General features: G+C 60.3%; 52 protein-coding genes and 2 tRNA genes (2 of these 54 running past the window's edge). 34 read left to right on the top strand and 20 right to left on the bottom strand.

Features of this window, described 5'->3' with window-relative positions; genetic code table 11:
- The 8 genes from PUT78_RS11600 to PUT78_RS11565 form a co-directional block, all read right to left on the bottom strand.
- Nucleotides 1-706, bottom strand: the 5' portion of a protein-coding gene (locus tag PUT78_RS11600; protein WP_274352428.1) for a type II secretion system F family protein. It extends 272 nt beyond the left edge of the window; the window shows 706 of its 978 coding nt (coding positions 1-706); it begins with the start codon at nt 704-706; its stop codon lies beyond the left edge, outside the window.
- A gap of 50 nt (nt 707-756) precedes the next feature.
- The gene (locus PUT78_RS11595) at nt 757-1,722 is read right to left on the bottom strand and encodes a type II secretion system F family protein (RefSeq protein WP_274352427.1); all 966 of its coding nucleotides are present in this window, start codon (nt 1,720-1,722) and stop codon (nt 757-759) included.
- A 3-nt stretch (nt 1,723-1,725) separates the two neighbouring features.
- Complete coding sequence (locus tag PUT78_RS11590) at nt 1,726-3,168, bottom strand: TadA family conjugal transfer-associated ATPase (RefSeq protein ID WP_274352426.1); 1,443 nt, start codon at nt 3,166-3,168, stop codon at nt 1,726-1,728.
- A 14-nt stretch (nt 3,169-3,182) separates the two neighbouring features.
- A complete protein-coding gene (locus PUT78_RS11585) occupies nt 3,183-4,406 on the bottom strand; it encodes a CpaE/TadZ family protein (protein WP_274352425.1) in 1,224 nt (407 codons plus the stop codon).
- Nucleotides 4,407-4,857: 451 nt separating this feature from the next.
- Nucleotides 4,858-5,475, bottom strand: coding sequence for an OmpA family protein (locus PUT78_RS11580; RefSeq protein WP_274352424.1), 618 nt, complete (start codon nt 5,473-5,475; stop codon nt 4,858-4,860).
- 3 nt (nt 5,476-5,478) lie between these two features.
- Entirely contained in the window at nt 5,479-6,870 is a 1,392-nt protein-coding gene (locus PUT78_RS11575) for a type II and III secretion system protein family protein (protein ID WP_274352423.1), read from the bottom strand.
- A 284-nt stretch (nt 6,871-7,154) separates the two neighbouring features.
- A complete protein-coding gene (gene cpaB / locus PUT78_RS11570) occupies nt 7,155-7,994 on the bottom strand; it encodes a Flp pilus assembly protein CpaB (protein WP_274352422.1) in 840 nt (279 codons plus the stop codon).
- Nucleotides 7,995-8,194: 200 nt separating this feature from the next.
- A complete protein-coding gene (locus PUT78_RS11565) occupies nt 8,195-8,425 on the bottom strand; it encodes a Flp family type IVb pilin (protein WP_337994673.1) in 231 nt (76 codons plus the stop codon).
- Nucleotides 8,426-8,776: 351 nt separating this feature from the next.
- On the opposite strand from PUT78_RS11565, the gene PUT78_RS11560 reads away from it, so the two are divergent.
- Entirely contained in the window at nt 8,777-9,649 is an 873-nt protein-coding gene (locus PUT78_RS11560) for a lytic transglycosylase domain-containing protein (protein WP_274352421.1), read from the top strand.
- A gap of 178 nt (nt 9,650-9,827) precedes the next feature.
- Here the strand turns inward: PUT78_RS11560 and choV are convergent, their stop codons facing one another.
- The 3 genes from choV to choX all read right to left on the bottom strand — a co-directional run bounded on the left by choV (nt 9,828) and on the right by choX (nt 12,731).
- A complete protein-coding gene (gene choV / locus PUT78_RS11555) occupies nt 9,828-10,868 on the bottom strand; it encodes a choline ABC transporter ATP-binding protein (RefSeq protein ID WP_274352420.1) in 1,041 nt (346 codons plus the stop codon).
- On the bottom strand, nt 10,865-11,716 hold the full coding sequence (gene choW / locus PUT78_RS11550) for a choline ABC transporter permease subunit (RefSeq protein ID WP_274352419.1): 852 nt from the start codon (nt 11,714-11,716) through the stop codon (nt 10,865-10,867). Before choW ends, choV begins: the two co-directional genes overlap by 4 nt.
- Before the next feature lie 88 nt (nt 11,717-11,804).
- Nucleotides 11,805-12,731, bottom strand: a complete 927-nt coding sequence (gene choX, locus PUT78_RS11545; protein WP_274352418.1) for a choline ABC transporter substrate-binding protein — start codon at nt 12,729-12,731, stop codon at nt 11,805-11,807.
- 104 nt (nt 12,732-12,835) lie between these two features.
- Here choX and betI point away from each other — a divergent pair, with 104 nt between their 5' ends.
- The 3 genes from betI (at nt 12,836) to betA (ending at nt 16,623) form a co-directional block, all read left to right on the top strand.
- Nucleotides 12,836-13,420 (top strand): choline-binding transcriptional repressor BetI, encoded by a 585-nt coding sequence (betI, locus tag PUT78_RS11540; RefSeq protein ID WP_274352417.1) that lies wholly within the window; start codon nt 12,836-12,838, stop codon nt 13,418-13,420.
- Nucleotides 13,420-14,871, top strand: coding sequence for a betaine-aldehyde dehydrogenase (betB, locus tag PUT78_RS11535; RefSeq protein WP_274352464.1), 1,452 nt, complete (start codon nt 13,420-13,422; stop codon nt 14,869-14,871). The genes betI and betB overlap by 1 nt, the downstream gene beginning before the upstream one ends.
- 111 nt (nt 14,872-14,982) lie before the next feature.
- Nucleotides 14,983-16,623 (top strand): choline dehydrogenase, encoded by a 1,641-nt coding sequence (gene betA / locus PUT78_RS11530; protein WP_274352416.1) that lies wholly within the window; start codon nt 14,983-14,985, stop codon nt 16,621-16,623.
- A 771-nt stretch (nt 16,624-17,394) separates the two neighbouring features.
- On the opposite strand, the gene PUT78_RS11525 is transcribed toward betA, so the two are convergent.
- Nucleotides 17,395-18,048 (bottom strand): flagellar hook capping FlgD N-terminal domain-containing protein, encoded by a 654-nt coding sequence (locus PUT78_RS11525; protein ID WP_274352415.1) that lies wholly within the window; start codon nt 18,046-18,048, stop codon nt 17,395-17,397.
- Between the two features lie 133 nt (nt 18,049-18,181).
- Entirely contained in the window at nt 18,182-19,597 is a 1,416-nt protein-coding gene (locus PUT78_RS11520; protein WP_274352414.1) for a hypothetical protein, read from the bottom strand.
- A gap of 99 nt (nt 19,598-19,696) precedes the next feature.
- On the opposite strand from PUT78_RS11520, the gene PUT78_RS11515 reads away from it, so the two are divergent.
- The 12 genes from PUT78_RS11515 to PUT78_RS11460 all read left to right on the top strand — a co-directional run bounded on the left by PUT78_RS11515 (nt 19,697) and on the right by PUT78_RS11460 (nt 29,981).
- Nucleotides 19,697-19,990 carry a rod-binding protein gene (locus tag PUT78_RS11515; RefSeq protein WP_274352413.1) on the top strand — a complete coding sequence of 98 codons (294 nt, stop codon included), beginning with the start codon at nt 19,697-19,699 and terminating at the stop codon, nt 19,988-19,990.
- Entirely contained in the window at nt 19,990-20,328 is a 339-nt protein-coding gene (locus PUT78_RS11510) for a hypothetical protein (RefSeq protein ID WP_274352412.1), read from the top strand. The genes PUT78_RS11515 and PUT78_RS11510 overlap by 1 nt, the downstream gene beginning before the upstream one ends.
- Nucleotides 20,329-20,546: 218 nt before the next feature.
- Nucleotides 20,547-21,857, top strand: a complete 1,311-nt coding sequence (locus PUT78_RS11505) for a flagellin (protein ID WP_274352411.1) — start codon at nt 20,547-20,549, stop codon at nt 21,855-21,857.
- A gap of 82 nt (nt 21,858-21,939) precedes the next feature.
- Nucleotides 21,940-22,317, top strand: a complete 378-nt coding sequence (gene flaF, locus PUT78_RS11500) for a flagellar biosynthesis regulator FlaF (protein ID WP_274352410.1) — start codon at nt 21,940-21,942, stop codon at nt 22,315-22,317.
- On the top strand, nt 22,314-22,718 hold the full coding sequence (gene flbT / locus PUT78_RS11495) for a flagellar biosynthesis repressor FlbT (RefSeq protein ID WP_274352409.1): 405 nt from the start codon (nt 22,314-22,316) through the stop codon (nt 22,716-22,718). The genes flaF and flbT overlap by 4 nt, the downstream gene beginning before the upstream one ends.
- Nucleotides 22,715-23,506 (top strand): DUF1217 domain-containing protein, encoded by a 792-nt coding sequence (locus PUT78_RS11490; protein WP_274352408.1) that lies wholly within the window; start codon nt 22,715-22,717, stop codon nt 23,504-23,506. The genes flbT and PUT78_RS11490 overlap by 4 nt, the downstream gene beginning before the upstream one ends.
- Nucleotides 23,507-23,745: 239 nt before the next feature.
- Complete coding sequence (cysD, locus tag PUT78_RS11485) at nt 23,746-24,678, top strand: sulfate adenylyltransferase subunit CysD (protein WP_274352407.1); 933 nt, start codon at nt 23,746-23,748, stop codon at nt 24,676-24,678.
- 13 nt (nt 24,679-24,691) lie between these two features.
- A complete protein-coding gene (cysN, locus tag PUT78_RS11480; RefSeq protein WP_274352406.1) occupies nt 24,692-26,590 on the top strand; it encodes a sulfate adenylyltransferase subunit CysN in 1,899 nt (632 codons plus the stop codon).
- A gap of 134 nt (nt 26,591-26,724) precedes the next feature.
- Nucleotides 26,725-27,015 carry an Asp-tRNA(Asn)/Glu-tRNA(Gln) amidotransferase subunit GatC gene (gene gatC, locus PUT78_RS11475; protein ID WP_274352405.1) on the top strand — a complete coding sequence of 97 codons (291 nt, stop codon included), beginning with the start codon at nt 26,725-26,727 and terminating at the stop codon, nt 27,013-27,015.
- Nucleotides 27,012-28,493 carry an Asp-tRNA(Asn)/Glu-tRNA(Gln) amidotransferase subunit GatA gene (gene gatA / locus PUT78_RS11470; protein ID WP_274352404.1) on the top strand — a complete coding sequence of 494 codons (1,482 nt, stop codon included), beginning with the start codon at nt 27,012-27,014 and terminating at the stop codon, nt 28,491-28,493. Before gatC ends, gatA begins: the two co-directional genes overlap by 4 nt.
- Nucleotides 28,494-28,526: 33 nt before the next feature.
- Nucleotides 28,527-29,312: a hypothetical protein gene (locus PUT78_RS11465; RefSeq protein WP_274352403.1), complete on the top strand. Its 786-nt coding sequence runs from the start codon at nt 28,527-28,529 to the stop codon at nt 29,310-29,312.
- Nucleotides 29,313-29,318: 6 nt separating this feature from the next.
- Nucleotides 29,319-29,981: an N-acetylmuramoyl-L-alanine amidase gene (locus PUT78_RS11460; RefSeq protein WP_274352402.1), complete on the top strand. Its 663-nt coding sequence runs from the start codon at nt 29,319-29,321 to the stop codon at nt 29,979-29,981.
- A gap of 286 nt (nt 29,982-30,267) precedes the next feature.
- Here PUT78_RS11460 and PUT78_RS11455 read toward each other — a convergent pair whose 3' ends face one another.
- The 3 genes from PUT78_RS11455 to lipB all read right to left on the bottom strand — a co-directional run bounded on the left by PUT78_RS11455 (nt 30,268) and on the right by lipB (nt 33,428).
- Nucleotides 30,268-30,822: a DUF2244 domain-containing protein gene (locus tag PUT78_RS11455; RefSeq protein WP_274352401.1), complete on the bottom strand. Its 555-nt coding sequence runs from the start codon at nt 30,820-30,822 to the stop codon at nt 30,268-30,270.
- 23 nt (nt 30,823-30,845) lie between these two features.
- A complete protein-coding gene (gene ctaD, locus PUT78_RS11450) occupies nt 30,846-32,513 on the bottom strand; it encodes a cytochrome c oxidase subunit I (RefSeq protein WP_274352400.1) in 1,668 nt (555 codons plus the stop codon).
- Between the two features lie 234 nt (nt 32,514-32,747).
- Nucleotides 32,748-33,428 carry a lipoyl(octanoyl) transferase LipB gene (gene lipB / locus PUT78_RS11445; RefSeq protein ID WP_274352399.1) on the bottom strand — a complete coding sequence of 227 codons (681 nt, stop codon included), beginning with the start codon at nt 33,426-33,428 and terminating at the stop codon, nt 32,748-32,750.
- A 92-nt stretch (nt 33,429-33,520) separates the two neighbouring features.
- On the opposite strand from lipB, the gene PUT78_RS11440 reads away from it, so the two are divergent.
- The 6 genes from PUT78_RS11440 to PUT78_RS11415 all read left to right on the top strand — a co-directional run bounded on the left by PUT78_RS11440 (nt 33,521) and on the right by PUT78_RS11415 (nt 40,227).
- Entirely contained in the window at nt 33,521-35,176 is a 1,656-nt protein-coding gene (locus tag PUT78_RS11440) for a peptidoglycan-binding domain-containing protein (RefSeq protein WP_274352398.1), read from the top strand.
- A 150-nt stretch (nt 35,177-35,326) separates the two neighbouring features.
- Nucleotides 35,327-35,413: transfer RNA gene (locus PUT78_RS11435), tRNA-Leu, on the top strand.
- A gap of 260 nt (nt 35,414-35,673) precedes the next feature.
- A complete protein-coding gene (locus PUT78_RS11430) occupies nt 35,674-36,777 on the top strand; it encodes an ABC transporter ATP-binding protein (RefSeq protein WP_274352397.1) in 1,104 nt (367 codons plus the stop codon).
- A gap of 99 nt (nt 36,778-36,876) precedes the next feature.
- On the top strand, nt 36,877-37,980 hold the full coding sequence (locus PUT78_RS11425; RefSeq protein ID WP_274352396.1) for an ABC transporter substrate-binding protein: 1,104 nt from the start codon (nt 36,877-36,879) through the stop codon (nt 37,978-37,980).
- Between the two features lie 87 nt (nt 37,981-38,067).
- Complete coding sequence (locus PUT78_RS11420; RefSeq protein ID WP_274352395.1) at nt 38,068-39,363, top strand: ABC transporter permease; 1,296 nt, start codon at nt 38,068-38,070, stop codon at nt 39,361-39,363.
- A 12-nt stretch (nt 39,364-39,375) separates the two neighbouring features.
- Nucleotides 39,376-40,227, top strand: a complete 852-nt coding sequence (locus PUT78_RS11415; protein WP_274352394.1) for an ABC transporter permease — start codon at nt 39,376-39,378, stop codon at nt 40,225-40,227.
- Nucleotides 40,228-40,459: 232 nt separating this feature from the next.
- Here PUT78_RS11415 and PUT78_RS11410 read toward each other — a convergent pair.
- A tRNA-Arg gene (locus PUT78_RS11410) sits at nt 40,460-40,536 on the bottom strand.
- 119 nt (nt 40,537-40,655) lie between these two features.
- Between PUT78_RS11410 and PUT78_RS11405 the strand changes: the two genes are divergently transcribed.
- Entirely contained in the window at nt 40,656-41,690 is a 1,035-nt protein-coding gene (locus PUT78_RS11405) for a LacI family DNA-binding transcriptional regulator (protein ID WP_274352393.1), read from the top strand.
- On the opposite strand, the gene PUT78_RS11400 is transcribed toward PUT78_RS11405, so the two are convergent.
- The gene (locus PUT78_RS11400) at nt 41,687-42,406 is read right to left on the bottom strand and encodes a DUF3592 domain-containing protein (RefSeq protein ID WP_274352392.1); all 720 of its coding nucleotides are present in this window, start codon (nt 42,404-42,406) and stop codon (nt 41,687-41,689) included. The genes PUT78_RS11405 and PUT78_RS11400 overlap by 4 nt on opposite strands.
- A gap of 143 nt (nt 42,407-42,549) precedes the next feature.
- On the opposite strand from PUT78_RS11400, the gene PUT78_RS11395 reads away from it, so the two are divergent.
- Nucleotides 42,550-45,654 (top strand): valine--tRNA ligase, encoded by a 3,105-nt coding sequence (locus PUT78_RS11395; RefSeq protein ID WP_274352391.1) that lies wholly within the window; start codon nt 42,550-42,552, stop codon nt 45,652-45,654.
- A 17-nt stretch (nt 45,655-45,671) separates the two neighbouring features.
- Here the strand turns inward: PUT78_RS11395 and PUT78_RS11390 are convergent, their stop codons facing one another.
- Complete coding sequence (locus PUT78_RS11390) at nt 45,672-46,166, bottom strand: MarR family winged helix-turn-helix transcriptional regulator (protein WP_274352390.1); 495 nt, start codon at nt 46,164-46,166, stop codon at nt 45,672-45,674.
- A gap of 296 nt (nt 46,167-46,462) precedes the next feature.
- Between PUT78_RS11390 and ectA the strand changes: the two genes are divergently transcribed.
- The 4 genes from ectA to PUT78_RS11370 are packed head-to-tail and all read left to right on the top strand — an operon-like array spanning nt 46,463 to nt 50,209.
- The gene (gene ectA / locus PUT78_RS11385) at nt 46,463-47,005 is read left to right on the top strand and encodes a diaminobutyrate acetyltransferase (RefSeq protein WP_274352389.1); all 543 of its coding nucleotides are present in this window, start codon (nt 46,463-46,465) and stop codon (nt 47,003-47,005) included.
- A 50-nt stretch (nt 47,006-47,055) separates the two neighbouring features.
- Complete coding sequence (gene ectB, locus PUT78_RS11380; protein ID WP_274352388.1) at nt 47,056-48,333, top strand: diaminobutyrate--2-oxoglutarate transaminase; 1,278 nt, start codon at nt 47,056-47,058, stop codon at nt 48,331-48,333.
- Nucleotides 48,334-48,339: 6 nt separating this feature from the next.
- A complete protein-coding gene (locus PUT78_RS11375; protein ID WP_274352387.1) occupies nt 48,340-48,726 on the top strand; it encodes an ectoine synthase in 387 nt (128 codons plus the stop codon).
- 43 nt (nt 48,727-48,769) lie between these two features.
- Entirely contained in the window at nt 48,770-50,209 is a 1,440-nt protein-coding gene (locus PUT78_RS11370) for an aspartate kinase (protein ID WP_274352386.1), read from the top strand.
- A 357-nt stretch (nt 50,210-50,566) separates the two neighbouring features.
- Here the strand turns inward: PUT78_RS11370 and PUT78_RS11365 are convergent, their stop codons facing one another.
- Nucleotides 50,567-51,658: a UDP-3-O-(3-hydroxymyristoyl)glucosamine N-acyltransferase gene (locus PUT78_RS11365; protein WP_274352385.1), complete on the bottom strand. Its 1,092-nt coding sequence runs from the start codon at nt 51,656-51,658 to the stop codon at nt 50,567-50,569.
- 135 nt (nt 51,659-51,793) lie between these two features.
- On the opposite strand from PUT78_RS11365, the gene PUT78_RS11360 reads away from it, so the two are divergent.
- From PUT78_RS11360 to PUT78_RS11335, 6 genes are all read left to right on the top strand, one after another.
- A complete protein-coding gene (locus PUT78_RS11360; protein WP_274352384.1) occupies nt 51,794-52,156 on the top strand; it encodes a hypothetical protein in 363 nt (120 codons plus the stop codon).
- A complete protein-coding gene (gene dapE / locus PUT78_RS11355; RefSeq protein ID WP_274352383.1) occupies nt 52,149-53,297 on the top strand; it encodes a succinyl-diaminopimelate desuccinylase in 1,149 nt (382 codons plus the stop codon). Before PUT78_RS11360 ends, dapE begins: the two co-directional genes overlap by 8 nt.
- Entirely contained in the window at nt 53,294-53,716 is a 423-nt protein-coding gene (locus PUT78_RS11350) for a GNAT family N-acetyltransferase (RefSeq protein ID WP_274352382.1), read from the top strand. Before dapE ends, PUT78_RS11350 begins: the two co-directional genes overlap by 4 nt.
- 169 nt (nt 53,717-53,885) lie before the next feature.
- Nucleotides 53,886-56,135, top strand: coding sequence for a ribonuclease R (rnr, locus tag PUT78_RS11345; protein WP_274352381.1), 2,250 nt, complete (start codon nt 53,886-53,888; stop codon nt 56,133-56,135).
- Between the two features lie 91 nt (nt 56,136-56,226).
- On the top strand, nt 56,227-57,402 hold the full coding sequence (locus PUT78_RS11340; protein ID WP_274352380.1) for an acetyl-CoA C-acyltransferase family protein: 1,176 nt from the start codon (nt 56,227-56,229) through the stop codon (nt 57,400-57,402).
- A 64-nt stretch (nt 57,403-57,466) separates the two neighbouring features.
- Nucleotides 57,467-57,671: the start of a GlcG/HbpS family heme-binding protein gene (locus PUT78_RS11335; protein WP_274352379.1), read on the top strand. 218 nt of this gene lie beyond the right edge of the window; 205 of the gene's 423 nt are visible here — the first part of the coding sequence; the start codon lies at nt 57,467-57,469; the stop codon falls past the right edge of the window.

Here is a 57,671-nt window from a genome sequence, read left to right as displayed (position 1 = left end):
GTTTGGCCATTTCGCGCAGCACTTCGCCGCGTTCGCGCCCGGCGCGCACCTGATCGCCCACAGTTGTCAGTTCCTCGCTCAGCGCCGGATAGGCGGGGCGGATTTCCTGCGCGACACGCTGGATGGACTGGTCCAGTGACTGGCCCGCTTCAACACAGATCAGCATCATGTCCAGTGCATCGGGGAACCCGGCCATGATTTCTTCCTGACGGGCCGTCGCGCGTTGTTCCACCCAGCGGCGTGGCATGAAGTAGCCAATCAGCATGGGTGCCACCATGACCGCCGCAAGAGTGGCAGTTCCGTTCAGCTTGTCGGGCAGGATGACGAAGATCAACAACAGCGAAAAAAGCAGACCGCTGATCGCCAGCAGGAACTGGATCGCGTGCAGGTCACGCACAGCGCTTTTGCCATGATAGCCGGCCAGAACCAGTTTCTTGCGCGCTTCCGACAGTTCCTTTTCATCGGTGGGTTCCAGAAACTTGGCATATTTACGCAGGGCCGCCATATCAAGCCCAGTGGCGGCGCGGCGCAAGGTTTGGGCACTGCCCTGATTCTGACGTGCGCGTGACGCGGTTTCGCTGAATTTGGCCATCGGGTCTGGCCGTCCGTTTGCCACCAGTGCAAGCCCGGCAACTGCGATCAGGGCCACACCACCGATCCCCGCCAGCATGATCATGCCGAATGCACCCTGAAACATGTCCAACATCTTACGCCCGTCCTTCGTTAAAACGTCCTGCCCCCATACGAGGATCAGGCTTACACTTTGATATTTGTCATCTTGCGCATGTAGAGAATGTTCACGACCAAAAAGACGCAGACGACAATGGCCAGCGGAATATACAAGGGGGTTTCCTTCACGCTGTCATAATAGTCGGGCTTGATGGCCTGAATCATGACCATTGCAGCAATCGGAAACCCCGACAGGAACATGCCGGACCATTTCGCTTCTGCGGTAATCGCCCTGACACGGCGGAACAGTTTGAACCGCGCGCGGATGACCTTCGACAGACCTTCCAGAATTTCCGCCAGATTGCCCCCGGATTTTTGCTGAATGGACACGGACACGGCCAGAAACCGCAAATCCTGCATATCAAGGCGGTCGCCGAATTCCGCGATTGCCTCGCCCGCGTCGCGGCCATAGGCGACCTCATCCGCGATCAGGCCCAGTTCGGTGCCCAGGGGGTCGGCCACTTCTTCGGATGCGATGGTCATTGCCGAACCGAACGGATGCCCCACGCGCAGGCTGCGCACGATCAGTTCAATGGCTTCGGGAAGCTGTTCCTCGATTGCTGATACCCGTTTCTTGGCCTTGCCTGCCAGCCAGAAATAAACCCCGCCAAACCCGAATCCCGCAGCCAGCCCCGCGCGCAGACCGAATGTCGCAGAGGTGGTGAGCGACAGCAGCAGGAAGCTGAACACCGCAAGCCCCGCCATCAGCAGGATCAGGGTTGCAGGGGTAAAGGCCACATTGGCCTTGCGCGCATGCGATTGCAGCATCCCGTAGAGCGGCAGCGCAGATGCGCCGCGCCCATGCGCCGCGCGTTCCTTGCGCAGGTGTTCCATCACGTCCTGCTTGGTGCGCCCCTGATCCATCAGGTCCAGCCGCCGGTTCATTTTTGTGGAATGCTCGATGCTCTTGCCGAAGGCCAGCAGATAGATGCCCTGAATAACCAGAACAACCGCGCCGAATATCGCCAGATAGATCAGGGGACTAAGGGACATGTGTTACCTCGGGCCGGTGGGTTCATAAATGGTTGCGGGCAGCTCATAGCCCCAGCGGGCAAAGCGATCGGCATAATGTGACCGCAGGCCGGTTGCGGTGAAATGGCCGACAATCTTGCCGCCGGGTTCCAGGCCGGTACGTTCAAAGCGGAAGATTTCCTGCATGGTGATGATTTCGCCTTCCATACCGGTAATCTCGGTGATGGACATCATACGTCGCGACCCGTCCTGCAGGCGTGATACCTGCACGATAAGGTTGACCGCCGAACCGATCTGGCTGCGCACGGCGCGCAACGGCATTTCAAGCCCCGCCATGGCGACCATGTTTTCCAGGCGGCTGATCCCGTCGCGGGCGTTGTTGGCGTGGATTGTGGTCATGGACCCGTCATGGCCGGTATTCATGGCCTGCAACATGTCGATCACTTCCTCGCCGCGGGTTTCGCCGACGATAATACGGTCCGGGCGCATCCGCAGGGCGTTGCGCAGACAGTCGCGCTGGGTGACGGCCCCTTTGCCTTCCATATTGGCGGGGCGGCTTTCCATACGGCCCACATGGATCTGCTGCAATTGCAGTTCGGCGGTATCTTCGATGGTCAGCACACGTTCTTCATTGCCAATGAAACCGGACAGCGCGTTCAGGGTTGTGGTTTTGCCTGACCCGGTGCCGCCCGACACAACGACATTCAGCCGCGTTGCCACTGCCGCTTCCAGATACAGCGCCATTTCGGGCGAAAAGGCCCCGAAATTCACCAGATCCTGAATGCCGAGTTTTTCTTTCTTGAACTTCCGGATGGACACCAGCGCGCCATCCACTGCGACTGGCGCAACCATCGCGTTGAAGCGCGACCCATCCGCCAGACGGGCATCGACATAGGGGTTGGATTCGTCCACACGGCGCCCGACCGCAGACACGATCTTGTCGATAATCCGCATCAGGTGCCGGTCATCGCGGAAGGTCACATCACTGAGTTCCAGCTTCCCCGCGCGTTCGATGAAAATCTGTTTCGGACCATTGACCAGAATATCGTTGATCGTGTCATCGCCCAGCAAGGGTTCCAGCGGGCCAAGACCCATCACCTCGAAATAGAGATCCTGATTCAGCATCATCCGCTCGTCATGGTTCAGCACCACGTCAAATTCAGACAATGCTTCTGCAACGATCGCGCTGATTTCGGCACGGACCTCTGCTTCGCTGGCTTTTTCCAGCGCGGCCAGGTTCAGGTCTTCCAGCAGGCGTTTATGCAGATCGCTTTTTATCGCGTTGATCCGCAATCTGCGCAGCGCAACCTTGTCGGGGGCGGCAGCGCGGGCGGCGTGCCGTGCGTCGGGACGGGGGGCGGCAGGGACCGGGGTTTCAGGGCGGCTGGCAGCGGGTGTTGCGGTGACCGGTTCAGCGGTCACGGAAACGGGCTTGCTGCCGGTGTCTTTGCGATAACGTGCAAACATTGATACGAACCTTGTTATTCAGCGGCTATTTTTGCCGTGCCCTGCGGCTGTTGCAGTGACTGCGCGAGCTTGCGGATTTCCTTCCCTGCGGGGTTCTTGGGCGCGAATTCCCCAAGCGGCAGGCCGTGGTCATTGGCGTCACGCACCTGCGCGCCACCATCGGGGATGAAGGTTTCGATGGAAATGCCAAGGCTTTCGGCCATGCGCTTCGCGCGTGAACGACCGCCAAGGTCAGTAAAACGTGGTGCGCGGTTCAGCACAAAGCGGAACCTGTCGGTGGACAGGCCATCGGCCTTCAGCGCGCGGATCAGCCGCAGGGTATTCTGGGCGCTGCGCATGTCCAGTTCCATCATTGCGAAATACTGCTCCGCCGCGCTCAGTACCGTTTCGGTCCAGTGAACTATGGTGCGCGGCATGTCGACCACGACAATATCGAAACTATCCCGTGCAATGCCGATGACGCGCTCGATTTCTTCGGGGGAGAGCAGGTCCAGCGGCAGCATGTCGGACGGGGCGGTCAGCACATGCAGCTTTTCCTGAAATTTCTGCAAGGCGGAATAAAACGCATCGCTGTCCATCGTGCTGGTCTGGGACAGCATTTCATAGACCTTCTCTGTCCGTGGCAGGTCCAGATAGGTGGACACAGACCCGGACTGGAAATCCAGATCGAGAATGCAGACCGATGGCGCGGATTTGTTCTGTGCCTGAACCAGTTCCCACGCCAGATTGACCGCGAATGTCGTGGCCCCGGCGCCACCTGCAAGGGCCTGCACCGCGAACACTCTGCCGTTTCTGCCGGTTGATACAGGTGTCGTCGGCGTGCCAACTGCGGCAAGGGCGGATTTGCGCATCCGCTCTATCGTGTCCTTCAGGGCGTTTTCGGGCAGGGGGTAGGGCACGAAATCATCAGCACCGGCACGCAGCAACTGGTGTAGCAGGATGGGTGACAGCGATTCCGCGATCAATATGACCCGGATGGATTTCGCCGCCGCGCGTTCAATAAGCAGCCGCACCAGATTGGTCTGGGCCGCATCCTCATCATCGAGCGCGATGGCCAGCAATTCCAGATCGGCTGCTTCAGGATCATCCAGGAATGACACAGTTTCGATAAAGGTCAGCTCGCCCCAGGATTCGGGGAAAACTGCTTCCATATCCTCGATCAGAAGATCGAAATTCCGAACGTCCCGGCAGACCGTACAGGCCCGAATCCGTGGTTCTTCCGTTACTCCGCCTGCCATTTGGCCAACCCCAATACTAACTGATACGTGTTCGATACAATGTGCGGAATCATCCCTGATACGGAATGACCATGACACTGTCCCAGGATTGTCCCCAAATCTGGCAAGAATTAGGCTAAACAAATGCAATTGTTCGACGGTTTTGCGAAAGGGGGGCATCCTGCGCCATGATTGGTGCAGGATGGAATGGCCCGTCTGGCGGTGGGAAACAGACGTTAAAGCCCGCGCTACCGGTGGCTCGCTGGACGGCTAGCTGATTGCGCGGCGGGTTTGCGTCCTTGCTCCGCGCCTTTGGTTGCGCGAATGCCCGCATTATGGCGGGATGCGCCCAGTCCCCGTGGGGCCCGCACGCAATCAGCGGCCATGGGCATCACAGACACCACTAAACGCCCACGCCGCCAATAGATGCGGGAACATGCTGGCGCGGGCCGTGTTCAGCAGATGGGAAATATCAGGGTGTTCCCTGCGTTGGTCGCGGGGCCGCGCTGGCCACATATTCACGGTGCAGGATGCGGGCATATTCGCCGTTCATCACTGTGGGGTGACGACGGATCGCGCCGGCAATTTCTGTGACCGTCCGGCGGTTGGCGCGTTCACGCCCCTGGGTGACGATCAACGGCTGTGTCTGCCCGCGCGAGACTGTGGCGATGATGCTGTTGCGCGGAATGCCTTGCTGCATCAGATAGCTGCGCACGGCATCAGCGCGGCGCTGGCCCAGACGCCGGTTATAGGCCGCACTGCCCACGGCGTCAGTATGGCCGAAAATGCGGAAACGCAGTTCCGGGAACTGTTTCATCCAATGTGCCTGATGACGCAGAATGCGCCGGGCTTCTGCGTCAAGTACGGCACTGTCGAAGGCGAAATTCACCATTGCGGGAACTTCTGCTTCAAACCGGCGGGTCATAATTTCCGCAATGTTGATGCGGCCGGTTTGTACCAATGTGTTATGCATGGTCGGGTTGCCGAAGCCGCCTTCGTCCAGACCGATACCTGCTTCCGGCGCATTCGGACCATCACAGGCGACCAGCACGGCCCCCGCAGCGCCCAGCATGAAAAAACGTCTGTTCATACCTTAATCCAATACATAGCCGTAAGAGCCGCCGAAATCCTGCCGGGCCACTTCGCCTTCGGCGCCGCTGTTGCGCGATGTCAGGCGGCCGCTCAGGAACAGGTCGCGTTCCGACGGCGGGCGCACGCGGTCTGTGGGCAGCATCAATGCCTCGCCGCGGGTGGGGGTAACCAGATGCGCCGTGATGATGATCACAAGTTCCGTCTGGCGGCGTTCATAGCCCGAACTGCGGAACAGGGCCCCCAGAATGGGAATATCGGACAGCCACGGCACGGAACTAGAATTGGCGCGGAAATCATCTTCCAGCAGGCCCGCGATTGCGAAGCTTTCACCATCGCGCAATTCAACTGTGGTCTGGGTGGCGCGCGTGCGGAAGGCTCGCGCCGGAATGCCACCTGCACCGATCCCGTCCCCGGACAGGGCAGTATCTATCGAACTGACGGAAGCATTCAGCGTCAGGTTGATGACATTGTCATCCAGCACGCGCGGGGTAAACTGAAGTTCCACCCCGAATGGCCTGTACTGAACGGCGATATTCCCATCGGTCGAGGCCACAGGCACCGGAACTTCGCCCCCCGCAAGGAAGGACGCTTCCTGCCCCGACAGCGCAGTCAGGTTCGGTTCGGCCAATGTTCGCGCCATACCCTGCGCTTCCAGCGCTTCCAGCAGCACTTGCGCGGTCAGGCTGCCGCCCCCGACACGAAAGCCCAACGCCCCTTCGCGGCCACCTGTCGCACCGGGCAGAAGGCCCGTACCTGCACCATCCAGCGTACCACTGCTGAATTGTGCATGCGTGCCCGCATTCAGCTGAAAGCTGATGCCAAGGTTTTTGCGCACTTCGCGGTTCATTTCGGAAAAGCGTACTTTCAGCATGACCTGCTGTGTGCCGCCCACGCTCATCAGGTTGGACACGCGCTCAGGCGCGTAGCGCTGCGCCAGTTCCATGGCGGCATCCAGCCGCGCGGCCGTGGACACGACGCCCGACAGGACAATGCCGTCATTGGCGGTGCGCACCTCAATGCGTTCATTAGGCAGGATCTGGCGCAATCTTTCGCGGAATTCGGCAATATCGGGGGTGACCTGCACATCGACATTGGAAAACAGGCTGCCATCCGCGCCAAGAATGGTCAGCGTGGTGCGCCCCGGTGCCTTGCCCAGCACATAGATGGACCGGTCGGACAATGTGGAAATATCGGCGATACCGGGATTGGCAATCGACAGTTCCGCAAAGGGCGTGTCGGTTTCCACGACCACGGCCCTGTTCATCGGAATGCTGAGGGTGGATGATGACGTGCCATTGAGCACGCGCAATGTTTCCGAATGCGCGCCCGTCGGGACCGCAACTACAAGCGCGCTTGCTGCAAGCAGTGCCGCCGCCAATGTCTTGAACTTCATCTGAACCTGCCTCGAACAACTGCCTGTTTCATTGCGGGGTTTTCCCCATTTTGCCAGAGCATGGCGTAAATCGGATTTTTTTGCAAGTTTTCAGTGCTTGGCGCGCGTTGCTGATGTGAATTTTGCAACTTTTATCATGAACGGGCCTGATCTGGCAGGGCCGCGCACCACTGTCACAGCATATGGTGGCTGTGTCAGGCAACATCAGGGGTATAATACGAGGGACAAAAGGGCGCGCGATGCGGGACCGCGCGCTGTCAGTCAGGCAGAATGCTGGAAATCCGTCAGTTTGTGCAGGGCGTTTCAATCAGCACAAGCTGGTTCCCACGACGGGTGCGCACATGGCAGGTGCGTTCCGGTTCGACCGCGACATGTTCTTCGCGCACGACACCCAGCAGGCGGTCCTGCGTCATTTCAATCGCGCCTGATATGGAATCGTCATTGATACCCACCAGCGCCAGCGACAAACGGCCGGAACTTTGTGCCTGCGCCAGTGCCGCGGCCTGTTCGGGCAGGGCTTCGACCGTGACGTTGCGCGCAAGCGTGGCTTCGGAGCGGCGTTCCATATCCGCGCTCTGGTCAACGGCGATGATGCGCATGCGCGGTTCAATCAGGCTGGTCATTTCGCCGGATTCGCGTGAACGCCCGGTCCAGAACACATCAACATGGTCTCCGGGCCTCAGGAAGCCCGCAACCCCGCTGGTATGGTTCACGTCAATGGTAAAGGCGCGTTTACCAGGGGTCAGATGCGATGTGATGCCAGCTTCCTTGCCCGGTTCGGTCAGTTTGCTGGTCAGCAGGGGTTCGCGGGTGTCCATGGCGCGCAAGACAGTGCGGTGCGCGATGCCATCGGGAAAAATTGCGTCAATATCGGTGAAACTGCCCACGGGTACCGCATTGGCGGGGAAAGGGGCGGTGATCAGGTCTGCCGGTACCATGCGTTCACCATAGCGCAGGTTGCGGCTGGTCAGGTATATTTCGACGGTTTCGGGACCGGCGGATTGCGCGGAACGGGCTGCGACCAGTTCGCGTTCCATCTGGCCGACATATTGCTGGGTCTGATAGACAGCAAAGCCTGCAAGCCCAAGCCCTGCCAGAAGAATTGCTGCGAATAATAGGCGCATAGCGTGTTTCCTTACGTACTACGAAGATCCCCTGACAGGGATTTACCATTACAGCCGAATATCCCACGAAACTGCGGCACCTTATTGGCCCGACTGTGGCAAGTTTGGGAATGGCGCACGCGGGGCGGCGGCATCACAGGAAGTCGCCGCGCATCCGGTGATGCGCGGCGAACAGGAAATTCTTTTGATGCCAGTGAGGCTTAGCCGTCGACATCTTCTTCGCCGGTGCCCAGCGTAACGCCGGTTGCGTCAACTGTGGCACCCGTCAGTGCACCGCCGATCGTGCTGGCCAGATCGCTGGTGCCGGTGCGGACCGATGCGATAACCGCAATGCCCAGGCCCACGATGGCGGCGGTCAGAACGACCCAATCCACGGTAACAGCACCGGATTCGTCAGCAGCGAAGGTTTTGATGTTTGCGAACAGTTTCATAATATATTCTCCAGGTTTGAACGTTTTCTACTCTGCCGAACCGGTTACTCAGACCATTTCGTTCACCGTTTGGCTGAGGATGAATAAGCCAGTGAATCGTGTTCTGATTTGGGCAGAAAAGGTACGATTTTCGTACCCTTCAGGGTTTTGTGTATTTTTCTTTAATTTTCTTTCAGGCGGGTTTGCGGGCCATAAAACCGAAGGCACAGCTTGTTTTACAGGCGTCACCACAGCAGCGGCAGCGTGTCAGCGGGCAGCCATGCCGGAAAGAACCGGTAAAATTTAAGAACTGGAAAATTTTCCGCTTTCAGGGCATATTGATGCAAAAAAGTGAAAGAGCAGTAAAACCGGATGTCGAAAATCGCGCCTTCGCGCCCACTGGCCCCATGGGCCGCGTCATTGCTGTTGGGCGCGGCACTGGTGGTGGCCCCGCAAACCAGTCCGGCCCAGGAAAACACTATGGCCCAGGGCAATGATTTCACCTTCCGGCGTGTTGTGCCGGGGGCGGGCACCGGCCCGCGCATTACTGTGCAGATCGACCCCGAAGAACAGGCGCGCTTCATGGCCGCCCGCCCCAGCCCGCAATCCATGGCGCGGACTGACCGAGAGGGGCCAGCACCCGCGCCCGCATCCAGCCTTGCTTGGTTCTGGGACAGCGTGTCGCCCGCAATTGACGACAAACAGGGGCGGTTCCTGTCGGCGATGTCGGCGCTGAACGCCCCGCCCGCCGGGCGCGATGTGCCGGTGCCGCGCCTGCAGTTCCTGCAGGAAGTTGCGCAGGCCTATGGTCCGGATATTCTGCGCGCCACGGTCGGAACGAATGTGTCGCCCGCGCTGGTGCTGGCGGTCATCGCGGTTGAATCAGCGGGCCGCGCCGATGCCATCAGCCATGCGGGCGCACAGGGGCTGATGCAACTGATCCCCGCCACAGCGGCGCGGTTTTCCGTGACGGATGCGTTTGACACCGGCCAGAATATCCGCGGCGGGGTCGCATACCTTAACTGGCTGCTGGGGCATTTCGACAATGACATCGTGCTGGCGCTGGCGGGTTATAACGCAGGCGAAGGGGCCGTGCGGCGCAATGCGGGCGTTCCCCCCTATGCCGAAACCCGCGATTATGTACCAAAGGTGCTGGCATCCTGGCTGGTGGCGCGGGGCTTATGCGCCACATTGCCCGAACTGCCCAGCGATGGCTGCGTGTTCCATATCGGGCGTGCAGGGTAGGGGCCGTCCCGCGGCCTGCCGGTTTCGTTGATGTCACGCCAAGCTTATGAACTCAGGATTGTGCCGCCTGCATAAAGTGAACTTCTCAAACGCCGGACCGGCAGACCCCGGCCCGCCGATTGCGGGGGTTTGATCCAAGCATCAATGTCCCCTTCAGGCCACAAAAGCGCGCGCCGCGTCAGTGCATGACACCACGTTTTGCGGTCAGTGCGGTCAGAATGGATTGCGGTGTGACATATCCAAGGGTCTGGTCTCCATCCTGCACCGCAAGGCAGGTGGTGCGCGTGGTCATCCGGTCCATCAGCGCCAGCACCGGCATATCCGCATCTACCGTGCCGATTGCCCCCGGCACGCTGCCCTGCGCCAGTGCATCGCGGGCACAGAGTACCTGAAGCGGGTTCATATTGGCGACGAATTCCGCGACATAGGGGCTGATGGGGTTTGAATATATCTGCGCCGGGGTGCCACACTGGACCATTCTGCCACCTTCCAGAATGGCAATCCGGTTGCCCAGTTTGAAGGCCTCGTCCAGATCATGGCTGACAAACAGGATGGTGCGTTTCAGGCGTTGCTGCAATTCCAGAAGCTCATCCTGCAATTTCGCGCGGATCAGCGGGTCCAGCGCGGAAAAGGGTTCATCCATCAGCAGGATCGGCGCATCTGTGGCAAAGGCGCGCGCCAGCCCCACACGTTGCTGCATGCCGCCCGACAGCGCGCTGACGGGCTGATCGGCCCATTGCGACAGGCCCACAAGTTCCAGCTGTTCAGCGATCTTGTCGCGCCGGTCGCGCCGCGCCACGCCGGCCAGTTCCAGCCCAAAACCCACATTCTCGCGCACGCTGCGCCATGGCAACAGGCCGAATTGCTGAAATACCATCGCAACATTGCGCGTGCGCAGGCGGCGCAGGCTGGCGCGGTTGGCCTTTGGCACGCTGACCAGCCCCACCCCGTCATGGACCAGCACATCGCCCTGAACAACGGGGTTCAGCCCGTTGACCGCGCGCAGCAGCGTTGATTTTCCGGACCCCGACAGGCCCATCAGAACGACAATTTCACCATGTCCGACATCAAGCGTGCAGTCATGTACGCCCAGCACCTGGCCCGTGGCCTGTTTGATGTCATCGCGGCTCTGGCCGGTTTCCATCAGCGGAATTGCCTTATAAGGATTCTTGCCGAAAACGATGGAGACATTGCGGAAACGGATGGCGGGGTCGGTCATGGTTTCACCTCCACGCGCAGCATGCGGTCCAGCATGATGGCAACGGCGACAATGACCGCGCCTGCCTCGAACCCTAATGCGGCATTGACTGTGTTCAGGGCGCGCACAATCGGAACACCCAGCCCCGGCGCCCCGACCAGCCCGGCGATGACGACCATGGACAGCGACAGCATGATGGTCTGGTTCAACCCCGCCATGATCTGCGGAAAGGCATAGGGCAGTTCAACCTTGCGTATGCGCTGGCCCGTGGTCGCCCCGAAGGCAGTGGCCGCTTCATTCAGCGCCTTGGGGGTGGAGCGGATGCCAAGTTCCGTCAACCGGATGGCCGCAGGCATGGCAAATATCACTGTGGCCACCAGCCCCGGCACCATGCCCAGCCCGAACAACACCAGCACGGGGATCAGATACACAAATACCGGCAGCGTTTGCATCAGGTCCAGAACCGGGGTCAGCATACGGTAGAACCGTGGGTGATGCGCGGAATAAATGCCGACGGGCACACCAACCCCCATACAGACAATGCAGGATGCCAGCACCAGAGTCAGGGTTTGCATGGTCAGCACCCAATACCCCTGATTAAGGGCAAACAGCATACAGGCCGCGACAATCAGCACCGGCACAAGGCGGCGCTGTAACACCCAAGTCACGGCACAAAACCCCGCGATCACGGCAAAGGGGTGCGGGGTCTGCAACATGGTGGCCAGCAGGCCGATGATGCTGCGCAGGGCGGCTTCCAGCCCGTCAAAGGCGGTGATGAACGTATCCTGAAGCCAGTCAAAGGCGGCTGCGACGCTGCGCCCGACAGGGATTTTCGCATCGGTGACGGGTTTGGTGAAAATGTCGCTCACGCTGCTGCTCCAGTTCTGGCAAATAGCTCCGGATCAGGTCCGGCACGCAAACCGGCCCCGACCGGTGAATCGGGGCCTGCCTTGTGCGTCAGCCGTCCAGTGCGGACAGCACAGCTTCCAGCGCGTCGCCACCGTCGCGGGTGGTTACCCCGTCCAGCCATGGCGTGATCGCATCACGATTGGCCGACAGCCAGGCATGTGCGGCATCTTCCGGGGTGGTGCCGTCATTCAGGATGGCGCCCATGATTTCGTTTTCCAGCGCAAGGGTGAATTCCAGATTGTTCAGGAACTGGCCCAGATTGGGGCATTCCGCGGCCAGACCGGCGCGGGTGTTGGTATAGACTTCTGCACCGCCGAAATCAGGGCCGAACCAGTCATCACCCCCGGCCAGATAGGTCAGGTCGAAATTGGCATTCATCGGGTGCGGCTCCCACCCCAGAAAGACGACAGGCTCGTCGCGGCGGTCGGCGCGGGCGACCTGCGCCAGCATGCCTTGCTCCGAACTTTCGACCACTTCAAACCCCGACAGGCCGAAGGCATCGGCTTCGATCATGTCCAGAATCAGGCGGTTGCCGTCATTGCCCGGTTCAATCCCGTAGATGCGGTTTTCCAGCGCATCGGCCTGCGCGGCAATACCGGCGAAATCCGTGATCCCAAGGGCCGCGCCTGCGGCATTGGTGGCCAGCGTGTATTTCGCACCGGCCAGATTGCGGCGCACAGTGTCCACGCTGCCCGCGTCGCGATAGGGGGCGATGTCTGCTTCCATCGTGGGCATCCAGTTGCCAAGGAACACATCCACATCGCCATTGGCCATGGATGTATAGGTGACGGGCACCGACAGGACCAATGTGGTGGTGTCATAGCCAAGCGCGTCCAGCAGGGTGGTTGCAACAGCGGTGGTGGCGGTGATGTCGGTCCAGCCCACATCGGAAAATGTGATCTGGTCGCAGGTTGCGAAAGCGGGCGCTGCGGCAAATGTTGCGGCGGCGGCGAATGTTGTCAGACGAAGGGTCATAGGCATCTCTCCCGGTTTTGAGTTTTTCTTGATTGACCAATCAATAAACAATAAGCTAGTCATCTTGCAACCGAAAATATGAACTGAATACGCAAGGATTGACCATGCCGAAGCTTGGAATGGAGCCTATCAGGCGCGACGCACTGATCAAGGCAGCAATTGCCGAGATTGGCGCAACCGGCGCGCTGGAGGTCACAGTCAGCCGGATTGCGCGGCGCGCGGGCATGTCATCGGCGCTGGCGCACCACTATTTCGGGTCCAAAGAGCAGATGTTTTTGGCGGCGATGCGTCATATTCTTGCGGTCTATGGCGCGGAAATGCGCGGCGCGCTGGTCATGGCGCAGGGACCGGAGCAACGCTTGCAGGCGCTGATCCGGGTGTCGTTCAGTGGCAGTAATTTCCGCCGGGACGCCGTGTCGGCATGGCTGAATTTCTATGTGATGGCACAGCGCAATACGCAGGCCGCGCGCCTGCTGCGCATTTATCAGCAACGCCTGCGCAGCAATCTGCGCCATGCCCTGCGCCCGCTTGCGGGGACGGGAACTGCGGCGGATATGGCCGAAGCGGTGGCGGCCATGATCGATGGCGTTTACCTGCGCGAAGCGCTGGGTCAGGGCGAACCCAATGGCGCGCGCGCCGAACAACAGGTCACGGGCTGGCTGCGCGCCGCCCTGAACAAGAGGGCATGATGAAAGCACAACCGAAAGCCAGCCATTTCATTGCAGGTGAATGGATTGAGGACACAAGCGGCGCGGTGCTCGACAGCATCCATCCCGCCACGGGAGAGGTGATCGCGCGCCTGCATGAAGCGACCCCTGACATCATGTCGCGCGCGCTGAGCGCCGCGCAGCAGGCTCAGCCCGCATGGGCGGCGCTGGCCCCGGTGGAACGGGGCCGTATCCTGCATCGCGCGGCGATGATATTGCGCGCGCGCAACCATGATCTGTCGGTTCTCGAAACACTCGACACTGGCAAACCGCTGCAGGAAACGCTGGTCGCGGATGCGGCATCGGGCGCGGATGCGTTTGAATATTACGCAGGCTTTGCGCCCACTGTGACTGGCCAGACCATCGCGCTGGGCGGCGATATGGCCTATACCCTGCGCGAGGCGCTGGGGGTCTGCGTGGGTATTGGCGCGTGGAACTACCCGATCCAGATTGCCTGCTGGAAGGCGGCACCCGCGCTGGCCTTCGGCAATGCGGTGGTGTTCAAACCGTCAGACGTGACGCCGCTAAGCGCGCTGGCACTGGCCGAAATCCTGCATGAGGCGGGCCTGCCTGCGGGGCTGTTCAACGTGGTGCAGGGGCGCGGCGCAGTGGGCGCGGGGCTGATCACTGATCCGCGCGTGGCCAAAGTGTCGCTGACAGGGTCGGTGCCCACCGGGCGCAAGGTTTATGCCGCTGCCGCCGAAGGTATGCGCGCCGTGACCATGGAACTGGGTGGCAAATCACCATTGATCATCTTTGACGATGCGGATCTGGAAAATGCGGTCAGCGCGGCGATCATGGCCAATTTCTATTCGGCGGGGCAGGTCTGTTCCAACGGTACCCGGGTCTTTGTGCATCAGGACATAAAGGCGGCGTTTCTGGACCGGCTGGCCGCGCGCACCAACCGGATCCGGCTGGGTGACCCGCTGGATGAGGCGACACAGATGGGACCGCTGGTGTCGGATGCGCAGATGCACAAGGTGCTGGGTCATATCGCGGGCGGTATTGACGCGGGCGCGCGGCTGGTCTGTGGCGGCGCGCGCCATGGGACAAGCGGCTGTTTCGTGCAGCCCACGGTTTTTGCCGATGTCCGCGATGACATGGCATTGGCGCGCGAAGAAATCTTTGGCCCTGTCATGTCGGTGCTGGATTTCACTGATGAGGCAGATGTCGTCGCGCGGGCAAATGCCACTGAATACGGGCTGGCGGCAGGGGTGTTCACCCGCGATCTGGCGCGGGCGCACAGGGTCGCAGGCGCCGTGCAGGCAGGCATTGTCTGGGTGAATGCCTATAACCTGACCCCGGTTGAAATGCCCTTTGGCGGGGTCAAGGCCAGCGGGGTGGGGCGTGAAAACGGCCATGCCGCACTGGAGCATTATACACGTGTCAAATCAGTCTATCTGGGGTTGGGCGATGTCGATGCACCTTATTGACCGTGCCGCCTGGCCTGACCTTGCGGACGCGCGCCCAAGGGCGCGCGACACGATTTTCATTGGCGCGCCTGTCGGCGCGCAGGCGCAATGCCGCTGACGGGGTAGACGAACATGGATGCTGATTACATCATTGTGGGCGCGGGGTCCGGTGGATCAGCCGTTGCGCTGCGACTGGCTGAAGCCGGGCGTTCTGTGCTGATTGTCGAAGCGGGGGGCAGCGATATTGGCCCCTTCATCCGGATGCCGGGCGCGTTGTCCTATCCCATGAACATGCGCCGCTATGACTGGGGCTACCGGACCGAACCGGAGCCGCATCTGGGCGGACGGGTTCTGGCCTGCCCGCGCGGGCGGGTGATCGGGGGGTCGTCCAGCATCAATGGCATGGTCTATGTCCGAGGCCACGCAAAAGATTTTGACCATTGGGCCGAGAGTGGCGCCAGCGGCTGGGGTTATGCCGATGTGCTGCCCTATTTCAAGCGTATGGAAAACTGGCATGGCAGTGCCCCCTCGCCATGGCGCGGCACTGGTGGTCCGCTGCATGTGACACGCGGCGCACGCGAAAATCCTTTGTTCGACGCCTTTGTGACCGCCGGGCAGCAGGCAGGCTATCCGCTGACCGACGATTATAACGGTGCCGCGCAGGAAGGTTTTGGCACAATGGAAGCCACGATCTGGCGCGGGCAGCGCTGGTCGGCGGCGGATGCCTATCTGCGCCCCGCGCTGGCAACCGGGCGGGCGCGGCTGGTGCGCGGCGAGGTTGCGCAGGTGTTGTTCAGCGACGATCAACGCGCAACCGGCGTCAGGCTGATTGATGGGCGCATTCTGCATGCGCGCGCAGAGGTTGTTCTGGCCGCATCCAGCATCAACACCCCGAAATTGCTGATGTTGTCGGGAATAGGCCCCGCAGCACATCTGGCTGAACATGATATTGCGCCGCGCGCGGACCGCCCCGGCGTGGGGCAGAACCTGCAGGACCATCTGGAACTCTATCTGCAATATGCCGCGACCCAGCCGATCACGCTTTACAAATACTGGTCGCTGCCAGGCAAGGCATGGGTGGGTGCGCGATGGCTGTTCACGCGCAAGGGACCGGGCGCGTCGAACCAGTTCGAGGCCTGTGCCTTCATCAGGTCGCGCGCGGGGATCGATTACCCCGATATCCAGTATCATTTCCTGCCGATTGCCGTGCGCTATGACGGCAAGGCCGTGGCCGAAGGGCATGGTTTCCAGACCCATGTCGGCCCGATGCGGTCCAAAAGCCGTGGTTGGGTGAAGCTGCGCTCCTCGCGCCCGCAGGATACCCCGCGCGTGTGTTTCAATTACATGAGCCATCCGGACGACTGGACGGAGTTCCGCAGTTGCATCCGGCTGACGCGCGAAATCATGGGGCAGGCGGCATTCGAACCCTATCTGCGCCACGAGATTCAGCCCGGCGCGCAGGTGAGCGAGGACGCGGGCCTGGATGATTTCATCCGCGAGCATGTCGAAAGTGCGTATCATCCTTGTGGCACCGCGCGCATGGGCAAAGCTGACGATCCGCTTGCGGTGGTGGACCCGCAGGGCCGTGTCATTGGCGTACAGGGGCTGCGGGTTGCGGATAGCTCGGTTTTTCCGCGCATTCCGAACGGGAACCTGAACGCGCCATCGATCATGGTCGGGGAAAAGATTGCCGATCACATCCTTGGCAGATGCCTGGCCCCCGAAAACCTGGCCCCCAGCATGGCACCCGATTGGGCCTGTAGCCAGCGTTAGCGCGCGATCGATCCGGGTTTGGACATCGCGTTTGCGGGGGCTGGCCTTTCGTAGCCCCCCGGAGGATTGAATAACGCGGAACAGGCCCGCGCCCGGATGCCGGGGTATGGAGGCCGCGTAACGTGAACATATCCGACATGGGACCGGCAGACGCCGGGTCGCCGATGGTGCGGCGTTGTGCATGGCTGTCATCCGCGTCAGGCGCGCTTGCGGTTCCGGCAGACATGATCATGATGCCGGATCACTTCGCGTGCGCATTCACATTCGCGCGCCCCGCAACGAGTTGTCGGCCGTTTATTGCGCAACCTGCTTGTCCTATGCTGGGTGCAGAGGGCGTCATGCATCGTCTTGTACCCGTTCAGGCCTCAGGCGAAGATAATAGCTGATCACACCCTGAAACGGTTCTTCACGACCAAGCCCGTGACGATCCGACCACCGCCAGTGCGCGCTAAAATGGCGTGGCGCGCTGGCTCTCTACTCCCACAAAAGCCGGGATCAGCATAAAACAAGCGCGCCGCATTCTGACCTCTTGATTTCGGATGTTCGAGAAGCAGAAAACGGCTCCCCCTTTGTCTGGCAACATGCGCTACTCGCGCGGTACGGCGCATGACGCGCGTGGCTTGAAACCGGTGTCGCGCTTTCCAGACAAGGGCAATATGTCTGTGCAGGGCGTGGTGGACCATTGGGCAGGACGCGGGCAGGCTGGGCGAGGCCCCTTCGGGTAAGGGCATGCAACCCACAGCGCAGGTATCACGAGATTCGCATCCACGTTTACCGGACGGCGGTGATTTGCGCGCTACTGATCTGGACTCCGCCTTCCAGAACCAGAACGATCTGGCCATTATTGTTGCGGACTTCCTGCACAGGGGCATACTGAACAGCCTTGCTGGTACCCAAGCTGCCACTGCCCTGAAAATCCTCCACCGTGAACTGGTAGGCTCCATGCGGCAATGGGTCAGGCAGATCCTGCCCCAGATCAAGCGTGATGTCGCCCCGCTGTGCACTGACGGGAACCCGCGCGAGTTCGCGCCCGTCAACCGACGAAATAACCACGTCCCGGCTGGTGGAATGCGCCACCGGCGGGGCATTTACAGTCAGGGGCGCGCCAGAAAAATATATGGGCGCATCCGTAGCTACGTCCTTGTGCAGCCAGTTTGCCAGATCAGAGAAGATCATCTGATCCGCGAGCCTGCCCAACAGCTGATTGGTCTGAATCTGCTGCTCGACGCCAGAGAATGTCGCAAGCTGGACAGCGAAATCGGACGCTTCCACAGGGTTTAACGGGTTCTGGTTCTGCATCTGAGTGGTCAGCATCCGCAGGAACATGGCAAAATCTGACCCGTCGCTGAAGCCGCTTTTCGTTGGCGGGGCGGAACTGCCGGATGCAGCGTTGGTGGTCGTGGCTGTGTCAATCATGCTGAACATGGGCGTCCTTCTTATGCTGGGTCAGGGGGACAGGGCCAAGCGTGTCCGGCGGCGGGAACAGGGCTTTGGCGCGCGGAGCGACATTTGGTTTGCAAGACCTGCTTTGCCCCGCGCGGGCAGTGTATCCTTATGTTCATAGCCGGATATCCATTCCAATGCTGCCGGGCGGTGCGCCGTGTTGTCCGGTTATCGCAGGGGCAGGATACTCGGCAATTCCGTCGGTAACCTGGATCCTGTGCATGGCCCGCCCCCCCGAGTCGTCAACCAGCTTCAGGTCAATTTTCTGAAAACCCAGCGCCGTCAGATCGTCGAGGAGCAGATGAAGCGACCTTTTTATTTGGTCGAGCATATCTGTGCGCCCCGAAAGCATGGATATCTGGACGGATCCGTCCAGCGCCGATACAGCAAGCCGGAGTCTGCCCCTGTCACCCAGATCAAGTTCGGTTTCGCCGGTTTGTGCTGCCTCATGCAGGGCCTGCGCAAGTGCGGAAGGAAGCGGTCCGTCCCCCCTTAGCACGGGCATGACCGGGCGTGCGGTCTGTCCGGCGGTTGTTTCACTTGCCCCAAGGCCCGCGACTGGGAGCGGGGCCGCGTCATCGGGGGGGGGCAGATCAGGCTCGTCCGGGGGGGCGAATGCGCCGTGCGGGCCGGGGGCGTGCGGTAGTTGCGGCTGTGTTGCCAGGACCTGGGTATCGTGGCCCGCCAAACTCGGCAAAGGCGCTGTGGTTGCGCTCACAACCTGCGGTGTCCCGGCCGCGGGGGTGTCCTTTCGCGCCAGCGCCGGGCCGCAAAGATGCGGTTCTGCGGCGGTGATGACCGTGGCTTGCGGAATCTGGATGGGAGTTATTTCCGGTCTGCCCGGCCCGGACGGAAATTGCGGCACGTCTTCCGCATTATATACATATACCGGGGCGGGAGCAGCGACCGTATTGCCGAATGGCAGGTCATACGCAGCCTTCAGCGCAGGCACGGAAACTGTCGGTTCATATGCGGTGACCTGCGCTGCCAGCAGGGAATGGGCATGGCTGCGCGCCGACTTTGCTTCTGACTCGGTTTGTAGCCCGGGTTGCGTTATTTTGCGCGGTATGTCCGTTTGCACCACCGCTGCATTCCGCAACGCGACTGGCGGTTCATCCGGCTGCAGTAATCGCGCAGAATGCAGTCCGACAGGGGCTGCCGCTGTTTCATGTTCCGGATATGTGTCATCGGGTTCCGGTGGCGCGGGCAGGGCGGAAACTTCCGCGAGTTCCTGCGCTGGTGGATGTGGCGCGTTGTCGTCCATACCGCGGGTGGCCGCGTCAATATGCAGTGTCGGGATGTGCGTGTCATCCAACTCCATCTGCGCAGGAAGGGGCGCATCCGGTGTGGCCCCGCGTTGATCCGGCGATGGCCGCACAGGTTGCACGGCGGATCTGGACAGGTCCGCCATGACATGCGCGAATTCACCGCCATGTCCGGGCCCAGGACCAGAGTTGCGTGCCGATTCCTTTTGCGCGGATGTCACTTTGCCCTGCGGTGCGGGCGGATCTGTTACGCTGCCGATGACCATCGCATCCTCCTGAATAAGGCACCATCGCACAAAGTGATTACCGAATCTTTACCAGCAGGCAGGTATTTTCAGATCAGCCACGCATGAAAGGGGATTCACATGCTTGAAGTCACACAGATGCACGCCCGGATGACGGTAGTTGACAGGCCGCCCTCAGCCCGTGCAGACCCGCATAGGGCGGCCGCCACAGAATTCGAAGCTATTGTTCTTGCAGAGCTATTGCGCGCTGCAGGCGCGGGGAAACCCATATCCGGCATTGAAAGCGGTGTCGGCGAGGACCAGTTCGCTTCCTTCCTTGTGGATGCGCAGGCGCGCGCAATTGCGGCACAGGGCGGGATTGGCTTGGCGGAGATGATGATTCGCGCAAGCGACCGGAACAGGGAGGGTGAATAATGCCTGATGAATTACTGTCGCAGCTGAAGGCCGTGCTCACGGAGGAGGGGCAGGCCCTTCTGGCGGCGGATTTTGACAGGCTGGAGGCGCTGGCGGAACAGAAGGAAGCGCTTCTCGGCGCGCTCTCGGGGCAACCATTGCCCAAGGCCGGGCTTGATACCTTGCGCAAGGCCAATTTGCGCAATCAGGCGTTTCTGGGCGCGGTCGCAAAGGGAATCGCAGGCGTGCGCAGCGTGGTGATGCAACATCACAATGCCAGAAATGCGCTGTTCTATCAGAAGGATGGTACGCAGAATCCGCTCTTGCCGCAGTCCGGGAAACTGGCCCGCAAGGCCTGAGACCGCGTTTACCATGTTGGTGGAAATCCGGGCAGATCGTCATCGAATCATGCGTCTGTTCACTATCTGTAAACCTGCTTGTCGCAATCTCGACCCTGTTGGCAGAAGGCTGATCTGACGCGGTTTCAAACAACCCGGCTGAATGCAGAATGCACCAAACCTCATCCGGCGGATGACCCAAAACTCATGTGCAAAATGCACAAACGGAAAGGCACAACATGTCAAGCATTCTGACCAATACCGGCGCAATGGTGGCGCTGCAAACCATGCGCGGCATCAATAAGGGAATGGCGCAGACCCAAAGCGAAATCTCGACCGGGAAATCGATCAACTCGGCGAGAGACAACGCAGCGGTCTGGGCAATCTCGAAATCCATGCAGGCTGATGTCAAAGGGTTTTCTGCAATTTCTGACAGTCTGGCGCTGGGCCGTTCAACTGTGGCCGTGGCCACGCAGGCGGCGGAAACCGTGACCGACCTGCTGACCCAGATGAAGGGGCGGATTGTCGCGGCGCAGGAAGAAAATGTCGATCGCGGAAAAATCCAGACGGATATTGTTGCACTGCGCGAACAGATCAGCACGATCACCTCTGCAGCACAGTTCAACGGGCTGAACCTGTTGACCAACCGTGAGAACACTGCGGGTTCGGGCACAGTGAATATCCTGTCCTCTCTTGACCGGTCTTCTGATGGCACCGTTGCATCGGCCAATATCGGTGTTATCAAGCAGGATCTGGGAACGCAGGCGACCGACTGGAGCGTTGGCACGGCTGATGCGGCAGGCAGTGGTGCGAATATTAGCGGCGCGCTGGATGCCGCCGCCGTGGTACCGCTCGCTGGTGCCGCGACCCCCAACACGACGGCGTTGGTTATTGACAGCGCTGTGGCCGGCATGGGCGTTCAGATCAACATCACCGGATCGGCCGGTACTGTCGGTGCGGCGTTCAACGATATGACGCGTGATGTCAGCTATGTCGCGCGCGACGGGGACACCCAGACGGATGTGGCGAACGGCCTGGCAAATGCGTTCAACCAGCGCGTGGCAGCTGCCGTTGAAGCAGGCACGCTTGGGGCGAATACAAGCATTGCGGCCGCAGTGACGGTTGCGGCCAATGGTGTTGCAACGGTGACCTTCACGGGTGAGACAGGTGTGGCTGGAGACACGTTCAACCTTCAGGCAATTCAGACCAATGATGTTGAAGTCGGCGGCCGGTTGGAAGCGCTGGCCGAGATTGACGTCAGCAACGCGGCAGGCGCGCGTTCCGCCCTGACGGAAATCGAAGGTCTGATTCAGACCGCCATCGATTCGGCGGCGGCTTTCGGTTCCGCCCAGACCCGGATCGACACGCAGGCAGAATTCATCAAGAACCTGTCTGACGCGCTGACAACTGGTATCGGCAGTCTGGTTGATGCTGATATGGAAGCCGCATCTGCACGCCTGCAGGCGCTTCAGGTGCAGCAGCAGCTGGCAACCCAGTCGCTGTCGATCGCCAACCAGCAGCCCCAGAACATTCTGGCGCTCTTCCGCTGATAATATGATGTGAGTTCCCCCCTTCGGGGGGACTCATGTCCAGATCAGTGATCATTATTCAATTCCAGAACGGGGATTCAGGATGAACGCCCATGTCATGGCTGCCGCTGCCTATGGTGTGCCGAATACAGCCTACAAGACGCCACGCCTAATCGAATATGAACTGATTTCCAGAATCACCTCGCGAATGCGTAGCGCGATCAAGGCACAGCCATTCATCTTTGCGGCTCTGGCTGAAGCGATGCATGAAAACCGCAGGCTTTGGGTGGAACTGGCGATTGATCTGGCCACGCCGGGTAACCAGTTGCCCGACAGCCTGCGCCTGCAGCTTCTTGGACTGGCACAGTTTTCCCTGCGCCATACCGATCAGGTGCTGGATGGCAGGGAAAACGCAGAGGTGCTGGTTGACATTAATCTGGCTGTCATGCGGGGCCTTGCAGGAAAGGCGGAAACCACATGAGCAATCTTGTAATCCGGCTTGCGCCGCATGAACGGGTTCTGCTGAATGGCGCAGTGATCGAAAACGGGGACCGGCGCACAAGCCTGTCCGTGCGGACCCCGAACGCGCATGTCCTGCGCCTGCGCGACGCGATCCACCCACAGCAGGCAAATACCCCGGTAAAGCGCACCTGCTATCTTGCGCAGCTTGTCTTGTCGGGGGATGCCCTGCCGCAGGATACGCGCCAGCCCCTGCTGCGGTCCATCGAGCAGCTCAGCCAGGTTTTTACTGACCACGACAGCAGGAAACTGCTGGATGATGCGACAGCCGCAATCACGGATGCGGAATATTATGCCGCACTCAAGGCGCTGCGTGCGTTGCTGCCGCGAGAGGCGAGGCTGATTGCCTCGAACCGGCAATGAGTTTCCAGCCGGTCATCCCCATCGGGGGGCTTGCCGGCTGGGCCTTCCTGAACAAGACGCGAGAGCGGCAGGAAGCAAGTTTTACTGCCGCGCCTGCGGTAAAGAACGATCTTGCGCATTTCCGCCAGAATTTTGCGGCGATTTCGTCCACCGAAGATCTGGTCAAGGACCGCCGCAGCTTTCGGGTTATCCTGTCGGCCTATGGGCTGGAGGATGACATCAACAGCGGGGCGTTCATCCGCAAGATCATCGATGACGGGGTTGATGACCGCAAGGCCCTTGCCAATCGCCTGACAGATAGACGCTATAAGGCATTGGCGCAGGATCTGGGGTTTCTGACTGCTGGTTCCAAAACCGTGGCACCCGGTGATCTGAAGGAACGTATCGCAGCGCAATTCCAGTCGCGCAGTTTCGAGCGGGCGGTGGGCGCGCAGAATCAGGATATGCGCATGGCGCTGGCCCTGCAGCGCGAATTGCCGGATCTGGTACAGGGATATGCATCTGATAACGCGCAATGGTTTGCGGTATTGGGCAATGCGCCAATGCGAAAGGTCATGGAAACAGCGCTGGGCCTGCCGAAGGAATTCGGCGCGCTGGATGTGGATCAGCAGGTCGTGCGCCTGAAATCCTCTGTTTCGCGCCGGTTTAATGTCTCGAACCTGCAAGCGCTGTCCGAACCAGAGAATATGGACAAGCTGATCAAGCGGTTTCTGGTGATGTCCCAGATACGCGAGATGCAGGTTTCCATGTCGCCTGCGTCGGTCGCGCTGACATTGCTGCGCCGCTGAAGTGAGGACGCGGCGTTCACCTGATACTGGCCGCAATGGACGACGGGCAGGGATACGCATTTTGGCGCACATAAGAGAGAGGTATCATTGAAACGCGGAAGCGCTCGTTGCTTGAAATCCGGAATATTGTTCGGCATTCGGAAATTTTTCGCCGGAATCCGGAAAAATGATCTGCCTGCAAGTAAATTCCTCCCAAATGGGAGGTGACGAGCAGTGCGCCAGTCGTTACAGCCCTGTGCATGGCACAAGAACAAGAGATACCGACCATGCATGTGACCAACCTGACCCATCTTCAACGCCTGGAGGCGGAAGCAATCCATATCATGCGTGAAGTGGTCACGCAGGCCGACAAGCCCGTTATGCTGTATAGCGTCGGCAAGGACAGTGCCGTGATGCTGCATCTGGCGAAAAAAGCCTTCTATCCGGCACCGCCACCCTTTCCGTTATTGCATGTCGATACGACCTGGAAATTCCGCGACATGTATGCGCTGCGCGACAAGGCGGCCCGCAAGGCTGGCATGCAATTGCTGGTGCATCAAAACCCCGACGCGGTGCGTCAGGGCATCAACCCCTTCGATCATGGCGGGTTGCACACTGATATGTGGAAAACCGAAGGGCTGAAACAGGCCCTTGACCTGCACGGGTTTGACGCCGCTTTCGGGGGCGCGCGCCGGGATGAAGAGAAAAGTCGCGCGAAAGAGCGGATTTTCAGCTTTCGCACGGCCAGCCATCGTTGGGACCCCAAAAACCAGCGCCCCGAATTGTGGCGTACTTATAATGCGCGCAAGAACAAGGGCGAATCGATGCGCGTCTTCCCGTTGTCGAACTGGACCGAACTGGACATCTGGCAATATATCCATCTGGAAAATATTGAAATTGTGCCGCTGTATTATGCCGATGAACGCCCGACCGTCACGCGCGACGGGCTGTTGCTGATGGTCGATGATGACCGCTTTGCCCTTGCGGATGGGGAAGAACCGGTGATGCGGTCCATCCGGTTCCGGACGCTGGGCTGCTACCCGCTGACTGGCGCGGTCGAAAGCACCGCGAAAACCCTGCCGGAAATCATTCAGGAAATGCTTCTGACCACGACATCCGAACGCCAGGGCCGCGCGATTGACCATGATCAGGCCGCGAGCATGGAAAAAAAGAAGCAAGAAGGCTATTTCTGAGGGGCATGACGCAATGAACGAGATTTACAAGACCGATGCGCTGATTGCCGAAGATATCGACCAATATCTGGAAACGCACCAGCACAAGACCATGCTGCGCTTCATCACCTGCGGGTCGGTGGATGACGGGAAATCAACGCTGATCGGGCGGTTGCTGTATGACAGCAAGATGATTTTCGAAGACCAGCTTGCAACGCTGGAGGCCGACAGCAAACGTGTCGGCACCCAGGGCGAAGCGATTGACTTCGCGCTGCTGGTGGACGGGCTGGCGGCCGAGCGCGAACAGGGCATTACAATCGATGTGGCGTACCGGTTTTTTGCGACCGAAAAGCGCAAGTTCATCGTCGCCGACACGCCGGGGCATGAACAATACACCCGCAATATGGTGACTGGTGCGTCAACCGCGGATCTGGCTGTGATTCTGGTTGATGCGCGCAAGGGCATCCTGACCCAGACGCGGCGGCACAGCTATCTGGCGCATCTGATCGGCATTCGCCATATTGTGCTGGCCGTCAACAAGATGGACCTTGTGGGGTATGACCCTGCTGTGTTCGACAGGATCGTGGCTGATTACCGCGATTTTGCCCAAAGCATCGGGATTGCAGACTTCACGCCGGTCCCGATTTCGGGCCTGGCGGGGGATAATATCACCACCCGCAGCGACAATACCCCCTGGTATGATGGCCCTGTGTTGCTGGAACATCTGGAAGCGGTGGAACTGAACCAGACCGCCGAACAGCTGAAGCCGTTTCGCATGCCGGTGCAGTGGGTGAACCGCCCCAATCTGGATTTTCGCGGTTTCGCGGGCACCATTGCGACCGGGCAGGTGAAGGTGGGCGATGATGTGCGCGTGCTGCCATCCGGCAAGACGACGAAAATTTCGCGCATCGTCACCATGGATGGCGATCTGGACATGGCCGTGGCGGGGCAGGCGGTGACGCTATGCTTCGCGGATGAGATTGACTGTTCGCGCGGGCAGGTGATCACGGCTGCGAAAAAACCTGTCGAAGTGGCCGACCAGTTCGAAGCGACTGTCATCTGGATGGAAGATGACGACATGGTGCCCGGCCGCGCCTATTGGCTGAAAATCGGCCCGCAAACCGTCAGCGCGGTTGTTGCGCAGCCTAAATACCAGATCAATGTCAATACGATGGAACATCTGGCCTGTAAAACGCTGGATCTGAACGGTATTGGCGTGGCGACCCTGACGACAGACCGCGAAATCCCGTTTGAGCCGTATACCGAAAGCCGTGATCTGGGTGGTTTCATCCTGATCGACAAGATGACCAACCGCACGGTTGGCGCGGGTCTGCTGAATTTTGCGCTGCGCCGCGCGCAGAATATCCACTGGCAGGCAACGGATATTTCGCGCGAGCATCACGCCGCCATGAAGAACCAGAAGCCGCTGGTCTTGTGGATGACGGGTTTGTCGGGGTCGGGGAAATCGACCATCGCCAATCTGGTGGAAAAGAAACTTGCGCGCATGAACCGGCACACATTCCTGCTGGATGGGGATAACGTGCGCCATGGTCTGAACAAGGATCTTGGCTTTACCGAAGCGGACCGTGTTGAAAACATCCGCCGGGTGGGCGAAGTGGCCAGGCTGATGGCCGATGCCGGGCTTATCGTGATCACGGCCTTTATTTCGCCGTTCCGGTCGGAACGGGACATGGTGCGGGGCATGCTGCCTGCGGGCGAGTTCGTCGAGGTGTTTGTGGACACTCCCCTGGAAGAGGCCGAAAAGCGCGATGTGAAGGGCCTTTATGCGAAAGCGCGCGCCGGGGAGTTGAAGAACTTCACAGGGATCGATTCCCCTTATGAAGCGCCCGATGCGCCTGAAATCCGCATCGATACCACGCGCATGTCCCCGGAAGAGGCCGCAGATATGATCATTGCCAAGCTGATCCCGTGATCTGCGCATTATAAACGACAGGGCAGGGCGGGAATGCTGCCTTGCCCTGTCGCGCCGCTTGCACCCCCCGGCCCATCCCGCTAAACCGCGCATGAACGCCCCCCCGTTGTATCCCTGTGCAAGCCGGAGCCATCATGTCCGAAATCGATCTGGAAACCGCGCGCAAGGTCGCCCATCTGGCCCGTATTGCCGTGCCCGATGAAAACCTGCCCGCGCTGGCGCAAGACCTGTCGCGCATTCTGACCTTCATGGAAGAACTGAACGAAGTGGATGTCGAGGGGGTGGAACCGATGACATCGGTGACGCCGATGCGGCTGAAACGTCGTGCAGATGCGGTGACCGATGGCGGTATTCAGGCGCGTATCCTGTCGAATGCCCCCGATGCACGCGAAGGGTTTTTTGCAGTTCCGAAGGTGGTCGAATGAGCGATCTGAACAAACTGACACTGGCCGATGCGCGCGACCGTCTGCGCGCGGGTGACGTGACCTCGGTGGAGCTGACCGAAGCCTGCCTGCGCGCGATTGATGGCGCGGACCAGTTGAACGCCTTTGTGCATAAAACACCTGATCTGGCGCTGGAACGCGCGAAAGCGGCGGATGCACGCATCAGCGAAGGCGATGCGCCCGCAATGTGCGGCATTCCTGTGGGCATCAAGGATCTGTTCTGCACCGAAGGCGTGGCGTCGCAGGCCGCCAGCGGCATTCTGAAGGGCTTTCGCCCCGAATATGAATCGACCGTCAGCGGGCAGTTGCGCGATGCGGGCGCAGTGATGCTGGGCAAGCTGAACATGGATGAATTCGCCATGGGGTCCAGCAATGAAACTTCGGTCTATGGCAATGCGGTCAACCCGTGGAAAGTGGACGGGCGTGACCTGACACCGGGCGGGTCATCGGGCGGGTCGGCGGCTGCGGTCGCGGCGGATCTGTGCCTTGCCGCCACGGGAACCGACACGGGCGGGTCCATCCGCCAGCCTGCGGCATTTACCGGTACAGTCGGGATCAAACCCACCTATGGCCGGTGTTCGCGCTGGGGGATTGTGGCCTTTGCGTCCAGCCTTGATCAGGCGGGGCCGATGACGAAAACCGTGCGTGATGCGGCCATCATGCTGCAGGCGATGTGCGGCCATGACCCCAAGGATTCGACCAGCGCCGATTTGCCGGTGCCGGATTTCGAATCAATGCTGACAGGCGACATTCGCGGCAAGAAGATCGGCATTCCGCGTGAGTATCAGATTGATGGCATGCCCACAGAGATTGCGGCACTTTGGGCACAAGGGGCCGATATGCTGCGTGATGCGGGCGCGGAGATTGTGGATATTTCGCTGCCGCACACGAAATACGCGCTGCCGGCCTATTACGTGATTGCCCCTGCCGAAGCGTCCAGCAATCTGGCGCGCTATGACGGGGTGCGCTATGGCCACCGCGCGAAACTGGCCGCAGGCGACGGCATTACCCAGATGTACGAAAAAACCCGCGCCGAAGGGTTCGGGGCCGAAGTGCAGCGCCGCGTGATGATCGGCACCTATGTTCTGTCGGCGGGGTTTTATGACGCTTATTACAACCGTGCGCGCAAGGTGCGCAGCCTGATCAAGCGCGATTTTGACACTGTGTTCGCGGATGGGATTGATGCGATCCTGACCCCGGCAACCCCGTCTGCTGCATTCGGTCTGGGGGAAATGGCCAATGCTGATCCGGTGCAGATGTATCTGAATGACGTGTTCACTGTGACGGTTAATCTGGCCGGTCTGCCGGGCATTGCCCTGCCTGCCGGACTGGATGCTCAGGGTCTGCCGCTGGGTCTGCAACTGATCGGCCGCCCCTGGGAAGAAGGCGAATTGCTGAAGACTGCACATGTTCTTGAGGGGGCCGCCGGATTTGTTTCCAAACCCGCGAAATGGTGGTAAGTTCCGGCAAAATGATCCGAAGGCATAAATAACGTGACACGCTATGTACTTGTTCCCGCTGTGGCCCTGGCCGCGTTGATCACGCTTGCAGCGTGTGACACGGCGCCACCTTATTCCAACGTGGTTGACACCACTGGCCGGGGTGTCGGTTTCAGCGATTATGCCCAGTATATGCGCGCGCAGGAAGAATTGTCGCGCATCCGGCGGCAACAGGCCGCGCAGGGGCAGGTTGCCGGGCGCGCAGGGCCGCAATTCGCGCCCCAGCAGCAAAGCACCCAGCAGGCGGCGGCAGGCGGCGCTATCGGTGCCGAAGCGGTCGCGGCCGTGCGCGGGCAGCCCGTACAGCCAACACCGGTGCAGCAACAACCGTCCGGTCAGTTCCAGACCGCCGACGCGGCGCCGCAACAGCAGGCACCGGCCAGCAGCAGTGCAGGCGTCAGTGATCAGCAATTCACCCCGCAACCCTTTGGCACGCCCCAGCAAAACCGCGTTGTGACGCGCGACCATGTTCCGCAGGTGCGCGTGTCACAGGATGAGATCGGCACAGGTGACGGGCCGAACCTGTTTGTCTATGCGCTGTCCACGCGCCACAATGTGGGCGAGCAGCGCTATACCCGCCGCCACCCGCTGCGCTGGCAGCGCTGGGAAGCGGCCTGTTCGCAATTCGCAACGCAGGATCTGGCGCAGGATGCGTTCCTGATGGCGGGCGGACCGGAACGTGACCCCAACCATCTGGACCCTGATGGCGACGGATTTGCCTGCTGGTGGGACCCGACCCCGTTCCGGCAGGCCGCAACGACTGTGCGCGCGCGCCAGTAGCGCGCCATGGGGGCAATCTGGCACCCATCGTCGAATTACGGGCCGCGGCGCAATGGCGCGCGGCCTGAACTGATTGTCCTGCATTATACCGGCATGCACAGCACTGCGGCCGCCCTTCAGCGCCTGTGCGACCCGGAATTTCAGGTTTCGGCCCATTACCTGATATCGCCGCAGGGCGATGTCGTGCAGATGGTGGCAGAGGATCAGCGTGCCTGGCATGCTGGGGCGGGACTATGGTGCGGCAAGGGCGATGTCAATTCGCGCTCCATCGGGATTGAACTGGCCAATCGCGGGGATATGCCGTTCCCGAACCCGCAAATGACTGCGCTGGAAAGCTTGCTGGGTCAGATAATGGCGCGCTGGCAAATCGCCGCTGTCGATGTGATTGCCCATTCCGACATGGCCCCCGACCGCAAGGAAGACCCCGGCGCGCGTTTCGACTGGCGGCGTCTGGCGCTTCAGGGGTTGGCATTGTGGCCCGAAGGGCAGGGGACGGACCGCCCGCTTGGCCCCAGTCTTGATGCGATCGGCTACCCTGATGCGGCATCGGACAAGCGCCTGCAGGCATTTCGTCTGCGCTTCCGGCCTTGGGGGCAGGGACCGGAATGCGCGCAGGACCGGATGCGCGCGTCAGCCGTGGCAGACGGGTTCAGTGCCGCGCGGCGGTAGGGGCTGCTTTTGCATATCAGAGAATGGTATGTCCCAAAGGCGCGGAGCCAAGGGCGAAGCCTGGCCCGCGCCACCGGTGGGCCGTCCCGCGGCCTGCCGGTTCCGTTGGTGCTGATTCAAGCCTTGGAGCTTAGGATTATGACGCCTGCATAAAGTGAACCCCTTCCACGTGGGACCGGCAGACCCCGGCCCACCGATAGCGCGGGCTTCGTGCGCGACATCGGCCATTTCATGCTGAAAGAACCACCCCAAGACAGCCCCATTCCCCCTTATCAGTACAGTGCCTTCAACGCAGATGGCGTAGCGCGCGCGACAGATCGTCATGCAGCGTTGCGCGTTCGTCGGGGCTGAGGAACCGGCCGAGTTCGACCTCGCGCCCGCCACCGCCGCCGCCGCCGCCCTCGCGCAGAGTCAGATAGTTTTCCACCGGCCCGCCCTTTTCCTGCAACGAAATCCGTACCCAGAACGGGTTGGCCTGCCAGTGCTGCGCGGGGCGGTGGGGCGTTACATGGGTCAGTTCAAACGCATCGCGGGTCAGGCGCAGGGTTTCATACAGGGTTTCGCGTTCGCTGCGGTTGCGCATCAGCGCATACCACAGCGCCCAGAGCACCAGCCCCATAAACGGCAAAAGCCCCCATAGCACCGGCGTTCCCAGAACAGCGATCAGGGGCAGCGCAAGGAACAACGCGCTGATGCTGATAACGCGGACAAAGCCACGGTTTCCCATGGAAATATTCGGCCGCAGGTCCAGCCGGTATTCGGCCCCGGCCGCGCTGGTCAACGCAAAGGCCCCGGGCGCAGTGCCCGGGGCCTTTGGTGTTATCGTCCAGTATGCGGGCATGATTTATGCCATGCCTCCGGGTGTTAATGCGCGGGTGCCCTGTCCCAGTCCGCGCGCTTGGGAAGCTGCTCGAACGTGTGTTCGGGCGGGGGCGTGGGCAAGGTCCATTCCAGCGTATCCGCATGTTCGTTCCAGTAGTTCTTCTCGGTGATGCGCTGACCGTAGCGCAGCGTGTAGAAGACGATACCGATGAAGAACAGGAAGGATGCGAAGCTGATGAACGCCCCGATGGAACTGATGTAGTTCCACAGCGCATAGGCTTCGGGATAGTCAATATAGCGACGCGGCATGCCCTGACGGCCAAGGAAATGTTGCGGGAAGAAGGTGATGTTGGCGCCGATGAACATTGCCCAGAAATGCAGCTTGCCAGCCCATTCGGGGTATTGCCGCCCCGACATCTTGCCCATCCAGAAATAGATACCCGCAAACAGCGCGAATACAGCGCCAAGCGACATCACATAGTGGAAATGCGCGACCACATAATAGGTGTCATGATAGACGCGGTCGATCGGTGCCTGCGACAGGACCAGACCGGTCACACCACCCACGGTGAACAGGAACAGGAACCCGAAGGCCCATAGCATCGGCGTTTCAAACGACACCGACCCACGCCACATGGTTGCAATCCAGCTGAAGATCTTGATGCCTGTGGGCACCGCAATCACCATGGTTGCCATCATGAAATAGGTCTGCTGCGACAGCGACATGCCCACAGTGTACATGTGGTGCGCCCAGACGATGAAGCCCAGAACCGCAATCGCGATCATTGCCCAGACCATTGGCATATAGCCGAAGATGGGCTTGCGCGAGAAGGTCGCGATAACATGGCTGATGATGCCGAAACCGGGAATGATGATGATATACACTTCCGGGTGGCCAAAGAACCACAGGATGTGCTGATACAGGATCGGATCACCGCCACCTGACGGATCAAAGAAGGTGGTGCCGAAATTCCGGTCGGTCAGCAGCATGGTGATGGCCCCGGCCAGAACCGGCAGCGCCAGCAGGATCATCCATGCGGTGATGAAGATTGACCATGCAAACAGCGGCACCTTGAACAGGGTCATGCCCGGTGCGCGCATGTTCAGGAACGTGGTGATGATGTTGATTGCGCCCAGAATGGACGACGCGCCCGACACATGGACCGCGAAAATCGCAAGATCCATGGAATAGCCGGCTTCATTTGTCGAGAGTGGCGGATACAGAACCCAGCCCACACCGGACCCAAGCTGGCCATTGCCGCCCGGCGACAGAACCGATGCGACTGCCAGCGCCGAACCTGCGACAAACAGCCAGTAGCTGAGGTTGTTCAGGCGCGGGAAGGCCATGTCCGGGGCACCGATATGCAGCGGCATGAAATAGTTACCGAAACCACCGAACAGCGCCGGGATCAGCACAAAGAACATCATCAGGATGCCATGCGCCGTGACCAGCACGTTCCAGATATGGCCGTTGGGCGTACAGTCACTTTGCGCGGTCAGGCTGGCGCCTTCCATACACATGTACTGAACACCCGGTTCCATCAGTTCCATGCGCATGTAAACCGAAAAGGCCACTGCGATAAAGCCGACGATGCCGGCGGTAAAGAGATATAATATCCCGATATCTTTATGATTCGTGGACATGAACCAGCGGGTGAAGAACCCGCGGGTGTCTTCGTGCCCGTGATCATGGGTGGCTGCGTCGGCCATTGGCTACTCCAGTTCCCGGTTCCTGCCGCGTTGTCCGCGACTGCTTTCCCTCGTAAGCGGGGGGCTGTCCCCGCCCGCGCGTAATCCGTGCTGAATGGTCAGACAGGGCCGACCACGCCAGATACGGCATATGGTGGTTCTAGAATGTGACATGCGTTTGGGCAACGTCAATATGTCGCAATGGCGGGTTTTTTTGATCTGGATCAAGGCGCCTGCGACATGATGACGCGCGACTCAACCGCACTTTTGCGGTGTGTCGCCAAAGACCTGCGCGAAAGCCTGTTGCAGCGCCAGATCCACGTCTTCCAGTGTCACCGGCAGACCCAGATCCACCAGTGACGTGACGCCATGATCGCGTATTCCGCAGGGGATGATTCCGTCGAAATGGCCAAGATCAGGTTCCACATTGATGGACAACCCGTGAAAGCTGACCCAGCGGCGTAGCTTGATGCCGATTGCTGCAATCTTGTCCTCGCGCGGGGTGCCGTCAGGGGCAGGGGGCTTGTCGGGGCGCACAACCCACACACCCACACGCCCTGCACGCCGTTCGCCGCGAATGCCGAACTGGTCCAGCGTGGCGATGACCCAGTCTTCCATCTGGTGGACAAAGCAGCGCACATCGCGCCCGCGCCGGTTCAGGTCCAGCATGGCATAGGCGACCCGCTGGCCGGGGCCGTGATAGGTATACTGCCCGCCGCGCCCTGCCTGAAATACCGGAAACCTGTCGGGTGCGGTCAGGTCTTCGGGGCGGGCGCTGGTGCCTGCGGTATAAAGGGGCGGGTGTTCCAGCAGCCAGACCGCCTCAGCGGCGTCGCCTGCGGCAATTTGCGCAACGCGGTCCTCCATGGCGCGCAGGGTCGCGGTGTAATCCGAAAGCCCGGGCAGGTTGCGCCATTCGACGGGGGTGGTGGTCATGCGGTCCTCTTGCTGTGGCGGCAAAAAAAGATGGGCCTGCATGGAAACTCGCGCTAAAGTGAACGAATGTCATTTTCAGCAGGAGCATTCCAATGGTTGCCAGATACAGTTTATTAGCTGCGCTGTCTATCAGTGTCGCCGCGTTCCCGGTCCAGCAAGCGCAAGCGCAGGAAGGGATCGTGGGCGGCATTATCGGCGGGATTATTGGCGGTGCCATCGTCAATGACCAACGCAACCGCCAACAGCGCGTGCAGGTACAACGAACCGCGCCGCGCGCCGCCGTCAACACCGCGCAGCGCGAACAGAACCGGTCGGTGCAGACCGCGCTGAACCATTTCGGCTGGAATGTGGGCACACCGGATGGCGCGATCGGGCCACGCTCCCGCGCAGGTATTTCCGAATATCAGGTATTTCTGGGTTTTGCGGGCACTGGCCAGTTGTCGGAGTTTGAACGCAACATCCTGCTGACCGCGCATCAGCGTGCCATTTCCGGCGGGCCGCAGGTGGCGCAGACCGTGTCCAGCCATCCCAACGGGTTGCGCGGGCTGGTCATGGTGGTGCGCGATGAAATGTCGGGCCGCAGCCCAACGCAAAGCGCGGGCAATTACGGCCTGCCCGCCGCCGTTGCCACTGCGGTTGATGAAATCGCGGCCTCGTCTGACCCAAGTGCGATGCAACTGGTCCAGCGCGCCGGGTTCATTCAGCTTGCGGATCTGAACGGGGACGGGCGCACGGATTATATTCTGGATACATCGGTGACGGGCAGTGCCTTCTGGTGCAGTGCGCAGGCCTGCACGGTGCAGGTGTTCGTATCCACCCCCGAAGGCTATGTCCGCAATGATTTTCAGGCCTTCAATGTGACGCCCGCGATGTTCACCTGTACGCGCGGCGCATGTGAACTGGGTGCGCAACAACAACCGGTGACTGTGGCCGCCCCCCAACCAGCGGTTCCCGCAGCGCCATCCCCCAGCACCGAAGTTGCGCTGTCGGTGCCATCGGCGCAGCCCGCGGCACGCAATCCGGATTCAGAGGCTGCCGCCGCAGCTGCGCCCGCAATCCCGAATTTCTTCGGGACCGCGCAGGCAGAGCGTTCGCTGGTGTCGCATTGTGACCGTGTGAACCTGCTGACAAATGCCAATGGCGGCTTTACCACGCGCGATACCATGACCGATCCTGCGATGGTTCTGAACGAACAATTCTGTCTTGCGCGCACCTATGCCATGGCAGATGGCGAAGACCTGATTGCGCAGGTGCAAGGCGTGAGTGCGGCGCAGATCACAGAACAGTGTCTGGCCTTTGCCCCGTCGCTGCAGCCGTTTGTGTCTGCCCTGTCGGTTCAGCCGCAGGCGGACGTTATGGCGTCGGTCAGCGCATTCGTGCTGCAAACCGGGATGAGCCCGCAGCAATTGACGGATACGGCGCGCATTTGTCTGGCGGTGGGGTATCGTCAGGACAAACTGGATGTTGCCCTTGGCGCGGCACTGTTGCTGGCCACATTGGGCGAACGTGCCTATGGCGAGTTAATGGGCCACCATCTGGTGCAGGGCTTTGGCGCCACCAAGCGCGAGGATCTGGCGCTGGCATGGTATGAGCTGGGGTTTGACCCTGCAAAACGCGCGGTCTTTGCGCCCACGCAGCCTGAACGCGACAGCCTGCTGCGCGATGCTGTATTCGGCCAGGTGCCGCAACAACCCGACGCCACCGCCACGGACGTGGCCCTGCCGGTTTTCGTGATCCCGCAAGACTGATCCGGCGCAGAAAGAACAGTACAATAGTGAAGGGCGCGCAGTCACTTGCGCGCCCTTCTGTCAGGGCCAGCGCCGCTTTCGTGAATTCTGCGCGTTTTCCCCCTTCACAAGCGCAAGGTGACCGAGTATTACGCCGCCACCAAGTCATGTGCGGTCGTGGCGGAATTGGTAGACGCGCAGCGTTGAGGTCGCTGTGGGGTAACTCCCGTGGAAGTTCGAGTCTTCTCGACCGCACCATTTATCTGAAGCCTGTGAATCCAGTTTTGCGTCATATGCCGGTTCCCGGGGTGTGGCGGCAGATGCGTATATGGCAATATGGTTGCTTCCCTGCCTGATAGGCGGTGAAAACGACCGCAAATTAAGCATTTTGCCGGAATTATTACTGATTTTTTGCTTATTCCGACGCCTCTGTAGTTACTGGTTGCAATGTTGGAAATCGTTGGTTTTACTGGTGTCATGAAAAGAGCGGGATACCGCCGACACACGGGGAGATCAGCGTGAGCGCATCTGAATCGCGCGACGGATTTGTCGTATTTGATGGCGTCCAGAAAAGCTATGACGGCGAAACACTGGTGGTCAAGGATCTGAACCTTTCGGTGGGAAGGGGGGAGTTCCTGACAATGCTCGGCCCGTCCGGGTCCGGCAAAACAACCTGCCTGATGATGCTGGCAGGGTTTGAAACAGCAACACATGGCGAAATCCTGCTTGATGGGCGCCCGATCAATTCGGTGCCGCCACATAAGCGTGGCATCGGCATGGTGTTCCAGAATTACGCGCTGTTTCCGCATATGACAGTGGGAGAAAACCTGTCCTTTCCGCTGGAAGTGCGGGGAATGGGCAAGTCCGACCGCGAGAAGAAGATCATGCGCGCGCTGGACATGGTGCAGATGGGCGCCTTCGCCAATCGCAGGCCTGCGCAACTTTCGGGTGGACAGCAGCAGCGTATTGCGCTTGCACGCGCGCTGGTGTTTGAACCCGAACTGGTGTTGATGGATGAACCGCTGGGCGCGCTGGACAAGCAATTGCGCGAACATATGCAGTTTGAAATAACCCGCCTTGCGCATGATCTGGGGATCACCACTGTCTATGTGACCCATGACCAGACCGAAGCGCTGACCATGTCCGACAATGTTGCCGTGTTCGATGACGGGCGCATCCAGCAACTGGACCCGCCGGATGTGCTGTATGAAGCGCCACGTAACAGCTTCGTTGCGCAGTTTATCGGCGAAAACAACACGTTGGATGGCGTTATTAAAGAGATAAGGGGCGAAACCTGTATTGTTGAGCTGGATGGTGGCGAGGTTATCGACGCCAAACCTGTCAATGTGAACAAGGTTGGTGAACGGACCACTGTGTCCATTCGTCCCGAACGGGTAGAGTCCAACAAGGACCGGTTGGGCGCCCACGCCCACACCATCAAGGCCGAGGTGAAGGAATTCATCTATATGGGCGATGTGTTTCGCACGCGCCTGAAAGTGGCCGGAAACGAGAATTTCATCATGAAAACCCGCAACGCGCCTGATCAGGTGCGGCACAAGCCGGGTGACATGATCGAAATCGGCTGGATGCCGACGGATTGTCGCGCGCTCGACCACGCCTGACGCGGTATGCGCGGCCAATATTTGTATGGACCGGGGACGGGACAACATAAAAAACGCCAGAGTATATCTGGCGCGATTAACTAACCAAGGAGGTTATCTATGTCATCGACAACAAAACTGTTCGGTCTGAGTGCCGCTGCCAGCGTTCTGGCGCTGAGTGCGGCTGCGCAAGACCCGGTTTCGCTGACCATCGTATCATGGGGCGGCGCATATACCGCCAGCCAGCAACGCGCTTATCATGATCCCTATATGGAAGCGAACCCACATGTGACCATCAACAATGACGACGGGTCTGCCAACGCGCTGGCCGGTCTGCGGGCGCAAAGCCAGGCGGGCAACGTGACCTGGGATCTGGTCGACATGCTGCCGTCTGATGCGCAGCTTGCCTGTGACGAAGGCATCATCATGCAGATCGACCATGATGAAATGCTGGCCGCTGCACCCGATGGCACGCCTGCCAGCGAAGATTTCCTTCCCGGCAGCCTTGGGGAATGCTTCATTCCGCAGATCGTGTATTCAACTGTGCTGACCTATCGTCCGGGCGCATTCGAAGATGGTGCGCATCCGGCCAGCATCAATGATCTGTTTGATGTCGAGAACTTCCCCGGTCGTCGCGCACTGCAGGACCGTCCGGGCACGAACATGGAATGGGCGCTTTATGCCGATGGCGTGGACCCCGAAGATATCTATGACGTGCTGAGAACCCCTGAAGGTGTGGACCGCGCTTTCGCGAAACTCGACACGATCAAGGACCACATCATTTTCTGGACCGAAGGCGCACAGGCACCGCAGCTTCTGGCGGATGGCGAAGTTGCCTTTGCCACCGGCTATAACGGCCGGATGTTCGAGGCCATCGAGGTCGAGGGCATGGATGCTGCCATCATCTGGGATGGTCAGGTCGTGGAATGGGACGGCTGGGTTGTGCCCGCAGATGGCCCGAACATGGAAGTGGTGATGGACTATCTGCATTTCGCCACCGACACCCAGCGTCTGGCAGATCAGGCGAAGTTCATCAGCTATGGTCCGGCGCGCGCATCATCGGCTGAACTTGTCGGCGAGCATGCTGATCTGGGAATTGACATGGGCCCGCATATGCCCACGAACCCCGACAACTACTATGCGCCAATCGTGCTGGATAATGATTTCTGGGTCGATTACGGCGATGAAATGCGCGAGCGTTTTGCAAACTGGATGCTGCAATAATCTGCGTATCCTGAACAAACCGGGCGCGCGGTACCGCGCGCCCGGTACGTGACCGGCTGTCCTGCCTATGCTGCAAGGAAATTACTCATGTCTCAGGCCGATGCGACCCTAACTGCGCCGCCACCCGCCCGCCGCGAAAAACTGGTCACCGCGGATGGAACGCCATTGCGCAGGGCGCTTGAACGTGCGAACCGCCGCCGCAAACTGACCGCGCTGGCGCTGGTGGCACCGTTGCTTGCCTTCATTTTGATTTTCTTTGCTTTTCCTATCGCACAGATGATGTGGCGGTCGGTTGATAACCCGCAGATCGTCAATGCATTGCCGCGCACCCTTCAGGCGCTGGAAACATGGGACGGGCAGGGCATACCTGATGAACCTGTCTTTGCCGCGCTGCATGCCGACATGTTGGAAGACCTTGATCGCCCGCGCCGTGAACAGGCGATCGGTCCGCTTGGCATTCGCCTGAACTATGAACTCAGCGCGGCGCGCAGTGCAATTTCGCGCACCTCGCGTGATGTCCCGAATTTCGAAGCCCCGTTTTCCGACGCCTTCACGGATGCCCACCGCCTGTGGGGCCAGCCGGAACTATGGCGCATTATCAAGCGCGAAGGCCGCCCGCTTACCGCATCCTACTATGTCGCGGCGCTGGACCGCGAATATGACGAGGCCGGAAATATCGTGCAGCGCGATGAAAACCGGCGGATCTACGTCTCGTTGTTCGGGCGCACATTGGCGCTGAGCCTTGCAATTACCTTCATGACCTTCGCGCTTGGTTTCCCGATTGCCTATTTCCTGGCGAATCTGCCGATGCGCTATGCCAACCTGCTGATGATCGCGGTGCTGTTGCCCTTCTGGACATCACTTCTGGTGCGGACATCTGCCTGGATCGTGCTGTTGCAACAACAAGGTGTCATCAATGAACTGCTGGTCAATATCGGGCTGATTTCGGACGGGAACCGATTAAACATGATCTATAACCAGACCGGCACGATCATAGCTATGACGCATATTCTGCTGCCCTTCATGGTGTTGCCGCTGTATTCGGTCATGCGCACCATACCCGTCACTTATACCCGTGCGGCCAAAAGCCTTGGCGCCACGCCGTGGACCGCGTTCCGCCGTGTGTATTTCCCTCAGACATTGCCGGGAATCGGGGCAGGGGGCGTGTTGGTGTTCATCATTTCCATCGGCTATTACATCACGCCCGCGCTTGTGGGTGGCCAGTCGGGGCGGATGATCTCCAATGAAATTGCACGTCATATCCAGCAATCCCTGAACTGGGGGCTGGCGGCCGCACTTGGCACGATGCTGCTGGTGGGGGTTCTGGTGCTGTATTGGCTGTATAACCGGCTTGTCGGCGCTGACAGCCTGAAACTCGGGTAAGGGGGCAACGACATGGCACTTCCCGCATATTATACCGCCAAGGACAAGATCTGGCATTACGCCTTCCGGGTGATCTGCTTTGCGATCTTCTTCTTCCTGCTGGCGCCGATTCTGATCATGATCCCGCTGAGTTTCAATGCGCAGCCCTATTTTACCTTCACGCGGGAAATGCTGACACTGAACCCGGATGGGTATTCCTTGCGCTGGTATCAGGATTTTCTGGGGTCTGACAGCTGGATGCGGTCAATCCGCAATTCCTTTGGTATCGGGATTGCGGCAACCCTGCTGTCCACATCGCTGGGAACATTGGCCGCACTTGGTCTGTCGCGCTCGGAAATGCCCGCCAAGGCGCTGATCATGGGCGTTCTGATTTCGCCAATGATTGTGCCACTGATCATTTCGGCTGCGGGGATGTTCTTCTTCTTCTCCAGCATCAATATCGCACAGACCTATCTGGGTGTCGTGCTGGCACATGCGGCGCTTGGCACCCCCTTTGTCGTGATCACGGTCACAGCGACCCTGGTCGGGTTCGACCATTCCCTGACGCGGGCCGCGGCCAATCTGGGCGCATCGCCGACGCGCACCTTTTTCAAGATCACGATGCCACTTATTCTGCCCGGCGTGATTTCGGGCGCACTCTTTGCCTTCATCACTTCATTTGATGAAATTGTCGTGGTGTTGTTTGTGGCCGGCGTTGAACAGCGCACCATTCCGCGGGAAATGTGGTCCGGTATCCGCGAGGATATCAGCCCGACAATTCTGGCAGTGGCAACCATTCTGGTCATGGTGTCGGTTGCGCTGTTGACTGTGGTTGAACTGCTGCGCCGCAGGGGCGAACGGATGCGCGGCCTGTCCCCGCAATAAACTGGCGCAGGTTGAGGGATAAGGCGGGAACCGGTTTTCTGCTTCGATGACCTGCACCCTCAACCGGCGAAGGCCGCGCGCATTAACGCAAAGATTCGCCAGAGCCTTTGCTGCGCACAAGTGGAAAGCTTGTCGCCATGTTTGCCGAGAATAATGTGGCCGGACCAAGCCCAATCTGCCGGGGTGAACGGGGGTCGCGGAAGTACCAGCGCCGCGCAGATCATTGAAATCTTGGTGACCCCGGCAGGATTCGAACCTGCAACCTGCCCCTTAGGAGGGGGCTGCTCTATCCAGTTGAGCCACGGGGCCAGCGCGCCCTGCAATACCCCTTCACGCGGCGCTTGTCACGGGGGGGCGGCTTCGCTCTTGCTCATTGTTGTCATCAGGCGCTAACATCACATTATCCAGACACTTGCAGGATTACCGATTTGCCCCCTTATCTTCCCCCCGAAAGCCACCGGCCGCTGACGCTGCGCGATGTTTCCGAAGCCAGCGGTGTCAGCGAAATGACTGTCAGCCGCGTGTTGCGCAACCGTGCCGATGTGTCGCCTGCAACGCGTGACAAGGTGCTGGCTGCGGCCAAGGCGCTTGGCTATGTGCCCAACAAGATTGCCGGTGCGCTGGCCAGCCAGCGGGTTAATCTGGTGGGGGTGGTCATACCGTCGCTGGCCAATATGGTGTTTCCCGAAGTGCTGGGCGGGATTTCAACAGCGCTGGAAGATTCGGGGCTGCAACCCGTTTTTGGCGCGTCCGATTACAAGCTCGATCGTGAGGAAAACGTCATCTATGAAATGCTGTCATGGCGGCCTTCGGGGATGATTGTGGCAGGGCTAGAGCATACCGATGCCGCGCGAGCCATGCTGGCAAATGCCGGTATTCCGATTGTCGAGATCATGGATATTGACGGCGAGCCAATTGATGCTCTTGTCGGTATTTCGCACAAGCGGGCGGGCCGCGAGATGGCACAGACCATTCTGGCCGCGGGCTATCGCAGGATCGGGTTTCTGGGCTCGAAAATGCCAGATGACCACCGCGCGCGCAAACGCCTGGAAGGTTTTGCCGAGGTTCTGGCCGAGGCAGGCTTGCAGCTTGCAGATACCGAACATTACGCGGGCGGGTCATCTCTGGCCAAGGGGCGCGAGATGACACAAGCGATCTTGAAGCGCAGTCCAGATCTGGATTTTCTGTATTACTCCAATGATATGATTGGGGCAGGGGGCCTGCTGTTTTGCCTGGATCAGGGGATGGACGTGCCCAATACAATCGGGCTTGCAGGGTTTAACGGGCTGGAAATGCTGGCGGGCTTAAAAATGCGGCTGGCCACCACTGACGCGTGTCGCCATGAAATTGGTCGGAAAGCGGCCGAGATCGTGTCCGGGGTCAGCGATGACGGCATCATCGGTGGCAAACGGATCGAGCTTGCGCCCCGGGTCGAGCAAGGCGACACCATCCGCAAAGCCTAGCAGACCTGCACGTCCCACCAGCCGGTGCCGGTTTTCGGGTCGATATAGACAATGATCACATCGCCGACAGGGTAGGCTGCAAGCTTGTTATGGCTTGCCATCATCGAGCGCCCCTCGGCCCCTGTCGCGTCGCGCCATTCCAGCCTGTATTGTTGCTGTTTGTTTATTTCGGTATTGGTGCGCTCCAGCGCCGTGACACGCGCCTCGCGGATTTCACCATGGCGCAGGGCGCGGATGATCGACAGCTTGCGCCCCAGCATCCACCAGCCCAATCCCAGCGTGACCACAGAAGCGATTGCGCCGATCGTGCCAAAAATGATCAGCCCGATCCGGTCATGGCGCAGATCAACGCTGGCACGTTCGGGCTGTGTCCATGCATAGGTTACGGGAATGGACTGGCCTTCGCGCGCCCGGTCATACAGCCTGCGACTGACGCTTTGGCGTTTCTCGATCGGCTCGGCGCGGCCTTCGGCATTGTAGCGATAGCGCAGGTAATAGGACACGGTTTCCTTGCCATCCGAATCGCGCCGCCGTTCAATCTGGCGGGCAATCACCAGGGCGTCACCGCTTACCCCTTCGCGCGCCAGCAGCGCCACTTGCGCCCCTATGCTCAGGGCAATACCGCCGAATCCCAACGCAAAAACCAGTGGAAAGCCAAGCCAATACAGCCGCAGCCGCTTGATCAGATGCCAATAGGATACCGGTTTGCGTTGCATGGCCTTGCACCCGTGTTGCGCACTGCTGTTTTGCCTATCTTAACCCAAAGCACCGAACCCGCAAACCGTGCTGTTGCGGGGCTTTCCCTTGACCGCGCGGGGCGTTACATACGGGGTCAAACACGAAAAGCGGGGCCGGACAGATGGCGATGGACAAGAATTTTGATGCAAAAACCGCCGAGGCGCGCATTGCCGCGCTTTGGGAACAGGCCGGCGCGTTCAAGGCAGGTGCAAACAAGCGCCGCGATGACGCCTTCAGCATCATGATTCCGCCGCCCAATGTGACCGGCAGCCTGCATATGGGCCATGCGTTCAACAACACGCTTCAGGATATTCTGGTGCGCTGGAAGCGGATGCAGGGGTTCGACACGCTGTGGCAGCCGGGGCAGGACCATGCGGGCATTGCCACCCAGATGGTGGTGGAACGCGAACTGGCCAAGGACGGCAAGAAGCGCACTGATTTCACGCGCGACGAATTTCTTGCGAAAGTCTGGGAGTGGAAGGCGCAATCGGGCGGCACCATTATCGGGCAGTTGCAGCGGTTGGGCTGTTCGCTGGACTGGTCGCGCAATGCCTTCACCATGTCAGGGGCGCCGAATTGCCCGCCCGGCGAGGACGGCAATTTCCACGATGCCGTGATCAAGGTCTTCGTGGACATGTATAACAAGGGCCTCATCTATCGCGGCAAGCGGCTGGTCAACTGGGATCCGCATTTCGAAACCGCCATTTCCGATCTGGAAGTCGAGAATATCGAGACGGACGGGCATATGTGGCATTTCAAATATCCGCTCGCCGGTGGCGCGACCTATCGCTATGTCGAGAAGGATGCCGATGGGGCTGTGGTTGTCGATGAAATGCGCGATTACATTTCCATTGCCACCACGCGGCCCGAAACCATGCTGGGCGATGGCGCGGTTGCAGTTCATCCATCAGATGAACGTTATGCGCCAATTATCGGAAAACTATGTGAAATCCCTGTTGGCCCGAAAGAACATCGTCGTTTGATTCCCATCATCACCGATGAGTACCCGGACCCCGCCTTCGGGTCCGGCGCGGTCAAGATTACCGGCGCGCATGATGCCAATGACTATGGCGTGGCCAAGCGCGGCGGGATTCCGATGTACCGGTTGATGGACACCAAAGCGCAGATGCGCGCCGATGGTGCGCCTTATGCCGAGGCGGCTGAGATTGCGGGCGCAGTGGCGCGCGGCGAGCGGGTGCTGTCGGAGGCAGAGGCCGACGCGCTGAACCTTGTGCCCGACCATTTGCGCGGCCTCGACCGCTATGACGCCCGCAAGGCTGTGGTGGCGGAAATCACCGCCGAGGGGCTGGCGGTGATGACCCGCGCGGATGACCCGCGGCTGGGGCGCAAGCTGGGCGAGGACGATGATCCCGCAGAGCAGGTGCCGCTGGTTGAGGCGAAGAAGATCATGCAACCCTTTGGCGACCGCTCAAAAGTGGTGATTGAGCCGATGTTGACCGACCAGTGGTTTGTCGATGCCGAAAAGGTTGTCGGGCCTGCGCTGGATGCGGTGCGTGATGGCCGGGTGAAGATCATGCCGGAGTCGGGTGAGAAGACCTATTTCCATTGGCTGGAGAATATCGAGCCATGGTGCATTTCGCGGCAGTTGTGGTGGGGGCATCAGATACCGGTTTGGTACGCGGGCGATATTGGAGATGATGGTTTCATCAGACCTGCGTCCGAGTTGGAGCAACAGGGTTCATTCGATCATCCCTACGGTGCAAAATTCGGTCACATAACGCGCCAGTTTTGCAAAGGCACCCTAGAGGAAGTTTATGCCGAAGCTCACGCATACTTCTCGAAGAAACTTGGCGAGCCAGTAGAGATACAATTCGCGCGGTATGAACCGGATCTTGGTGCTTGGCATATGAAAAGGCCTGATCTCCCAGGAAAGCCCGGTGCAGTGATCGTGCGACTTTGGCGCGACCCCGACGTCCTCGACACATGGTTTTCCTCGGGCCTCTGGCCCATCGGGACGCTGGGCTGGCCGGAGCAGACGGATGAGCTTAAACGGTTCTTCCCGACCTCTGTTCTGATCACCGGGCAGGACATCCTGTTCTTCTGGGTCGCGCGCATGATGATGATGCAGCTGGCGGTGGTGGATGACATCCCCTTCCACCATGTCTATCTGCACGGCCTTGTGCGCGATGCCAAGGGTAAGAAGATGTCCAAATCGCTTGGCAATGTCGTCGATCCGCTGGAAATCATTGACGAATTCGGCGCGGATGCGCTGCGCTTCACCAATGCGTCCATGGCCAGCATGGGCGGGGTTCTGAAACTCGACACCCAACGCATTGCGGGGTATCGCAATTTCACCACCAAACTGTGGAATGCTTGCCGGTTCGCCGAAATGAACGGGGTTTGGGAAAACCACAGAACGCAAGCGGCCCCACCGCAAGCGCAAGCGACTGTCAACCGCTGGATCATGTCAGAAACCGCCAAAGTGCGCGAAACCGTGGATGCCGCGCTGAATGATTACCGGTTCAACGATGCCGCGAATGCGCTTTATGCCTTCGTCTGGGGCAAAGTGTGCGACTGGTATGTGGAATTCGCCAAACCGCTGTTTGACGGGGATCAGGCGCAGGAAACCCGCGACACCATGGGTTGGGTGCTGGACCAGTGCATGATCATGCTGCACCCGATCATGCCCTTCATCACCGAAGAATTGTGGCACCTGACGGGGGCGCGCGACAAGATCTGCGCGCATGCGGACTGGCCCGAGTATGGTGCGGAACTGGTCGATGCGGCCGCCATGCGCGAAATGAACTGGGTGATCGGGCTGATCGAAACCATCCGCTCCGCGCGGCAGCAATTGCGCGTGCCGGTGGGGCTGAAGCTGAACATGGTGCAACTGGACCTGAATGCAGACGGGCAGGCGGCGCTGGCGCGCAACATGGCGCTGGTGTCGAAACTGGCGCGGATTGCGTCATTGGAACAGGTCGATGCCCTGCCCAAAGGGTCCATTACCGTCGCGGTCGAAGGGGGCACGTTCGGGCTGCCGCTGGAGGGGGTGATCGATATTGCCGCCGAAAAAGACCGGCTGCAAAAGACACAGGCCAAGGCCGAAAAGGAACGCGCGGGCATTGAAGGGCGGTTGAACAACGCCCGGTTCGTGGCCAGCGCGCCGGAAGAGGTGGTGAGTGAAGCGCGCGAGAAATCCGCCCTTCTGGGGGAAGAGATTGACCGCCTTGGCCGCGCGCTGGCGCAACTTCAGGATATTGCCTGACAGATCAGGGGCAGGGGTTAACCCTCTGCCTCTTCCACGACGATTGTGCTGCGCGCATCCTCTGTCGGGGGGAAGGGCGTTGTGTTTTCAGCGTCAAACAGGCTGCCCAGGCGTTCGACTGCGGCCAGCAACATGGTCTGTTCCCAGCTTTCCAGTTTGCGAAACCGCGTGGTGAAACGTTCATGCAGCGGGTCGGGTGTCTGGTCCAGCAGGGCGCGCCCGGTATCTGTCAGGATAACCCAAATCGCGCGCCGGTCGGAATGACGGCGTTCGCGCCGCACCAGCCCGCGCAGTTCCAGCTTGTCAATCTGGGTGGAAATCGTGGCCTGACCAACGCCAAGCGCGCGCGCAATGTCGCGCGGCATTTCCTGCCCGTTGCTGGCCAGCGTATAAAGCACAAGCAATTGCGCCTGCGACAGGTTGGACGCCCGCGCCATCGCGCGGGCATTGCCGTCAAGCGCATGCATGATCCGGCGCAGCGCTATCAGCGTGTCAGAAGAACGGTCGGTCACGTCAGCCTTGCAGTTCTGGAATGGGTAACCGCCACATTGCCGCGCGGGATGCATAAGTTCAAGGCCCATCTTTATAAGGTTTTCGCCGATCGCCCGAAAAATGCTTTGCCAAGCGAATAATTGCATAAACGAAACAATTTTTTGGATTCAGGTGGAATTTTAGCGGTATTATGGTGGTAAGTATATGATATTTTTATAATAATTCGTCAAGCTGCGTCCATATTTCCTTACGGTTGAAAAAATATCTGAGGTCGCTATATATCGTACTCCAAAGGAAACGACCAGAAAATGAGCACATGTCGAAAGAAAACCTGAAAATTGTAAGCGCGAGTGGTGACCTGTTACACCTGCGCAAGCCATGCAAGGAAGACGGGTCCGAGGTCTGGAAGCTGGTTGCGGCCTGCCCACCGCTGGATCAGAATTCGATGTATATGAACCTTGTTCAGTGCGACCATTTTGCCGAAACCTGCGTTCTTGCCGAACGCGATGGTCAGGTGCTGGGCTGGATTTCCGGCCATATCCCGCCCGACCAGCCCGATACGATATTCGTCTGGCAGGTCGCGGTGCATGCAGATGCGCGCGGGCTTGGTCTGGGCAAACGTATGCTGAAGGCGTTGCTCAACCGCCCCGCCTGCGCAGAAGTGCAGGCCATGGAAACCACGATTACCAAAAGCAACGGCGCGTCCTGGGGGTTGTTCCGCAGTTTCGCGCGCGATCTGGGGGGGCGTCTTGCGGATGCACCGCATTTCGATTGCGATAATCATCTGGATGGCCAGCATGCGACCGAGCATCTGGTGACAATCAACCTGCCACGCAAGGCGCTGCGTATCGCAGCCTGAATCCTACCGCGGGCAGACCACTTCATTGACGTATTGAGAGGCCAAAAGCCATGACCAACGGTTCCAAGACCGACATTTATTCACGCCGTGAATCGCAGGCGCGCAGCTATTGCCGCGCCTTTCCGGTGACATTTACCAAGGCGCAGAACGCCACGATGACCGATGCCGAGGGGCGCAACTATACCGACTTTCTGGCCGGGTGTTCCTCGCTGAACTACGGGCATAACGACCCTGACATGAAAGCAGCGCTGCTGGAGTATATCAGCCGTGACGGTGTGACCCATGGTCTGGACATGCATACCGACGCCAAGGCAGAGTTTCTGGACGCGTTTGAACGCCTGATCCTGACACCGCGCGGCATGGATTACCGATTCATGTTCACCGGCCCCACCGGCACGAACGCGGTCGAGGCCGCGATGAAGCTGGCGCGCAAGACCACAGGGCGCGAAACGATCATTGCGTTTACCAACGGGTTTCATGGCATGACCATGGGCGCGCTGGCTGCAACCGGCAATGCTGGCAAGCGGGCAGGGGCCGGTATGGCGCTGTCCGGCGTGGTGCGCATGCCCTATGAGGGTGCTATGGAAGGGGTTGATTCCCTGTCGATGATCCGTGCGATGCTGGAAAACCCGTCCAGCGGGATTGACGCGCCTGCGGCATTCCTGATCGAACCTGTGCAGGGCGAAGGCGGGCTGAACGCCGCCAGCACGGAATTCCTGAAAGGGCTGCAAACGCTTGCGCGCGAACATGGCGCGCTGATCATCATGGATGACATTCAGGCAGGCATTGGCCGCACTGGTCCCTTCTTCAGTTTCGAGGGGATGGGCATTCAGCCGGACCTGATTCCGCTGGCGAAATCCCTGTCGGGGATGGGCCTGCCCTTTGCCGGGCTGTTGATCCGCCCTGATCTGGATGTGTGGAAACCGGCCGAACATAACGGCACGTTCCGCGGCAATAACCATGCCTTTGTCACGGCACGGGTCGCGCTGGAAAAATTCTGGTCGAATGACGCATTCCAGCGCCAGACCGAAGCGAAATCCGCTTATCTGACCGAACGCCTGCGCGCGATTGCGGCCTGTGTTCCGGGTGCGCGCCTGAAGGGGCGCGGCATGATGCAGGGTATCGATGTGGGCAATGGCGACATGGCTGCGGCCATTTGTGCGACATGTTTCGAGCATGGGTTGATCATCGAAACATCCGGCGCGCATGATGAAGTGGTCAAGGTTCTGGCCCCGCTGACCATTGCGCAGGAACAGTTTGCAGCCGGGCTTGATATCCTTGAAGCTGCCGTTCAGGCACAAGCCAGTCAAAGAATCGCAGCGGAGTAAGCAGCCATGATCATTCGTGATTTCCACAAGGAAAAAACAACCGACCGCCGTGTTGGCGCCCAGCAATGGGAATCGGTGCGCTTGTTGCTGGCCGATGACGGGATGGGGTTTTCGTTCCATATCACCACCATTGCGGCGGGCAGTGAACATACGTTCCACTACAAGAACCACTTTGAAAGCGTGTATTGCATCGCGGGCGAAGGCAGTATTGAAGATCTTGCCACCGGCGAGGTGCATGAGCTGCGCCCCGGTGTCATGTATGCGCTGAACCTGCATGACAAGCACACGCTGCGTTGCAAGACCGAAATGGTCTTTGCGTGCTGCTTCAACCCGCCTGTGACGGGCAATGAAGTGCACCGCGAAGACGGGTCTTACGCGCTGGAAAATTCCTGAACCAAAGGTGGGCAGGGGTGAAAAGCCACCTGCCCGAAACCCCATGACCCACACAGTTGAGAAAATCGGCGGCACATGTATGAGCCGCGCCCGCGAATTGCTGGACACGTTATATGTCGGCAACCGCGATCAGGGCGCAATCTATAACCGCGTTTTTGTCGTGTCGGCATTTGGCGGCATCACCAATATGCTGCTGGAACATAAAAAGACCGGATCGCCCGGTGTCTATGCCCGTTTTGCCAATGATGACAGTGGCGCGGGCTGGGGCGATGCGTTGCGCGATACTGCCGCGCGCATGTGCGAAATTCACGGTGATATCCTGGATCATGACGGCGACCGCGACCGCGCCGATGCTTTCGTGCGCGACCGGATCGAAGGGGCGCGTGCCTGTCTGCTGGATTTGCAGCGTCTGGGGTCGTATGGCCATTTCCGCATCGATCAGCAAATGCAGACCGTGCGCGAATTGCTGTCCGGCATGGGAGAGGCGCACTCCGCCTTTGTCACGGCACTGCTGCTGCAACGCCAAGGCGTGAACGCGCGCTTCGTCGATCTGTCAGGCTGGCGTGATGACAGCAATCCTTCCCTGTCAGATCGCCTGAACAATGCGATGGAAGGCATTGATTTTGCGTCTGAACTGCCGATTGTCACGGGTTACGCGCATTGCGCGGAAGGGCTGATGCGCGAATATGATCGCGGCTATTCTGAAGTGGTATTCGCGCATCTGGCCGCCCAGACCGGCGCGGCAGAAGCGATCATCCACAAGGAATTCCACCTGTCATCGGCGGATCCGAAAATCGTCGGCGAAGAAAACACCCGCAAGATTGGTCGCACCAGCTATGACGTGGCCGATCAGTTGTCCAATCTGGGGATGGAAGCTATTCACCCGAATGCGGCGCGCGTGCTGCGCCGCGCGGATGTGCCCTTGCGCGTGAAACACGCGTTTGAACCCGAAGATCCGGGCACGCTGATCGGTCCCGATGGCGGAAGTGCCGGGCGGGTGGAAATGGTCACCGGACTTGGTGTGCATGCGTTTGAAGTGCATGAACCCGATATGGTGGGTGTCAAAGGCTATGACGCCTGCATTCTGGAGGCGCTGGCACGGCATAATATCTGGATCGTGTCGAAACATTCCAATGCCAATACCATCACCCATTATCTGAGCGGGTCGCTGAAGGCCATCCGGCGTGTTGAAAGCGATATCCTGAAAACCTATCCCAATGCCGAAGTGACAGCGCGTCCGCTGGCCATGGTGTCAGTCATCGGGTCTGACCTGCGCGAGATTTCGGTGCTGGCGCGCGGTCTGATGGCGCTGGAAGATGCCGGTATCAAGGCATTGGCCGCCCAGCAGGGCCTGCGCCGTGTCGAAGTGCAGTTCCTGTTGCCGCGCGACAGCAAGAATGAGGCGATCAAGGTGTTGCACCATGCCATGGTGACCGAAGCAGAAAACGAACCCGCGAAAGCCGCGCCGCGCAAGGCCGCCTGAACAGCAGTGATATGAAACATCCCAAAGCCCGCAGCCTTCCGGTTGCGGGCTTTGATTTATGGACACGTTCGTATCGGATGGCAACCGCAAGTGCTGGCCGGTTCAGGGCTGAGGGGGGCAGTGGTGAATGAATATAGCCCGCGCCAGCGGTGGGCCGGGGGCTGCCGGTCCGGCGTCGGAGGAATTCACTTTATGCAGGCGGCATGATCCTAAGCTCAAACGCTTGGCATGACGCCAGCGGAACGGGTAGGCTGCGGGACGGCCCACCGGTGGCGCGGGCCAGCCTGCGGCCTTGGCTCCGCGCCTTTGGGAACTCAACGGCCCGCGACCCTTGGACTTCAGGCTGAACGTGGCCCGTTACCCCTTGCGATCCGGGCCGAAAACGGCGTCCTGCAACTTGGCAACATTTGCCACAAGTCGCGGCAGGCGGCGGATGATCTTGCGGATTTCCAGCTGCGTTTCCAGCTTGGTGGCCGGATCACCCAGAACCGCGCGCCCGGCGGGGACATTGGTAAACACCCGGCTGGCCCCGCCGACAATCGCATCATCGCCCACGAAGATATTGTCATTCACGGCAACCTTGCCCGCCAGCAGGACACGGTTGCCAATGCGCGCGGACCCCGCAACGCCCGCCATGCCGCACATCATGCAGTCTTCGCCCATCTGAACATTATGGCCGATCTGACAGACCGAATCGATCTTGGTGCCGGACCCGATAACAGTGTCGCGGATGGTGCCCCGGTCGATGGATGAATTTGCGCCCAGTTCCACATCATCGCCAATGCGCACGGCCCCCAGAGACTGGATGCGGTGCCATTTCTGTGCGCGCACCTGCCGTTCCCCCGACAGGCTGGCACGCACATCTTCCGCGCCGGATGGTTCGGGGGTGACAAAACTGAACCCGCAACCGCCCACAACGCAATTGGGCTGCCCGATGAAACGGTCCCCGATGCGCACACGCGCGCCGATGCGCGCGCCCGCATGCAAAATGACATCCGCACCGATCACTACATCTTCGGCCACGGTGACATTCGGGGCAATGCGGGCATTCGGGCCAATGACCGCGCGCGCGCCGATGCTGGTGAAGGGGCCGATGCAAGCCCCGTCGGCCACTCGTGCGCTCGGGTGAATAAAGGATTGCGGGTGAATGCCTGCGCCGAAATCATAGCCCGGATCCAGCAATTCGGAAATGCCCGCCATGGCCCAGCGGGGGCGCGGGGCAAAGACCGCAGCTTTCAGTCCCAGCGCCTGCCAGTCCGCGCCGTCCCACAGGATGGCGGCCTGTGCCTGCCCCTGCGCCAGCCCTGCGGCATATTTTGGGTCCATTGCCATGGCCAGCGCATCACGCCCCGCCTGTGCAGGTTCAGCGGCATGGGTGATGGCCAGATCAAGCGCCCCTTCGGCACGCAGTCCCAATGCCTGGGCAATTTCCGCGATCGTATGGGGCATGGCTGGCACTCCGCTTGACTGTTTCAGCCCTTTCCATACCGAAACCCGGCCACCGGGACCAGCCCCCTGCGCGCATCGGGGGCTTGCCCTGCGGGCTAATTCCTGACAGTGAAAAGAGCAAAAGGAACCCCGCCCATGCCCGACACACCAGCCCCGGCCCCCGAAAAGCCCAAACGCCCGCAACAGGTGTATACGCTTCTGGTTGAACTGGGGCATATGCCTGGTGACAGCTTGCCCAAAGGGGCGACTGGCGCGGGGCTGCTGGTCTATGCGACCGGCGTGGATGAGGGGGAGGCCGTGCGCGAAACCGTGGCCGTGCTGAAACAGGCTGATTTGCGCCCCCTGGATGTCACCAGCTATGGTACATTGGATGAACGGCTTGCTGCGGGTGACGAAGTGCCCGCCGAAGAACGTGACCTGATGGCGCGCGCATTGGCCGAAAACGCCGTGATTGTTGCGCAGAAAACATGGTTCAGTGATGCGGATGAAAATGACTGATACGCTGTGCCCCGTTGCGCTGACGCAAAGCCTGATCCGCTGCCCGTCTGTCACCCCGGAAGAAGGCGGTGCGCTGCAATTGCTACAATCCGTGCTGGAAGGGGCGGGGTTCACCTGCATCCGTGTTGACCGCAACGGCACGCCCAACCTGTTCGCGCGTTGGGGCGCGCGGGGGCATGCGCGCAGCTTGGGGTTTAATGGCCATACCGATGTGGTGCCGCTTGGCAACCCCGATGACTGGACCCGCGCACCCTTTGGCGGGGATATTGATGCGGGCCGTATCTGGGGGCGTGGCGCGTGTGACATGAAATCTGGTGTCGCGGCATTTGTGGCGGCGGCTGTGGATTTCGTGCAGGATACGCCGCCCGACGGGGCCGTGATCCTGACCATCACCGGCGATGAAGAAGGGCCGGGGCGTGATGGCACATTGGCGCTGCTGGACTGGATGGCCCCGCGCGGAGAGGCGATGTCGGTCTGTATCGTTGGGGAGCCGACCTGCCCGCAAACCATGGGTGAGATGATCAAGATCGGGCGGCGTGGGTCGCTGAACGCACATGTTGTGGCACGCGGGCGGCAAGGGCATGCCGCCTATCCGCACCGCGCAGCAAACCCGCTGCCGGTGCTGGTGCGCTATCTGGACCGGCTGGCAGGTCACGCGCTGGACCATGGCACTGATCATTTCGACCCGTCCACACTGGCGCTGACAAGCATTGATGTGGGCAATCCCGCAACGAATGTTATCCCCGCGCAGGGGCGCGCGGCGCTGAATATTCGTTTCAATGACCTGCATTCGGGTGCCAGCCTGTCGGACTGGCTGCGCGATGTAGCGGATGAAATCAGTGCGGGGACAGGCGTGACGCTGGATCTGGATATACAGATATCGGGCGAAAGTTTCCTGACCCCGCCGGGGCCGCTGTCGGATCTGGTGGCCGCCGCCGTCACTGCCGAATGCGGAATTGTGCCTGTGCTGTCCACATCGGGTGGTACATCGGATGCGCGTTTTATCAAGGACCATTGCCCTGTGGTGGAATTCGGGCTTGTAGGCACGTCCATGCATCAGGTGGATGAATTCGCCGAGGTTGACCACATACACCAGTTGAAATCCATCTATGGCCGTATCCTGCGGGAATATTTCGCATGAGTCTGTCCATCGCCCTGACCGAAGATATTGCCACCTGTCACGCGCTGCGCCGCGCTGTGTTTGTCGAGGAACAGGGCGTTTCGGTGATCGAGGAAGTGGACGGACGCGACGGGGATGCGCTGCATCTGCTGGCGCGCAAGGACGGGCGCGCAGTGGGGTGCGCGCGCGTCATCGTTGCAGGCACCACAGGCAAGATCGGGCGTGTATGCGTGCTGGCGGACCAACGCGGGCAGGGCATCGGGATTGCACTGATCGAGGCCGCGCTTGACTGCATGCGCCAGATCGAGGGCGTTACACAGGCGCAGCTGGGCGCACAGATATACGCCATCGGGTTTTATGAACGGCTGGGCTTTATTGCCGTTGGGCCGGAATATCTGGATGCGGGTATTGCGCATCGTGATATGCTGCGTCCGGTGTGATCGGAATGCGCCGTGACGGCACAGGCAGCGCATGCTAGAGGGTGCGGATGACACGCTTTCCGTCCGGCCTTGGCCCGCGCCCGTTCCGCCCCGCCCACCCACCCCCGGCAGGGGTTTTACCCCTGCCTTGCGCAACGTGCGCGGGCCATACTGAACGCAGGGAATTTGTATGAAACAGTTGCCAAACCTGGACCAGCTGCGCGCATGGATTGCGGAAAACCCCGCCGCCAGCAGGCGTGATATTGCCAAGGCATTTGGCATCAAGGGTGGCGCCAAGATTGACCTGAAGGCCATGCTGCGCGAGCTGGAGGGCGAGGGCGTTCTGCCGCGCCGCCGTTCCAAAGGGGGCACGGGCGCATTGCCGCCGGTCACGGTGCTGGAAATTCTGGCCCCTGACGCGCAGGGCGATCTGTTCGCGCGTGCGGTCGAATGGCGCAGCGAAGGCCCTGCGCCGCGCATTCTGTTCCTGACCCGCAGCGATGACCCCGCCCTTGGAGAAGGCGACCGTGTTCTGGCGCGGGTGGAGGCCATTCGCGGCCCGGATTATGACTATCAGGCGCGGCTGATGCGCAAGATCGGCACCAACCCCGCGCGAATTCTGGGGGTATTCCGCAAATCAGCCGAAGGCGGGCGGGTTGTTCCCATCGACAAGGGTGCGGATCGTGACTGGCGCGTGGCCCCCCATGATACTGAGGGCGCGCAGGATGGCGAACTGGTCCATGCTGAACCGCTGGGCAAGGGACGCTTCGGCCCGCCCGCCGCGCGCATCATTGCGCGCCTTGGTGACCCGACCGCCCCCAAGGCCGTGTCCCTGATTGCCATTCATCAGCATGGCATCCGCGATGCCTTCCCTGATGCGGTGATTGCCGAAGCGGACAGGGCTGAACCCGCAGAACTGGCGGGCCGCAGTGATCTGCGCGATCTGGCGCTGATGACGATCGACCCATGGGATGCGCGCGATCATGATGATGCCATCATGGCCACGGTAGATACCGACCCCGAAAACCCCGGTGGGTTCATTCTGTGGGTGGCCATCGCGGATGTTGCCGCCTATGTGCGCCCTGGGTCTGAACTGGACCGTGAAGCGCGCAGGCGCGGCAATTCCACCTATTTTCCCGACCGCGTTGTGCCCATGCTGCCGGACATCCTGTCGGGGGATCTATGTTCGCTGCATGAAGGGGTGGACCGGCCCTGCATTGCGCTGCGTATGGTGATTGATACGCATGGCAACAAGCTGACGCATGATTTTCACCGTGCGATGATGCGTTCGCGTGCGTCGCTGACCTATGAGCAGGCGCAGGCCGCGGATGAAGGGCGACTGGACGACGCGACCACGCCACTGGCAGACGGGCTACGCGACCTGTTTGGCGCATATCGCGCGCTACGCTATGCGCGCGACCGCCGCCAGCCGCTGGATATTGACCTGCCCGAACGCCAGATCGTGCTGTCGGATGAAGGGCGCGTGACATCGGTGGCGTTCAAGGAACGGTTCGATGCGCATAAACTGGTCGAGGATTTCATGGTCCTTGCCAATGTTGCGGCCGCCGAAACCCTGCGCGAAAGGGGGTCGGCGTTGCTCTATCGCGTGCACGAGGAACCCAGCCCCGAAAAGATGGAATCGCTGCGGGAACTGGCGCGCGAATCCGGCTTCACCCTTGCCAAAGGGCAAGTTCTGAAAACCCGCCATTTCAACCAGTTGCTGGCGCAGGCCGAAGGCACCGAATTTGACGAATTGATCAATATGGCCACCCTGCGATCTATGACGCAAGCCTATTACAATGCCAGCAATTTCGGGCATTTCGGGCTGGCCTTGCGGGAATACGCGCATTTCACCTCGCCCATCCGGCGCTATGCCGACCTGATTGTGCATCGGGCATTGGTTTCAGCGCATCGCTGGGGCGATGACGGGCTGACGCAATGGGATCTCGACCATCTGGATGAAACCGCCAAGGCAATATCTGAAGCCGAACGCCGGTCCATGGCTGCTGAACGTGACACGGTTGATCGCTACCTGGCGGCGTTTCTGACCGAACGGGTCGGCGCGGAATTTACCGGCCGCGTGTCGGGGGTTGCGCGTTTCGGGGTCTTTGTGAAACTGGATGAAACCGGCGCGGACGGGCTGGTGCCCATTCGCGCGATCGGGGATGAATATTTCCGCCATGACCCGGAAACGCAGGTTCTGGAAGGGGAACGCACGGGCTTTCGCATCAGTCTGGGCCAGCGTGTGAAGGTCAAGCTGGCAGAGGCCGAACCTGTGACCGGCGGGCTGGCGCTGGAACTGCTGGAGGTGGAGGGCGAAGCCCCCGCCCGCAACCCGCGGGGCCGCCATGGGCGCGGCCGCCCTGTGCGGCGCGCGGTCGGAAAACGCCGGACCGGCGACGCAAAAGCCAGCAAGAAGGCCAAACGCAAGGGCCGCTGACATCGGACGCTGCGTCATATCCGTTGGTGATGGATTGCGATCCGCTCAGGCCGTAAGCTGACCCCGAAAGGCTATCAAACGGGGGGCGAAGATGGACGATATTGTTATTCTGGGTAGCGCGCGCACGGCGATCGGCACGTTCGGGGGCGCGCTTGCCGCGCTGAGCCCGGTGGAACTGGGGCGGATCGTTGCCAGCGCGGCGCTGTCACGTGCAGGCGTGGAAGGGGGGCAGATCGGCACTGTGGTCTTCGGCAATGTCATCGCCACCGAACCCGCCGATATGTACTTGTCACGCCTTGCGGCCATGAAAGCGGGCGTGCCGGAAACTGTGCCCGCAATGAATGTGAACCGGCTGTGCGGGTCCGGCGTGCAGGCCATCATCTCTGGCGTTCAGGCGCTTGCGCTGGGGGATGCCGATTTCGCGCTGGTGGGCGGATCGGAGAGCATGAGCCGCGCGCCCTATATCCTGCCTGCCGCGCGGTTCGGGCAGAAAATGGGCGATGTGGCCGGGATCGACATGATGCTGGGCGCGCTGAACTGCCCGTTCGGCACCGGGCATATGGGGGTCACGGCTGAAAATGTCGCGCGCGAATATGGAATTACCCGCGACCTGCAGGACGCTTTCGCCCTGCAAAGCCAGACCCGCGCTGCCGAAGCGATTGCGGGGGGGCGTTTTGCCGATCAGATTGTCCCGGTCACTTTGAAAACCCGCAAGGGCGATGTGGTTTTCGACACGGATGAACACCCCAAAACCACCACGCAGGCGGCGCTGGCCGCGCTGCGCCCGGCATTTGCCAAGGATGGCACGGTGACGGCAGGAAATGCCAGCGGCATCAATGACGGGGCGGCGGCACTGGTTTTGGCGCGGGCCAGCGCGGCGCAAAAGGCGGGTCTGACGCCGCTGGCGCGCATTACCGGCTATGCCCATGCCGGTGTGCGCCCGGATGTCATGGGAATTGGGCCAGTGCCAGCGGTGCAGGCGCTATGCGCGCGCACAGGGCTGAGCGTGGGTGATTTCGACGTGATCGAATCGAATGAGGCATTTGCCGCGCAGGCCCTGGCGGTCAGTCGGGAACTCGGGCTGGACCCTGCGCGCGTGAACCCGAACGGGGGGGCGATCGCGCTGGGGCACCCGGTGGGCGCGTCGGGGGCGATCATCACTGTCAAGGCGCTGCATGAACTGGACCGTATAGGCGGGCAGCGCGCACTTGTGACCATGTGTATCGGCGGCGGGCAGGGGATCGCGCTGGCGCTGGAACGCATCTGAACCTTGCGTATGGCGCGCGCTCGGGTATGTCTGGTCGGGATGAATTGCATGAAGGACAGCAGACATGACACTGACACTTGATCAGGCACGCACTATTATTTCCACCACCCGCGCCAAAGGGCGCGAGATGGGTTTGAAGCCCCTGTCGGTGGTGGTGCTGGACAGTGGCGGCCATGTTCTGGCCTTTGAACGTGAAGATGGTGCGGCACCGGGCCGGTTCGCGATTGCACAAGGCAAGGCTTATGGCGCGGTCATGCTGGGCATGGCGG

This window comes from Roseinatronobacter alkalisoli (genome assembly GCF_028745735.1).
Lineage (GTDB): Bacteria > Pseudomonadota > Alphaproteobacteria > Rhodobacterales > Rhodobacteraceae > Roseinatronobacter > Roseinatronobacter alkalisoli.
This window is presented reverse-complemented; position numbering and strand designations above follow the sequence as displayed.

Bases quoted from the DNA above. Each gene is read 5' to 3' on its own strand.
- betI (WP_274352417.1), top strand. From the start codon at position 12,836: ATGCCGAAGCTTGGAATGGAGCCTATCAGGCGCGACGCACTGATCAAG.
- PUT78_RS11455 (WP_274352401.1), bottom strand. From the start codon at position 30,822: ATGCCCGCATACTGGACGATAACACCAAAGGCCCCGGGCACTGCGCCC.
- PUT78_RS11395 (WP_274352391.1), top strand. From the start codon at position 42,550: ATGGCGATGGACAAGAATTTTGATGCAAAAACCGCCGAGGCGCGCATT.
- PUT78_RS11595 (WP_274352427.1), bottom strand. From the start codon at position 1,722: ATGTCCCTTAGTCCCCTGATCTATCTGGCGATATTCGGCGCGGTTGTT.
- PUT78_RS11525 (WP_274352415.1), bottom strand. From the start codon at position 18,048: ATGTTCAGCATGATTGACACAGCCACGACCACCAACGCTGCATCCGGC.
- lipB (WP_274352399.1), bottom strand. From the start codon at position 33,428: ATGACCACCACCCCCGTCGAATGGCGCAACCTGCCCGGGCTTTCGGAT.
- cpaB (WP_274352422.1), bottom strand. From the start codon at position 7,994: ATGCGCCTATTATTCGCAGCAATTCTTCTGGCAGGGCTTGGGCTTGCA.
- PUT78_RS11580 (WP_274352424.1), bottom strand. From the start codon at position 5,475: ATGAACAGACGTTTTTTCATGCTGGGCGCTGCGGGGGCCGTGCTGGTC.
- PUT78_RS11520 (WP_274352414.1), bottom strand. From the start codon at position 19,597: ATGGTCATCGGCAGCGTAACAGATCCGCCCGCACCGCAGGGCAAAGTG.
- betA (WP_274352416.1), top strand. From the start codon at position 14,983: ATGGATGCTGATTACATCATTGTGGGCGCGGGGTCCGGTGGATCAGCC.
- cysN (WP_274352406.1), top strand. From the start codon at position 24,692: ATGAACGAGATTTACAAGACCGATGCGCTGATTGCCGAAGATATCGAC.
- dapE (WP_274352383.1), top strand. From the start codon at position 52,149: ATGACTGATACGCTGTGCCCCGTTGCGCTGACGCAAAGCCTGATCCGC.
- PUT78_RS11415 (WP_274352394.1), top strand. From the start codon at position 39,376: ATGGCACTTCCCGCATATTATACCGCCAAGGACAAGATCTGGCATTAC.
- betB (WP_274352464.1), top strand. From the start codon at position 13,420: ATGAAAGCACAACCGAAAGCCAGCCATTTCATTGCAGGTGAATGGATT.
- PUT78_RS11370 (WP_274352386.1), top strand. From the start codon at position 48,770: ATGACCCACACAGTTGAGAAAATCGGCGGCACATGTATGAGCCGCGCC.
- PUT78_RS11365 (WP_274352385.1), bottom strand. From the start codon at position 51,658: ATGCCCCATACGATCGCGGAAATTGCCCAGGCATTGGGACTGCGTGCC.
- flbT (WP_274352409.1), top strand. From the start codon at position 22,314: ATGAGCAATCTTGTAATCCGGCTTGCGCCGCATGAACGGGTTCTGCTG.
- choX (WP_274352418.1), bottom strand. From the start codon at position 12,731: ATGACCCTTCGTCTGACAACATTCGCCGCCGCCGCAACATTTGCCGCA.
- PUT78_RS11350 (WP_274352382.1), top strand. From the start codon at position 53,294: ATGAGTCTGTCCATCGCCCTGACCGAAGATATTGCCACCTGTCACGCG.
- PUT78_RS11490 (WP_274352408.1), top strand. From the start codon at position 22,715: ATGAGTTTCCAGCCGGTCATCCCCATCGGGGGGCTTGCCGGCTGGGCC.
- PUT78_RS11505 (WP_274352411.1), top strand. From the start codon at position 20,547: ATGTCAAGCATTCTGACCAATACCGGCGCAATGGTGGCGCTGCAAACC.
- PUT78_RS11515 (WP_274352413.1), top strand. From the start codon at position 19,697: ATGCTTGAAGTCACACAGATGCACGCCCGGATGACGGTAGTTGACAGG.
- gatC (WP_274352405.1), top strand. From the start codon at position 26,725: ATGTCCGAAATCGATCTGGAAACCGCGCGCAAGGTCGCCCATCTGGCC.
- PUT78_RS11420 (WP_274352395.1), top strand. From the start codon at position 38,068: ATGTCTCAGGCCGATGCGACCCTAACTGCGCCGCCACCCGCCCGCCGC.
- PUT78_RS11400 (WP_274352392.1), bottom strand. From the start codon at position 42,406: ATGCAACGCAAACCGGTATCCTATTGGCATCTGATCAAGCGGCTGCGG.
- PUT78_RS11560 (WP_274352421.1), top strand. From the start codon at position 8,777: ATGTCGAAAATCGCGCCTTCGCGCCCACTGGCCCCATGGGCCGCGTCA.
- PUT78_RS11510 (WP_274352412.1), top strand. From the start codon at position 19,990: ATGCCTGATGAATTACTGTCGCAGCTGAAGGCCGTGCTCACGGAGGAG.
- PUT78_RS11460 (WP_274352402.1), top strand. From the start codon at position 29,319: ATGGGGGCAATCTGGCACCCATCGTCGAATTACGGGCCGCGGCGCAAT.
- PUT78_RS11425 (WP_274352396.1), top strand. From the start codon at position 36,877: ATGTCATCGACAACAAAACTGTTCGGTCTGAGTGCCGCTGCCAGCGTT.
- PUT78_RS11575 (WP_274352423.1), bottom strand. From the start codon at position 6,870: ATGAAGTTCAAGACATTGGCGGCGGCACTGCTTGCAGCAAGCGCGCTT.
- rnr (WP_274352381.1), top strand. From the start codon at position 53,886: ATGAAACAGTTGCCAAACCTGGACCAGCTGCGCGCATGGATTGCGGAA.
- PUT78_RS11375 (WP_274352387.1), top strand. From the start codon at position 48,340: ATGATCATTCGTGATTTCCACAAGGAAAAAACAACCGACCGCCGTGTT.
- PUT78_RS11340 (WP_274352380.1), top strand. From the start codon at position 56,227: ATGGACGATATTGTTATTCTGGGTAGCGCGCGCACGGCGATCGGCACG.
- gatA (WP_274352404.1), top strand. From the start codon at position 27,012: ATGAGCGATCTGAACAAACTGACACTGGCCGATGCGCGCGACCGTCTG.
- PUT78_RS11360 (WP_274352384.1), top strand. From the start codon at position 51,794: ATGCCCGACACACCAGCCCCGGCCCCCGAAAAGCCCAAACGCCCGCAA.
- ctaD (WP_274352400.1), bottom strand. From the start codon at position 32,513: ATGGCCGACGCAGCCACCCATGATCACGGGCACGAAGACACCCGCGGG.
- cysD (WP_274352407.1), top strand. From the start codon at position 23,746: ATGGCACAAGAACAAGAGATACCGACCATGCATGTGACCAACCTGACC.
- PUT78_RS11590 (WP_274352426.1), bottom strand. From the start codon at position 3,168: ATGTTTGCACGTTATCGCAAAGACACCGGCAGCAAGCCCGTTTCCGTG.
- PUT78_RS11585 (WP_274352425.1), bottom strand. From the start codon at position 4,406: ATGGCAGGCGGAGTAACGGAAGAACCACGGATTCGGGCCTGTACGGTC.
- PUT78_RS11440 (WP_274352398.1), top strand. From the start codon at position 33,521: ATGGTTGCCAGATACAGTTTATTAGCTGCGCTGTCTATCAGTGTCGCC.
- choV (WP_274352420.1), bottom strand. From the start codon at position 10,868: ATGACCGACCCCGCCATCCGTTTCCGCAATGTCTCCATCGTTTTCGGC.
- PUT78_RS11565 (WP_337994673.1), bottom strand. From the start codon at position 8,425: ATGAAACTGTTCGCAAACATCAAAACCTTCGCTGCTGACGAATCCGGT.
- ectA (WP_274352389.1), top strand. From the start codon at position 46,463: ATGTCGAAAGAAAACCTGAAAATTGTAAGCGCGAGTGGTGACCTGTTA.
- flaF (WP_274352410.1), top strand. From the start codon at position 21,940: ATGAACGCCCATGTCATGGCTGCCGCTGCCTATGGTGTGCCGAATACA.
- ectB (WP_274352388.1), top strand. From the start codon at position 47,056: ATGACCAACGGTTCCAAGACCGACATTTATTCACGCCGTGAATCGCAG.